Origin of the sequence: Sinomonas terricola, from assembly GCF_034931225.1 — a bacterium.
In the GTDB taxonomy this organism is placed as follows: domain Bacteria; phylum Actinomycetota; class Actinomycetes; order Actinomycetales; family Micrococcaceae; genus Sinomonas; species Sinomonas terricola.
Map to the genome: position 1 here is coordinate 1 of NZ_JAYGGQ010000021.1, position 56,743 is coordinate 56,743.

The 56,743-nt window shown below is 68.0% G+C and carries 50 protein-coding genes, 1 tRNA gene, 2 rRNA genes and 1 pseudogene (1 of these 54 cut by a window edge); 14 read left to right on the top strand and 40 right to left on the bottom strand.

The window, feature by feature from the left end:
* Nucleotides 1-127: 127 nt before the first annotated feature.
* Nucleotides 128-358: a hypothetical protein gene (locus SPF06_RS20200; protein ID WP_323280962.1), complete on the bottom strand. Its 231-nt coding sequence runs from the start codon at nucleotides 356-358 to the stop codon at nucleotides 128-130.
* Between the two features lie 91 nt (nucleotides 359-449).
* On the opposite strand from SPF06_RS20200, the gene SPF06_RS20205 reads away from it, so the two are divergent.
* Nucleotides 450-1,070 carry an L-threonylcarbamoyladenylate synthase gene (locus SPF06_RS20205; protein ID WP_323280963.1) on the top strand — a complete coding sequence of 207 codons (621 nt, stop codon included), beginning with the start codon at nucleotides 450-452 and terminating at the stop codon, nucleotides 1,068-1,070.
* A 166-nt stretch (nucleotides 1,071-1,236) separates the two neighbouring features.
* Here SPF06_RS20205 and SPF06_RS20210 read toward each other — a convergent pair whose 3' ends face one another.
* Nucleotides 1,237-1,491, bottom strand: coding sequence for an SDR family NAD(P)-dependent oxidoreductase (locus SPF06_RS20210; RefSeq protein WP_323281008.1), 255 nt, complete (start codon nucleotides 1,489-1,491; stop codon nucleotides 1,237-1,239).
* 52 nt (nucleotides 1,492-1,543) lie between these two features.
* Nucleotides 1,544-2,710: an MFS transporter gene (locus SPF06_RS20215; RefSeq protein WP_323280964.1), complete on the bottom strand. Its 1,167-nt coding sequence runs from the start codon at nucleotides 2,708-2,710 to the stop codon at nucleotides 1,544-1,546.
* A gap of 224 nt (nucleotides 2,711-2,934) precedes the next feature.
* On the opposite strand from SPF06_RS20215, the gene SPF06_RS20220 reads away from it, so the two are divergent.
* Entirely contained in the window at nucleotides 2,935-3,720 is a 786-nt protein-coding gene (locus SPF06_RS20220; protein WP_323280965.1) for a hypothetical protein, read from the top strand.
* A gap of 11 nt (nucleotides 3,721-3,731) precedes the next feature.
* Here SPF06_RS20220 and SPF06_RS20225 read toward each other — a convergent pair whose 3' ends face one another.
* Entirely contained in the window at nucleotides 3,732-4,148 is a 417-nt protein-coding gene (locus SPF06_RS20225) for a nuclear transport factor 2 family protein (protein WP_323280966.1), read from the bottom strand.
* Nucleotides 4,149-4,244: 96 nt separating this feature from the next.
* Here SPF06_RS20225 and SPF06_RS20230 point away from each other — a divergent pair, with 96 nt between their 5' ends.
* Nucleotides 4,245-4,883 carry a TetR/AcrR family transcriptional regulator gene (locus SPF06_RS20230; RefSeq protein WP_323280967.1) on the top strand — a complete coding sequence of 213 codons (639 nt, stop codon included), beginning with the start codon at nucleotides 4,245-4,247 and terminating at the stop codon, nucleotides 4,881-4,883.
* A gap of 214 nt (nucleotides 4,884-5,097) precedes the next feature.
* Nucleotides 5,098-5,634, top strand: a complete 537-nt coding sequence (locus SPF06_RS20235; protein ID WP_323280968.1) for a hypothetical protein — start codon at nucleotides 5,098-5,100, stop codon at nucleotides 5,632-5,634.
* Nucleotides 5,635-5,641: 7 nt separating this feature from the next.
* Here SPF06_RS20235 and SPF06_RS20240 read toward each other — a convergent pair whose 3' ends face one another.
* From SPF06_RS20240 to SPF06_RS20300, 13 genes are all read right to left on the bottom strand, one after another.
* Nucleotides 5,642-6,391 carry a hypothetical protein gene (locus SPF06_RS20240; RefSeq protein ID WP_323280969.1) on the bottom strand — a complete coding sequence of 250 codons (750 nt, stop codon included), beginning with the start codon at nucleotides 6,389-6,391 and terminating at the stop codon, nucleotides 5,642-5,644.
* A gap of 154 nt (nucleotides 6,392-6,545) precedes the next feature.
* Entirely contained in the window at nucleotides 6,546-7,745 is a 1,200-nt protein-coding gene (locus SPF06_RS20245) for a metal-dependent hydrolase family protein (RefSeq protein WP_323280970.1), read from the bottom strand.
* On the bottom strand, nucleotides 7,732-9,180 hold the full coding sequence (locus SPF06_RS20250; protein WP_323280971.1) for an MFS transporter: 1,449 nt from the start codon (nucleotides 9,178-9,180) through the stop codon (nucleotides 7,732-7,734). The genes SPF06_RS20245 and SPF06_RS20250 overlap by 14 nt, the downstream gene beginning before the upstream one ends.
* A 59-nt stretch (nucleotides 9,181-9,239) precedes the next feature.
* Nucleotides 9,240-10,226: an ornithine cyclodeaminase family protein gene (locus SPF06_RS20255; protein ID WP_323280972.1), complete on the bottom strand. Its 987-nt coding sequence runs from the start codon at nucleotides 10,224-10,226 to the stop codon at nucleotides 9,240-9,242.
* A gap of 201 nt (nucleotides 10,227-10,427) precedes the next feature.
* Nucleotides 10,428-11,669, bottom strand: coding sequence for a M24 family metallopeptidase (locus SPF06_RS20260; RefSeq protein ID WP_323280973.1), 1,242 nt, complete (start codon nucleotides 11,667-11,669; stop codon nucleotides 10,428-10,430).
* A 24-nt stretch (nucleotides 11,670-11,693) separates the two neighbouring features.
* On the bottom strand, nucleotides 11,694-12,791 hold the full coding sequence (locus SPF06_RS20265; RefSeq protein ID WP_323280974.1) for a sugar phosphate isomerase/epimerase family protein: 1,098 nt from the start codon (nucleotides 12,789-12,791) through the stop codon (nucleotides 11,694-11,696).
* Between the two features lie 6 nt (nucleotides 12,792-12,797).
* Nucleotides 12,798-14,240: an FAD-binding oxidoreductase gene (locus SPF06_RS20270; RefSeq protein ID WP_323280975.1), complete on the bottom strand. Its 1,443-nt coding sequence runs from the start codon at nucleotides 14,238-14,240 to the stop codon at nucleotides 12,798-12,800.
* Nucleotides 14,241-14,303: 63 nt separating this feature from the next.
* On the bottom strand, nucleotides 14,304-15,359 hold the full coding sequence (locus SPF06_RS20275) for a sugar phosphate isomerase/epimerase family protein (protein ID WP_323280976.1): 1,056 nt from the start codon (nucleotides 15,357-15,359) through the stop codon (nucleotides 14,304-14,306).
* Nucleotides 15,356-16,180, bottom strand: a complete 825-nt coding sequence (locus SPF06_RS20280) for an ATP-binding cassette domain-containing protein (RefSeq protein WP_323280977.1) — start codon at nucleotides 16,178-16,180, stop codon at nucleotides 15,356-15,358. The genes SPF06_RS20275 and SPF06_RS20280 overlap by 4 nt, the downstream gene beginning before the upstream one ends.
* Nucleotides 16,173-17,048, bottom strand: coding sequence for an ABC transporter ATP-binding protein (locus SPF06_RS20285; RefSeq protein WP_323280978.1), 876 nt, complete (start codon nucleotides 17,046-17,048; stop codon nucleotides 16,173-16,175). Before SPF06_RS20285 ends, SPF06_RS20280 begins: the two co-directional genes overlap by 8 nt.
* Nucleotides 17,045-18,025, bottom strand: a complete 981-nt coding sequence (locus SPF06_RS20290; protein ID WP_323280979.1) for an ABC transporter permease — start codon at nucleotides 18,023-18,025, stop codon at nucleotides 17,045-17,047. The genes SPF06_RS20285 and SPF06_RS20290 overlap by 4 nt, the downstream gene beginning before the upstream one ends.
* A complete protein-coding gene (locus SPF06_RS20295) occupies nucleotides 18,022-19,041 on the bottom strand; it encodes an ABC transporter permease (protein WP_323280980.1) in 1,020 nt (339 codons plus the stop codon). Before SPF06_RS20295 ends, SPF06_RS20290 begins: the two co-directional genes overlap by 4 nt.
* Before the next feature lie 15 nt (nucleotides 19,042-19,056).
* Nucleotides 19,057-20,625 (bottom strand): ABC transporter substrate-binding protein, encoded by a 1,569-nt coding sequence (locus SPF06_RS20300; RefSeq protein WP_323280981.1) that lies wholly within the window; start codon nucleotides 20,623-20,625, stop codon nucleotides 19,057-19,059.
* A 252-nt stretch (nucleotides 20,626-20,877) separates the two neighbouring features.
* Between SPF06_RS20300 and SPF06_RS20305 the strand changes: the two genes are divergently transcribed.
* The 4 genes from SPF06_RS20305 (at nucleotide 20,878) to SPF06_RS20320 (ending at nucleotide 25,510) form a co-directional block, all read left to right on the top strand.
* Nucleotides 20,878-21,573 (top strand): GntR family transcriptional regulator, encoded by a 696-nt coding sequence (locus tag SPF06_RS20305; RefSeq protein ID WP_323280982.1) that lies wholly within the window; start codon nucleotides 20,878-20,880, stop codon nucleotides 21,571-21,573.
* Between the two features lie 159 nt (nucleotides 21,574-21,732).
* Nucleotides 21,733-22,995 carry an amidohydrolase family protein gene (locus SPF06_RS20310; protein ID WP_323280983.1) on the top strand — a complete coding sequence of 421 codons (1,263 nt, stop codon included), beginning with the start codon at nucleotides 21,733-21,735 and terminating at the stop codon, nucleotides 22,993-22,995.
* A 66-nt stretch (nucleotides 22,996-23,061) separates the two neighbouring features.
* On the top strand, nucleotides 23,062-24,003 hold the full coding sequence (locus tag SPF06_RS20315) for an ABC transporter substrate-binding protein (RefSeq protein WP_323280984.1): 942 nt from the start codon (nucleotides 23,062-23,064) through the stop codon (nucleotides 24,001-24,003).
* Between the two features lie 40 nt (nucleotides 24,004-24,043).
* Complete coding sequence (locus SPF06_RS20320; protein WP_323280985.1) at nucleotides 24,044-25,510, top strand: chlorohydrolase family protein; 1,467 nt, start codon at nucleotides 24,044-24,046, stop codon at nucleotides 25,508-25,510.
* A gap of 5 nt (nucleotides 25,511-25,515) precedes the next feature.
* On the opposite strand, the gene SPF06_RS20325 is transcribed toward SPF06_RS20320, so the two are convergent.
* Nucleotides 25,516-26,088, bottom strand: a complete 573-nt coding sequence (locus tag SPF06_RS20325; RefSeq protein ID WP_323280986.1) for an MOSC domain-containing protein — start codon at nucleotides 26,086-26,088, stop codon at nucleotides 25,516-25,518.
* Between the two features lie 59 nt (nucleotides 26,089-26,147).
* Here SPF06_RS20325 and SPF06_RS20330 point away from each other — a divergent pair, with 59 nt between their 5' ends.
* Entirely contained in the window at nucleotides 26,148-28,319 is a 2,172-nt protein-coding gene (locus SPF06_RS20330) for a transglycosylase domain-containing protein (protein WP_323280987.1), read from the top strand.
* Between the two features lie 41 nt (nucleotides 28,320-28,360).
* On the opposite strand, the gene SPF06_RS20335 is transcribed toward SPF06_RS20330, so the two are convergent.
* The 17 genes and pseudogenes from SPF06_RS20335 to SPF06_RS20415 form a co-directional block, all read right to left on the bottom strand.
* Nucleotides 28,361-28,783, bottom strand: a complete 423-nt coding sequence (locus tag SPF06_RS20335) for an STAS domain-containing protein (RefSeq protein ID WP_323280988.1) — start codon at nucleotides 28,781-28,783, stop codon at nucleotides 28,361-28,363.
* 78 nt (nucleotides 28,784-28,861) lie between these two features.
* Nucleotides 28,862-29,629 (bottom strand): AAA family ATPase, encoded by a 768-nt coding sequence (locus tag SPF06_RS20340; RefSeq protein ID WP_487399478.1) that lies wholly within the window; start codon nucleotides 29,627-29,629, stop codon nucleotides 28,862-28,864.
* A gap of 115 nt (nucleotides 29,630-29,744) precedes the next feature.
* Nucleotides 29,745-30,073 (bottom strand): annotated as a pseudogene (locus tag SPF06_RS20345) (beta-galactosidase); the annotation flags it as partial.
* 65 nt (nucleotides 30,074-30,138) lie between these two features.
* The gene (locus SPF06_RS20350; protein WP_323280989.1) at nucleotides 30,139-30,897 is read right to left on the bottom strand and encodes an aldose epimerase family protein; all 759 of its coding nucleotides are present in this window, start codon (nucleotides 30,895-30,897) and stop codon (nucleotides 30,139-30,141) included.
* Between the two features lie 54 nt (nucleotides 30,898-30,951).
* Complete coding sequence (locus SPF06_RS20355; RefSeq protein ID WP_323280990.1) at nucleotides 30,952-34,407, bottom strand: glycoside hydrolase; 3,456 nt, start codon at nucleotides 34,405-34,407, stop codon at nucleotides 30,952-30,954.
* A 98-nt stretch (nucleotides 34,408-34,505) separates the two neighbouring features.
* Nucleotides 34,506-34,922: a hypothetical protein gene (locus SPF06_RS20360; RefSeq protein WP_323280991.1), complete on the bottom strand. Its 417-nt coding sequence runs from the start codon at nucleotides 34,920-34,922 to the stop codon at nucleotides 34,506-34,508.
* 11 nt (nucleotides 34,923-34,933) lie between these two features.
* The gene (locus tag SPF06_RS20365; RefSeq protein WP_323280992.1) at nucleotides 34,934-35,143 is read right to left on the bottom strand and encodes a hypothetical protein; all 210 of its coding nucleotides are present in this window, start codon (nucleotides 35,141-35,143) and stop codon (nucleotides 34,934-34,936) included.
* Nucleotides 35,144-35,237: 94 nt separating this feature from the next.
* Nucleotides 35,238-36,146, bottom strand: coding sequence for an AraC family transcriptional regulator (locus SPF06_RS20370; protein WP_323280993.1), 909 nt, complete (start codon nucleotides 36,144-36,146; stop codon nucleotides 35,238-35,240).
* Nucleotides 36,143-39,412 (bottom strand): DUF5107 domain-containing protein, encoded by a 3,270-nt coding sequence (locus SPF06_RS20375; RefSeq protein WP_323280994.1) that lies wholly within the window; start codon nucleotides 39,410-39,412, stop codon nucleotides 36,143-36,145. Before SPF06_RS20375 ends, SPF06_RS20370 begins: the two co-directional genes overlap by 4 nt.
* A gap of 33 nt (nucleotides 39,413-39,445) precedes the next feature.
* Nucleotides 39,446-40,738: a cellulase-like family protein gene (locus tag SPF06_RS20380; protein WP_323280995.1), complete on the bottom strand. Its 1,293-nt coding sequence runs from the start codon at nucleotides 40,736-40,738 to the stop codon at nucleotides 39,446-39,448.
* Nucleotides 40,735-41,661 (bottom strand): carbohydrate ABC transporter permease, encoded by a 927-nt coding sequence (locus SPF06_RS20385; protein ID WP_323280996.1) that lies wholly within the window; start codon nucleotides 41,659-41,661, stop codon nucleotides 40,735-40,737. The genes SPF06_RS20380 and SPF06_RS20385 overlap by 4 nt, the downstream gene beginning before the upstream one ends.
* Nucleotides 41,658-42,557: a carbohydrate ABC transporter permease gene (locus SPF06_RS20390; protein WP_428985809.1), complete on the bottom strand. Its 900-nt coding sequence runs from the start codon at nucleotides 42,555-42,557 to the stop codon at nucleotides 41,658-41,660. The genes SPF06_RS20385 and SPF06_RS20390 overlap by 4 nt, the downstream gene beginning before the upstream one ends.
* A gap of 58 nt (nucleotides 42,558-42,615) precedes the next feature.
* Nucleotides 42,616-43,950: an ABC transporter substrate-binding protein gene (locus SPF06_RS20395; protein WP_323280998.1), complete on the bottom strand. Its 1,335-nt coding sequence runs from the start codon at nucleotides 43,948-43,950 to the stop codon at nucleotides 42,616-42,618.
* A 556-nt stretch (nucleotides 43,951-44,506) separates the two neighbouring features.
* Entirely contained in the window at nucleotides 44,507-44,743 is a 237-nt protein-coding gene (locus SPF06_RS20400; RefSeq protein WP_323281009.1) for a tyrosine-type recombinase/integrase, read from the bottom strand.
* Nucleotides 44,667-45,068, bottom strand: coding sequence for a helix-turn-helix domain-containing protein (locus SPF06_RS20405; protein WP_323280999.1), 402 nt, complete (start codon nucleotides 45,066-45,068; stop codon nucleotides 44,667-44,669). Before SPF06_RS20405 ends, SPF06_RS20400 begins: the two co-directional genes overlap by 77 nt.
* Nucleotides 45,069-45,250: 182 nt before the next feature.
* A tRNA-Thr gene (locus tag SPF06_RS20410) sits at nucleotides 45,251-45,324 on the bottom strand.
* A 131-nt stretch (nucleotides 45,325-45,455) separates the two neighbouring features.
* A complete protein-coding gene (locus SPF06_RS20415; protein WP_323281000.1) occupies nucleotides 45,456-46,358 on the bottom strand; it encodes a DsbA family protein in 903 nt (300 codons plus the stop codon).
* Nucleotides 46,359-46,653: 295 nt separating this feature from the next.
* On the opposite strand from SPF06_RS20415, the gene otsA reads away from it, so the two are divergent.
* From otsA to SPF06_RS20435, 4 genes are all read left to right on the top strand, one after another.
* Nucleotides 46,654-48,096, top strand: coding sequence for an alpha,alpha-trehalose-phosphate synthase (UDP-forming) (gene otsA / locus SPF06_RS20420; protein ID WP_323281001.1), 1,443 nt, complete (start codon nucleotides 46,654-46,656; stop codon nucleotides 48,094-48,096).
* A complete protein-coding gene (gene otsB / locus SPF06_RS20425) occupies nucleotides 48,089-48,886 on the top strand; it encodes a trehalose-phosphatase (RefSeq protein ID WP_323281002.1) in 798 nt (265 codons plus the stop codon). The genes otsA and otsB overlap by 8 nt, the downstream gene beginning before the upstream one ends.
* Before the next feature lie 200 nt (nucleotides 48,887-49,086).
* Nucleotides 49,087-50,169 (top strand): ABC transporter ATP-binding protein, encoded by a 1,083-nt coding sequence (locus tag SPF06_RS20430; RefSeq protein WP_323281003.1) that lies wholly within the window; start codon nucleotides 49,087-49,089, stop codon nucleotides 50,167-50,169.
* A gap of 79 nt (nucleotides 50,170-50,248) precedes the next feature.
* Entirely contained in the window at nucleotides 50,249-51,733 is a 1,485-nt protein-coding gene (locus tag SPF06_RS20435) for a DUF4032 domain-containing protein (RefSeq protein WP_428985810.1), read from the top strand.
* Between the two features lie 3 nt (nucleotides 51,734-51,736).
* Here SPF06_RS20435 and SPF06_RS20440 read toward each other — a convergent pair whose 3' ends face one another.
* Nucleotides 51,737-52,159, bottom strand: coding sequence for a hypothetical protein (locus SPF06_RS20440; protein WP_323281004.1), 423 nt, complete (start codon nucleotides 52,157-52,159; stop codon nucleotides 51,737-51,739).
* Nucleotides 52,160-52,272: 113 nt separating this feature from the next.
* Nucleotides 52,273-52,905 (bottom strand): DUF2461 domain-containing protein, encoded by a 633-nt coding sequence (locus tag SPF06_RS20445; protein ID WP_323281005.1) that lies wholly within the window; start codon nucleotides 52,903-52,905, stop codon nucleotides 52,273-52,275.
* A gap of 133 nt (nucleotides 52,906-53,038) precedes the next feature.
* On the opposite strand from SPF06_RS20445, the gene SPF06_RS20450 reads away from it, so the two are divergent.
* Nucleotides 53,039-54,064 (top strand): LacI family DNA-binding transcriptional regulator, encoded by a 1,026-nt coding sequence (locus SPF06_RS20450; RefSeq protein WP_323281006.1) that lies wholly within the window; start codon nucleotides 53,039-53,041, stop codon nucleotides 54,062-54,064.
* A gap of 40 nt (nucleotides 54,065-54,104) precedes the next feature.
* On the opposite strand, the gene SPF06_RS20455 is transcribed toward SPF06_RS20450, so the two are convergent.
* The 3 genes from SPF06_RS20455 to SPF06_RS20465 all read right to left on the bottom strand — a co-directional run.
* On the bottom strand, nucleotides 54,105-54,629 hold the full coding sequence (locus tag SPF06_RS20455) for an SRPBCC family protein (RefSeq protein WP_323281007.1): 525 nt from the start codon (nucleotides 54,627-54,629) through the stop codon (nucleotides 54,105-54,107).
* A gap of 86 nt (nucleotides 54,630-54,715) precedes the next feature.
* Nucleotides 54,716-54,832 (bottom strand): 5S ribosomal RNA (gene rrf / locus SPF06_RS20460).
* A 175-nt stretch (nucleotides 54,833-55,007) separates the two neighbouring features.
* A 23S ribosomal RNA gene (locus SPF06_RS20465) occupies nucleotides 55,008-56,743 on the bottom strand; it runs 1,391 nt beyond the window's last position.

The following is a 56,743-nucleotide window of genomic DNA, read 5'->3' on the forward strand; positions in this document are numbered from 1 at the left end:
CACAGCAGGACGGAACGCTTCCGAGAATCTTCGCGCATCACGGTGTGCCGCAGGCACCGCATTGCTGACCTGCGGATACGCGCCGAATGCGCTCCCCTACCCTATCGGAGGCAGGAGGCGGCGACCGTCACGCGATGCAGTCGGTGCAGACGCCCGCGGCGAGATCGGCGTCGCGCAGCACGGCGCCGCAGTCGCGGCACTCCGCATGGAGGGCAAGGTCCGCACAGTCCGCGCAGCGGAACTCCTCGAAGGCGGCCAAGACCCGGTTGCAGTCACGGCAGTGGTCCTCAACCAGCACGAGTTCCGCCCGGAGGCGCCCGGTGACGGCGGCCAGTTCATCTACAGCAAGTGCGCTCATATTTCGAGGCTAGAAGCCCCCACCGACAAAATAAGCGCGCCACCCCGACCAACCCCTGATCCACGGGATTCTGGGGCGTAGGCTCTGGGGAATGGCGCGCTACTTCGACGTCCACCCGGTCGACCCCCAGCCCCGCCTCATCGGGCAGATCGTCCAGATCCTGCGCGACGGCGGCCTCATCGCGTACCCCACCGACTCGTGCTACGCGCTCGGCGCGCAGATGGGGAATCGCGACGCGCTCGACAGGATCCGGCAGATCCGCCGCCTCGACGACAAGCACCATTTCACGCTCGTATGCCGCGATTTCGCGCAGCTCGGCCAACTGGTCAACATCGACAACGACGTCTTCCGCGCCATCAAGGGCGTCACACCGGGCCCGTACACGTTCATCCTCCCCGCCACGCGGGAAGTCCCCCGGCGCATGCTTCATCCCAAGAAGAAGACGGTCGGCGTACGCATCCCGGACAACAACGTGGTGCGCGCCCTCGTGACCGAGCTCGGCGAGCCGATCCTCTCCTCGACCCTCCTTCTCCCAGGGGACGAGGATCCCCTCATCGACGGCTGGGACATCAAGGAACGGCTGGACAACGTGCTCGACGCCGTCGTCGACGCGGGCGACTGCGGCACCGATCCGACCACCGTCATCGACTTCTCAAACGGCTACGCCGAGATCGCACGGCGCGGCGCGGGGGACGCGTCCCGCTTCGAATAGCCCTCGGGCAAGCCCCCTGCCGCGTTCCTGTCCGACGCACGCCGGGCCAGCCCGCTCAGCCGTCCGCCTCAGGTCATGACCGAAGGGGCTGGCCTGCGCCCCGGCGTCCTGCGACAGAATCGCGATCGCCGCCTTCGCCGCGCCGCAGGGAATCGGGGCCCGCACATCAGGACGGCGGCCCGCCGACGAAGCGATCGTGACGATCGAACCGCGCCCGCGTGAAGTTCCCTCCCGCGTTGGCGACGAGCACGTCGATGGGGCCGAGCCCCTCCTCGACCTGCCGGCGCAGCGCCTCGAGCTCGCCGAAGCTCGTCACGTCTCCCGTGACCCCCAGCGCCGTCGCGCCGAAGAGGGGGCGCGCGCTACGGGGCGACCCTGCAGCACCGCTCCCGCGTCGGGCATCGTCTCGCGGAGCGGGCAGGTGGCTCCCGGAGAAGCGACGCCTTCGAACCTCCCCCTAATGCATTTCCCGCTCACCCGCGCCTGACGCGCTCCCGGCTTCGGCGCTCCACCCGGACGCCGGAGCCGAGGGCGGCGACGGCCGCCATGGTGACGGCCGCGAGCGCGACGGCCGCGTGCAGGCCCCACCGGTCCGCGACCGCCCCGGCGGTGAACGGACTCAGGACGAAGGCCGTGTAACCGACGCTCGTCACAAAGCCCACAGCCCGCCCGGAGAGTCCGGGCGGCGCGGCGCGGCCCGCGACGGACATCCCGAGCGGGACGATCGGCGAAAGTGCGAAGCCGACGACGGCGAAGCACGCCACCGCCGCCCACCCCGCGGGAGCGCTGAGGCCGGCTGCCGTCGCCGCCGAGGCCACGGCACCCGCGATCACGAGGATGGTTCGCTCCTTCACACGGGCGAGGGCCCGCTGGAACGCCATCCTCCCGCCCCACGAGGCGGCGTGGAACGCGGCCAGCACGCCTCCCGCGAGCACCGCGTCATGCCCGTCGACCCTCAGATAGGTCGACAGGAAGGTCTCGAGTATCCCGTCTCCGAAGAAGCACAGGAAGACGACCGCAGTCGCGAGCAGCACAAGAGGGGCGAGGATTGAGGCCCGCTCCGCCTCCCCGGAATCGGGCGACGTGCGCGCGGCCTGTGGGAGCCGCCCGAACGCGACGGCGAGCGCCGTCGCCGCCAACATGAGCCCGAGCGCAAGGAACGCCGGGCGGAACCCGATGCCGGCCGCGAGTCCGACGGCGCAGCTCGCCGCGCCGGCGGCGGCGCCGAGGCTGAACCACGAATGGAACCCCGTCATCGCGTGGGCTCCGGCGGTCCGCTCGTAGTCGCTCGCGACGGCGTTGGCCCCAAGGTCGACGACGCTGATCGAGAGCCCGAGCGCAACGCTGGCCCCGAGGAAGTGGGCGAACGAGTCGACGGCGCTCGTCGCGGCGAACGCGGCGCCCGCGCCCGCGAATCCGGCCACGAGCACAGGGCGGCGGCCGAGCCGGTCGATCACGAGGCCGCCCACGACAAGCGTCGCGATTCCCGCAAGAACTCCCGCGGACGAGGCCAATCCCAGTTCGCCAGGGGTCAGGCCGAGGGCAGGGACGAGGTCCGAGAACTGGACGGCCCGGACCCCCACGTGGAATCCGAGCATGGCAAAGCACAGGGCCACGAGGGCCCCAGATGGGCGGGTCATGAAGAACCTCATTCACGAAGGCAGCGGACAGGGAGCCGCGCCCTCCCCAGAGTTCCCGAAGGGTGGCCGTGACGCGTGTGGCGTCAGGGAATCAGGGGCAGGACGCGCAGAGCAGAGCGCGTCCCGCGTATCTCGCCTTCGTCGGCGACGACGTCCAGAGGAGCCTTCACCCCTTCAGAGTACTCGGGCGGGCACTAGGGGGCGGCGCGGGTTGCAAGCCTAGAATGGAAGAGCGAGAGGAGGCCCTCGTGGCACGGTTCCGCTACCGCACTTCCAGAAGCTCAGGCCATTTCCAGACGAGCGCTTCGGACGGTGCGCGAAAGGCGGCGCCAGCACCGCCGTCGTCGTTCGCCGCGCCGCAGCCCGCGGCGCCCGCCGCGCCTGCCCGTGCACCCCAGCCCCAGCCCCAGCGGCCTCGCCCGCCCGCGCGCCGGACGGGCCTCGGCGTCGTGACGCCGCAGACCACCGACACGTGGCGCGAGCTACTCGCCCCCGATGGGACGCCGCCCGCGCTGCCGTTCCAGATCGAGTACGTCCGCGCGGCCGTGTGGCAGCAGACGGGGCTGCGCCCGAGCCTCCGCGGCCTCACGATCGGCCAGGCACAGCGGATCCTCGCCGCGCTGCGCGTCGACCCGCGGCCCCTGTGGCACAGCGGGCGCGACAACTGGGCCATGAACGTCCTCGCGATCTGCGGCAGGTGGCTCGGGATCGCCGCCCTCTTCATGCTGATCCTCGGCGTGGGCCGCGCGGACGGAGTGCCGTTCGTGCTGCTGATCATCGCCGCGATCGGCTTCTCCGTGGCGCGCAGGCAGCGCCGCCAGATCTTCGAGGAGCGCCATTACCGGCGGGCGCGCAGTGCCGCCCGGTCGCCCTCCCGCGATCCCCTCCCCGAACGCGCCGAACCACCGGCACTGAAGCCCGGGCAGGAATGGCACGGGCCGCCGCCCTCAGGCGGCGACCCGTATGACGTCGACACGTACCTCCGACGCCTCGGCGAGGAGGGGCGCTAGCCCGCCCCCGGCTACAGTTCGCGGTCCTTGAGGAACGGCGCGACCTCATCCGGGGCGATGAGCGGTCCGCTCAGCTGGATGTTCGCGATGGCCCACGAGTCGTCCTCGCGGACCAGGACGAGGACAACGCGGAACTCCCCGCTCGCGTCGCGCCCGCGCGCGATGGTGCGCTGGTGCAGGACGCCCTCGACGATGACGGTCTCGCCGAACGTCCGCACGTTCGGGTCGCGGACATCGAATTCCTCGTTAGAGAGGTCGCCGAAGTGGCGCTGGGCCCAGCCCGTGCGGTCGAGCACGAAGCCGACCGGCCCCACGCCGTGGAAGTCCTGGGCGAGGAGCGGTTCGTAGGCGGGGACGTCCCCCGCGAGCTCGATGGCCGCCCAGCGGCGAACGACGTCGAGGGCTTCTTCGGTGATCGTGGTTTCCATGACGGTTCTCCCTTCACTCTGGTTCTTTGGGTATACTCTATTTTTAGAGTAACTCTAAAGATAGAGCTGCACTAGATCAAAGGGTACAGTAAGTCCATGGCTGAGCAATTGGGGCTGCGGGAGCGCAAGAAGCTCGAGACGCGCCAGCGCATCGTCGATACGGCCCTCGCGCTCTTCGACGAGCGCGGATTCGACCGGGTGCCGGTCACGGAGATCGCCCGCGCGGCGGACGTCTCCGAGGCGACGGTCTTCAACTATTTCCCGAGCAAGGAAGACCTCGTGTTCGTCGGGATGCAGGCCTACGAGGATCAGCTCGTCGCCGCCGTCGCTGCACGCCCCGCGGGCACGGGCGCGGTCGCGGCCTTCCGGGACTTCGTCCTCGAACCGCGCGGTGCGCTCGCGTCCGACGACGACGGCGCCGCGGCCGTCGTCGTCGCCCGCTCCGCGCGGATCATCGCGGGAAGCCAGACGCTCAAGGCCCGCGAGCAGCGGATCGTCGACCACGCGACCGACGCACTCGCCGAGATCCTCGCCCGCGACCACAAGGCGCTGCCCGGCCTCGGCCCGTGGGTGGTCGCGAACGCGCTCATGGGGATCAACCGCGCCATGACGCGCCTCGCGCAACGCCTCGCCTCCGAGGGGCGGAGCGGCGCCGCCGTGGGGCGGACGGTGCGGGCGCAGGGCGCCGCGGCCTTCGCGCTTCTCGAGAAGGGGCTCGGCACACTCCCCGTCTAGGCGTCACCTCCCGCGGGTCCCCAGCACCTCCCGGGCCTCCCGGGGAAACGACTGCTCCATAATTGGCGTTATGAGGCCCCAGAACGACAGTTGTGGAGCAGTCGATGGGGCGTGGGCGGGTGTCCGAGAAGCGATCCCGGGCACCCACGGCGCTATGCTCTCTCCCGTTGGGGGAGCATCGGGTGCTCCTGAACGCCGAAGAGGAGCACAGCACATGAGCCACGACCAGTATCAGCAGCCCGCGGCCGGCTGGCCCGGCTCGGCGTCCGCACCGGGGCAGACGGACGTCCCCGGGGTGCCGGCACTCTCCCCCGCAGACGCAGTGCGGTCCACGCGCTGGCGCCTCACCCTGGGCATCAGCACCCTCGTCCTCGCTTGCTTCTCCGCGTACTACTCCTACACGAACACGAGCGCGCTCGTCCGAGCCACGGGCGCGATCGAGGCCGCCGGCGGCCACGTCCCGCCGAGCGCGATGGCTCTCGCGGTGGCCATCGTCGCGATCTTCTGCGTCCTCACCGCGGCGTACGCAGGCATCGGGGTGTGGAACATCATCGCCCGGCACTCCACGGCGAAGGCTCCGCTGATCGCCGCCGTCGTGCTCTCATCGATCGCGATTGTCCTCATCGTGCTCAACATGACACGCAGCTCAGTCGCTCCGACGCACCTCGGCGCCCTCGCCCTGAACGCCCTCATCATCGCTCGCGCTGCCATCGTCCTGCGGATGAAGAAGGTGCCGGCGGGGCACCTCTAGGCGCCGATCAGTCCGGCGGCCCGTCCGGGGTGGGCCGTCCGAGGGAGCGGACCGTGGCGACCGCGATCGAGCCGCCGATCGCGATCGCCGCGAACAGCGGCGCCGTCTCCGCATTCGCGACGCGTGTGACATCCGCGGCGTCCGCGACCCGTGCAGGAGACTCGGCGCCCGCTGGGTCTCGATCGCGCGAGCCCATGGGGCTCGGCGTTGAGACCTCTCCGCCTGCGTTCGCGCCCTGCGCGCGGCCAGCGTCGTCCGACGACGGCGCCGCGCCCACGATGCGCTGCATCGTCGGCGAGGGGGTTGGCGAGGACATATCCGTGGGCGAACCCGTGGCCGCCGAGGGCTGGGGCGCCGCGCCCGCACCCGCCGGCGACTCCGAGGCCCGGGCGGGCGCCTGGGGTGCGAAGGGAGCCTCTGGCCGCGGCGCAGAGGGCACATTCGGCGCGGCCGGCGACGACGGGCCGGCCGGGGTGGCCTCGCCTGGCGCGGACACGGGCGGGTCGACAGCAGGCACGGCGGGGCCCGGCTCGGACGATCCCGGTGCGGGCGTCGACGCCCCCGGATTTGGCGACGCCCCGCCGTCGCCCGTGCCAACAGGGCTCGGTGCCGTCCCGCCGTCGTACTCGCACGTCTGGGCGCCGTCAGCGGCGACGCGACAGGACGAGGCGACGGCGGGCGACGCGAGAGCCGCGAAAGCGGCAGCAAACAACAGGGCAAGGGACGCGGCAGCGATCCGCGAACTGCTGAACTTCACTTCATTCCCCCAAATGATGTGGCCGCCTCCGCCTGATCGAAGTCCAGGCAGCGGGAGGCGCAACCGGCATGTGAAGCCATTCTAGCATTAATTGAAATAACGCCGCGCAATATTTGACGATCGGAGCCGCACGTGTGGCGACATTGTGTCCGCGCTACGGCGCCCGGAGCACGTCCCCGCCCGTCACGATGAGCCGCAGCGAACGGCCTCCCGCGAGCACTCCGATATCGGCGAGCGGGTCGCCGTCGACTGCGATCACATCGGCCTGCGCCCCCTCGCGGACAACTCCCGCGCGCCCCTCCTCGCCCACGATCTCGGCGCCCACAAGCGTCGCAGACCGGATCACGTCGAGCAGCTCCTGGACCCGCGCCCGCAGCGCGAACTCCTCGAGCTGGATCGCGAGGCCCTCGCCATGGAGGTCCGTGCCGTAGCCGATCTTGACCCCGGCCGCGGCGGCCCGCCTGAGGGACTCGAGCCCGCGCTCGAAGATGTCCTCCACAGCGGCCCTCTTCGACGCGTCGAGCCCATGGCCGGTCCGTCCGGACAGGATGGCCCAGTACGTCGCGAGTGTCGGGACGTAGTACGCCCCGGTCTCGCGGAACAGCGCGAGGCATTCGTCGTCGAGGAGATTGCCGTGTTCGATCGTGCGCACGCCGAGCCGCAGTGCGCGCGAGACGGCCTCGGCCGTGTAGACGTGCGCCGCGATGTAGCGGTGCGCGAGACGCGCCTCGTCGACCGCCGCGAGCACTTCGGCGTCCGAGAACGCGAGTGCCTCGATGCGCATCTTCGAGACGACGCCGCCCGAGAGCGTGAGCTTCGCGTGGTCGGCGCCGTCTCGGAATTCGGCGCGCAGGGCCCGGCGGAGCTCCACTTCGCCGTCGCACACTTTCGTGAGGACGTGCCCGCCTGTGGGCGCGAAGATCGGCCCGCCGGCCTTGAGGCGCGGCCCCGTGACGAGCCGCTCCTCGACCGCCCGAGCGAGCCCCATATCCGCCCCGCCCATGTCTCGCACCATCGTGAAGCCGCGGAGAAGCATCTCGTGGAGCACCACGGCGCTGCGGGCGGCATGGTAGCTCGGCGTCCACGAGAGGATCTCCGCGAAATCCCCCGAGGCCTGGGTGACGTGCACGTGGGCGTCGATGAGGCCCGGTAAGACGGTGAGGCCCGCGACCGAGATCTCGGCGGCGTCGGGGACGGTGCGGGTCGACGCGGAGATCTCCTCGATGAGCCCTCCGCGCGTCACGATCGTGCGGGGCGGCCCGACGTCGCCCGTCTCCGGGTCGAGGATCCGCGCATTCCGGAGCACCACGGCCGCCGGAGCGGCCGGGGCCCCCGGCTCCCTACGGACGCCCACGGCGAACGCTCGCTTCCGGCTCGGCGGTCCCCTCGCGGACGACGGCGCCGATAGGCTCGACGGCCGCGGCGCCAGCGGCGATGTCCTCGAGCGAGCGCCCGCGCGTCGAGATCCCGAGCGCAAGGACGACGACGGCGGCACCGCCGAGCACGACCATGATCATCGCGAACACGCCCGCGAAACCGAGGGATGAGAAGGCCACGCCGATGAGGATCGGTGCGACGATCCCGCCGATCCGCCCGACGGCCGAGGCCGTGCCCATACCGGTCGCGCGGAGCTCGGTGCCGTACACCTCGGGCGTGTACGCGTAGAGGCCCGCGTAGCAGCCGTTCATGAAGAACGAGAGGCACGAGCCCCACACGAGGACCATGGCCTCCGACGGTGCCTGCGAGAGCAGCAGGGCCGAGACCGCCCCGCCCGCGAGGTAGGCCGCGATCGTGACGCGGCGGCTGAACCGCTCGTTGAGGTAGGACGCGCTGTAGTAGCCGGGGATCTGGGCGATCGTCATGATGAGCGAGAGGGTGAAGCTGCTCGCGATCGGCATGCCGCGGCCCACAAGGAGCGACGGGATCCAGGTGAAGAACCCGTAGAAGGAGAACGTGACCGCGATCCAGAGGAGCCACAGGACGGCCGTTCGCCGTGCGTTGCCGTGTCGCCAGAGGTCGGCGTGGCGGAAGAGCGTGGGCCGCCTGAGCCCGGACGACGGCGCTGCGTCGCCGAGCGCTTCCACCGGGCCGCGGGCGGCGCGCACGAGCTTCCCCTCCGCGAGCCCGTCGATGATGAGGGTCGCCTCGGCGGCGCGGCCGCGCGTGAGGAGCCAGCGCGGCGACTCGGGCAGCGTTCGCCGCCACCACAGCAGCATGAGGATCGGAACGGCCGTGACGAGCTGGCTGATGCGCCAGCCGTCGTGGAGGCCCGCGACGAGGGTCGTGCCGATGAGCGCTGCGCAGATGTACCCGAAGGCGAAGAAGCCCGCGACGGCGCCGACGAAGAGCCCGCGGCGGCGCTTGGGGATGAATTCGGCGATGAATGTCGGGATGATCGCCGATTCGGCCCCGATGCCGATGCCCGCGATGACGCGCATCGTGAAGAAGAACTCCCAGTTCTGGGAGGCCGCCGCGATGGCCGAGGCGATCGCGTACAGCGCGAGGGCGTACATCATGACGCGGCGGCGCCCGATCCTGTCGCCGAGCACCCCGGCGCTGAGCGAACCGATAAGGATGCCGATGAGCAGCGAGCTGCCGATGAGGCCCGTCTGGGCGCCGTCGAGGTGCCAGAGCGGGCGGATGATCGGCATGATGTAGGAGACGAGCGAGCCGTCCATGCCGTCGAACATGAGGCCGAGCCCGCCGATGAGGGCGAGTTTCAGGTGGGGCCGTCCGACGGGCATGTCGTCCATGCGCGTCAGGAGGGATCGCGAGCGGTCCGTTGTCATCGTGGGTGCCTTCCTATCGTCGTTGATATGGGGCGGGGGGATGGGTGGGGCAGCCGGGTTCAGCTGCTGAGGTCGAGGTGCAGGCCGACACCTCGTTCGATGGCAGCGTCGTACAGGATGCGTCCGATCGCGAGGTCCTGAAGCCCGATGCCGACCGAGTTGAAGAGCGTGATCTGGTCGTCGCTCTCGCGGCCGGCCACCGTTCCGACGAGGACCTGGCCGAGTTCGCCGGCGACGTCCCCCGCGGCCATGGCGCCCTCCTCGACGGCCAGGAGGAGGTCGCCGGACTTGGCGAGGGCGGTTTCGAGGCTGTCGACGACGACGCGGGATCGCCGCATCGCCTCGGCGTCGACTTCGCGGTGGGTCGGGCGAGGCCGGGCGCCGACGGCGTTGACGTGAAGCCCGGGACCGAACCAGCTGCCGTGCACGATCGGCTCCTCGGCCGGCGTGAGGGTACACAGGATGTCGCTCGATTCGACGGCCTCCTGCACGCTCGAGGCGGCAACGACGTCGACCTCGGCCCACTCGGCCTGCCGGCGGAAGCCGTCGATCGTCGCGGCGCTCCGAGACCAGACCACAACGGTCGTGACCGGCACGACCTTGGCGATCGCCTCGAGATGTGCGACGGCGAGAGCGCCCGCGCCGACGAGCCCGAGCACGGAGCTACCGGGCCGGGCAAGCCGCCGCGTGGCCACGGCGCTCGCGGCCGCCGTGCGGATCCGGGTCGGCACACGGCCATCGAGGAGTGCGAGGGTCTCCCCCGTCTCGGCGTCGGCCAGGATGATGGACGAGCGCTGGGACGGGAGGCCGCGGCTGCCGTTTGCGGGGATGTCGCTCAGGAGTTTCGAGGCGACAAGTCCCTGGGGAGCCGAGGCGCCGGCCATCACGAGATATCTGGAGTCGGAGGCCGGGAGGTGCATCGAGGTCGGGGCCGGCTGGCAGGCCAGGCCGGAACCGAGGTCTGCGAAGCTCCGCTCCACGGCCTCGATCGTGGCCTCCATGTCCGCGAGTGCGGCGAGGTCCGAGGCCGTCAGGATGAGGGTCATGCGTCTCCTTTGCTCGAGATGGTCTCCACGATAGGCCAATTTGGCATACCAAAGAAGGGGTCTATTCGGGATCTTTCCGGTGATTAGGGGCTATTGAACGAAGTTGGCATGCCAGATGGACTGTATTAGTGCGCTGACAGCGCGACGGGCGCCAGAGCCGTTGGCCTTGGCGCCCGTCGCGTTTGTCGCGAAGAAGCCTCGTCAGACGATGTTGAGGCGGTTCGGGATGGTGTTGAGTTCCTCCGGCCCGTTGGGGCCGAGCAGCACGGTTCCGCCGATGCAGACGCGCTGTCCGTCGCGGAGGGCATTCGGTTCGAAGGCGAACGCGTGGCCCTCCTCAATCACGAAGTCGCCGTCGAGGGCCACTCCGGACGGCAGCCGCTCTAGGTGCGCGAGCGCGGGATCCACGCCAGGGTTCAGTCGCGTCGCGCTGTTGTAGATGGGCGAGACCGTCTGCACCATGGGCCCGGTGTTCCACGTGCGGGAGCGGTGCAAAGGCTCCTCCATGATGCTCGCGAGCTCCGAGAAGCGCATGCCCGGCTTGAGCGCTGCGAGCCCGGCCTGGTACGAGTCGACGCACACGGACTCGAGCTCTCGGAGCAGCGCGCTCGGCTCGCCGACGCACACGTCGATCTGCTGTTGCGACTCCACGCCGCCGTAGAACGCGAAGATCTCCGCCGCGATCGTGTCGCCCGGCCTCAGGATCCGGGGAGATCCCCCGCTCTCGAACCACTCGGGGACGTTCCACGCGAACATGCTCTCGCCCGCGCGCTCGAGCATGAAAGGCCACCGGACCCAGCCGCCGCCCGCGATGATCGCGTGGAACGCCGAGGCAGCGATCTGATGCTCGTTGCCTCCCGCCCTCGCCGTTTCGACGAACGCGCGGCACGCCTCCTCGCCGAGCGCCGCCGCTTTTCGCAGCAACACCTGCTCTTCGGGGCTCTTGATGATGGCGATCGACTCGTACGCGTCCGCGATGTCGACCCATTCGACGTTGGGCAGTTCCGAGAGGACGCGAGTCCAGGTCGTGTGCGAGATCGTCCCCGCCCACTCGCCGACCATGCGGCTCGTGAGACCGACGACGCCGAGGCGGGCCTTTCCGAGGTCACGTTCCCTGATGCGGGTGCCGAGCGCCGCGATCGGCTCGCCGTGCACCCATTCGTCGATCCACCGCTCCCACCGCGACGACTGGGCGTCGAAACGGTTGAGCGGGACGTCACCCAGGAAGAGGACCGGGTCCTCGTCGGGGGTGAGCAGCACGATCGCGCCCTTCGCCTCGTTGCTCAAGTACGCGTCGGCATTGTCCCGCCCGCTCCCGAACACGACGACGCCGTCGAGCCCTTCGCGAGCGAGCAGCGCCCTGATGGCCGCCCAGCGGCGGTCGCGCTCCTTGAGACTGAGCGTCGGGTAGTCGCGCAGGATGTCAGGTGATGAGACTGTCATAGTCAGGTTCCCTTTCGGTGTTCTTTATAGGACGCCGCTGGCGCTGTTCCGTAAAGGCGCCGTTGGTGATTGGGTCAGACACGCGAGGATCTCGCGGAGGTACCGGGCACTCCGCTCGATGAATTGGAGTGATTCGTCGTGCCCCAGAGGCTCGTGCAGCTGCTCCCACCCGGGGGCGTCGCCGGAGGCGGCCCGCGCCTCGTAGTCGGAGGCGAGCCGCACGACTTCGAGGGCTTCCGGGAGGGTCAGGTCCGGATGCGCCCCCCGCCACCGCTCGTCGAAGAGCTGCGCCATCATCTCGCCCCGCGTGCTCTCGACGATCCCCTCGATCGAGAGCATGAGGTCATGGCCGATAAGCGGTTCGAGGAAGAGCGCCCAGTCGATGACCCCCTCCCCGACGGGTCGCAGGAGGCGCGCGATTCCCTCGGGCCTGAAGAAGAGCGCGACATCACGAATGTGACTCGAGCGAATATAGGGCGCAGCCCTGCGGACGGCCGCGACGGGATCTTCGCAGCGCACGAGGACGTTGGCCGAATCGAACGTGATGCCGAGGACGTCGGGGCCGACCTCTTCCACGAGACGGATCACTTCGAAAGTCGTGATCTCCTCGTGGGTCTCGAGATTGAGGTGGACGCCCGCGTCCCGCAGTATCGGAGCGAGCTTGCGGAGGAACTTCTCGGTGGCTGCGAGCTGCTCGTCCCAATCGACGTCGGTGCGGAATCGGTCGCACGCATACAGGCCCGAGAGCCGGAACTGGTAGTTCGCCGTCGCCGTCCAGAGTTCGCGGATGCCTTCCGACGCCGCGGCCTCGATCATCCTCCGCATCGCGAGGAGGTAGTCGCCGCCGCCCAGCGCCCTGATGGCCGGGGCCTCCGGGGTGGCGAAGGGATTCACCTTCCCCACCCCGGCCTCGATCCGCTGGCCGATGTCGCTCGCCGCCTGCACCGCGTCCCGGATCTCGCCGCGGTCAAGCGTGGGGCTTAGCTCGAGGATGGAGCGGAAAAACACGCCGTCAAGACCTAGCTGGGCGGAGCGTTCGACGAACCTCCGCGCGGGCTCGACCTGCACGTCTGCACTCTTCGCATCGGCGAGTTTGGTGCTGTCGACTCCCACTCGGAGCATGCGCGGCTACTCCCCGGCCCAATCTCCGCCGGCTGCCGCAAGCTGCAGATCGACGAGACCGTGGTCGAAGACGTTGTGGGGATCGTAGGCGGCCTTGATCCCAGCCAGCCGCTCGTACTTCGCGCCGTAGATCTCCTGCGCGCTCTGGGCGTCGCCGTGCTCGGACGTGAAGTTGATGTACGTTCCGTGCTCCCACTCGCTCACCGCCGCGCTGAACCGCTTGACCCACGCGACAAGCTCTTCGCGTTCGTCGCCGTATTCCCAGTCGGCGCCGATGTTCCCCGCCCATCGGGAGTGGATATCGGTTGTCGAGTCGTTGCTGTGGTCGCGCGGAACGAGCTTCCCCGCGATGAGCTCGAACGGGCACATCACCTGGTGGCTGATGAAGGAGCTCGAGTTGAGCGATCGGCCCGGGTAGGCATCGGCGTGCTCGATCGCGATGTCCAAGAGCTCGTCGGGCAGTTCCCGGAAGGCCACGTGGCGCCAATAATGCGAGATGCCGTACCGGAATTCGTCGTCGGTTGCGTGCTGGAGCGTGACGTGGGGAATGGTGCGCACGCTCTCGAAGACGGGAGTGCCGCGCTCGAACATGGGCGCGCTCAGCTCGGGCTCGAGGGCGGGGTCGCCGTACGTCACGGTAGCCACCGAGATGATGGGCTTGCCGCGGTGTTCCCTCGGCACCTGGGACCAATACGCCGGGCAGCGGTACAGGCGCACATAGCTGCCCACGTTGTCCGGCATGGCCGGGCCGAGGTCGCGGAACAGCTGGAGGATCTCCTTGCGGTTCTCAGCCGGATAGAGGGCAAGCCGGACGGTTGCGAGGCCGGGAAGATCGACGTAGTCGAAGACGAACTCCGTCGCGATGCCGAAATTGTGGCCCGCGCCCTTGAGCGCCCAGAACAGCTCGGGTTCGCTCTCGGCGTTGACGCGTCGGATGGCCCCGTCCGCCGTGACGATCTCCACCTCGCGGAGGAAGTCCACGGTCGAGCCGAACATGCGCGAGAGATAGCCCACGCCACCTCCGAGAGTCAGTCCCGCCACGCCAGTGTGGGAGACGACTCCGGCAGGGAGTGCGATGTCGTAGGGCTCGGCCGCACGGTCCACATCGCCCCACCGGCAGCCGGCGCCGACGGTGATCGTGCGGGACTCGGCGTCGATCTCGACCTTGCGCATGAGCCCCGTGTCGATCAACACGCTCCCGTCGGAGACGCTCGTTCCGGCCAGGTTGTGGCCGCCGCCGCGCACCGTGAGGGGGAACCCCGCGCCGACGCACCATTTGAGAGCGTTCGCGGCGTCCTGCACGCTCGAGCAGCGCACGATCGCCGCGGGGTGCTGGTCGATGTCGGCGTTCCAGACGTGCCGCAGCGACTCGTACGAGGGAGCCCCGGGGAAGACGACTTCGCAGTCGACCGCAGCGACGAGTCCCGCGAGTTCGGGTTGCTGGTGCATCAGTTTCTTTCTCCTTTTCAATAGGTCAGGAAGATCTGACGAGTGGGGGAAAACGGGGGCCGATCAGAATGGTGAACGCCGCTCGAGCGACGCGCGGAGCGCCGTGAGCGACCGGGTGAGGAAGTCTCGGTAGTCGGCAAGAGGCGGCGGAGAAGCGCGTAGTTCGTCGATGCCCGGCGCAAGACCGCTCGTCGCGCGCGCAGCGAAATCGGACGCGAGGCGCGTGAGGCGCTCGCCGTCGTCGTCCGTCATGTCCGGATGCGCCGCACGCCACCGCGCGTCGTCCGGTCGGAGTTCCATCTCCGCCCTGGATCCGCCGATGCCCTCGATGATGAGGTCGAGGCTAGGGTGGGTGGCCAGAACCACGTCGAGCAGTCCGTCCCAGTCGATGACCCCTTCGCCGATCGGCATGAGGAACCGTGAAAGGCCGCGCTCGGTGGGCACGAGAACCACGTCGCGCAGATGGGTAAGACGCGTGTGCGGCGCGGAGCGGCGCACGGCGTCCCCGACCGGTTCGCCGCGGACCATGACATTCGCCGGGTCGAGGCAGATGCCCAGCACGTCGTGGCCGACGTCCTCGATGAGGCGGAGGAGCTCGAAGGTCGTGATCTCCTCGTGGGTCTCGAGGTTGAGCCGCACTCCATGTTCCCGCAAGGTCGGGGCGAGCTTGTGCAGGAACCTCGCGGTTGCGGCCAGCTGGTCCGGCCAGTCGACGTCCGTGCGGAACCGGTCGAAGCAGAACGGCGCCGGAAGGTGGTGCTGATACGCCCCTGCGGCGGTCCAGGCCTCGGCCCATCCGTATTCCCCGCACAGGGCTATCAGGCGCTCCATGCCCGCGAGATAGCTCCCGCCACCGAGATCTCGGATTCGCGGGAGTTCCGCCGTCATATAGGGATTGACCTTGCCGAGGCCCACGTTGACGAACATGTCCCGCGTTTTCGCCTCGGCGGCGAATTCGCGAAGGGCACCTGAATCGAGCGTGGGGAAGGCCTCATCGACCGTGCGGACCAGAATTCCCTCGAACCCGAGGTCATACGCGACCGAGAGCGTCTCGAGTGGATCGTCGCCGAGGAGAGACGCGCCGTCCTCGAACTTCACGTCGACGCCGATGCGGGTCATGGCGTCACCGCCATCGCCAGCCGACGCGCGCGGCGCTCGCGTTCCGCGGCGGGGCTCGGCACCGGAACCGCCTCGAGCAGCGCCTTCGTGTACGCGTCCTGCGGTTCCTCGTAGATGTGCGGCACGTTCCCCCTCTCGGCCACGCGCCCGCGGTTGAGCACGACGAGCCGCGTGCAGAGGTATTTCACGACCGCAAGATCGTGCGAGACGAAGAGGACCGTGAGGTCGAGCTGCCGCTGCATGTCCTTGAGGAGGTTGAGCACCTGCGCCTGCACGGAGACGTCGAGCGCGGAGACGGGCTCGTCGCACAAGAGGACCTTCGGCCCGACAACGAGGGCGCGCACGATCGCGATCCGCTGGCGCTGGCCGCCGGAGAAGTCCCTCGGATAGCGATCGAGGTGCTCTGGCCGGAGGCCCACGAGCTGGATGAGCTCGTGGATGCGATCTCGCCGCTCGCGCTCGGAGTAGCCGCCCATGACGAGCATGGGCTCCTCGATGATCCTGCGGACGGTCATCCGGGGATCGAGACTCGAATACGGGTCCTGGAAGACCATCTGCAGATCGCGGCGGTACCGGTTGAGCTCGTCCTTCGAGGCCTTCGCGGGGTTGATTCCCTGGTACAGGATGCTCCCCGATGATTCCCTCTCGAGTCCCACGAGGCAGCGGATGATGGTCGACTTCCCCGACCCCGACTCCCCGACGAGTCCCAGGATCTCGCCCTGCCGGAGGTCGAACGAGACATCGTCGAGCGCCTGATGGGCCCGACGCCCCGTGCCGAATCGCTTGGACAGTCCCTCCACGCGGAGCAGGACGTCAGGCATGGTGTGCACCTCCTTCGAGGACGAGGTAGTCCTCAACAGTCGTGAGCCGGGTGTCCGGGTCGAGGTCGAGGCGCGGGATCGAGCCGATGAGGCCCCGCGTGTACGGGTGCTCGGGACGCTCGAACAGCTCGTCGACAGGCTTCTCCTCGACCAGCCGGCCGCGGAACATGACGGCTACCCGATGGGCGAGGCCCGCGACGATTGCGAGGTCGTGGGTAATGAAGAGGACCGCGAGGTTGAGCTCCCGCGACTGTTCCTCGAGAAGGTCGAGGACCTGTTCCTGCACCCGGACGTCGAGCGCCGTCGTCGGCTCGTCGGCGATGAGCAGCTGGGGCCGCGCGACGAGCGCGGCGGCCATGACGACGCGCTGCCGCATGCCGCCCGAGAACTGACCGGGGTACGCGCGCATCCGCTCCCTCGCCTTGGGCACGCCGAGGCGATCGAGCATCTCGACGGCGCGAGCGTGGGCCTTGCGCCGGGGCACCCCGCGCACGAGCAAGGGCTCGGCGACCTGTTCGCCGATCGTCAGCACGGGGTTGAGCGCCGTCATCGGGTCCTGGAAGATCATCGAGATCTCCCCGCCGCGCACCCTCTGCAGGACGCGGCGCGGAGCCCCGAGGAGCTCGGCGCCCTTCCACGAGATCGACCCCTCGAGCCTCAGCAGGGGGTCGAGCTGGAGGATCGAGCGGGCGGTGAGGGACTTGCCGGAGCCCGATTCGCCGACGAGCGCGACGCGCTCCCCCGGACGGATGGCCAGGGAAAGGCCGTCGACGAGCGTCAGGTCTCCGTCCCGGCCCGCGATCCGCTCCCTCCCGGGAAGCGACACGGCGAGGTTCTTGATGCATAGGAGGGCATCGCCGTCGTTCATGAGGACCTCCTTGCGGACGGATCGACGAAGCTCCGCACGGCGTCCCCCACAAGACCGAACGCGATGGCGCCCGCGCTGATCGCGAGGCCCGGGAAAAGCGAGATCCACCATGCAGTCGTGATGTACTGCTGGCCCTCGGCGATCATCGAGCCCCAGTCGGGGCTCGGCGGGGGCGCGCCCACGCCGAGGAAGGCAAGCCCCGAGATCATCACGATCGTCCCGGAGATCTCCATGCTGGCCTGGACGTAGATGGCGTCGAGGGAGTTGGGGAGCACGTGGCTGACCATGAGCCGCACCCGGGACATGCCGAGGATCCTCGCCGATTCGACGTACGACGACGACATCGTCTCGCGCAGGATCCCGCGCGTGAGCCGTGCCGTGCTCGGCCACGACGCCGCGACCATCGCGACGATGATCGAGAGCATCGACGGACCGAGCGCCGCCGCGAGGCCGAGTGCGAGGACGAGCGAGGGGATCGACATGAAGATGTCGCAGGCCCTCATGATGACCTCATCAGCGCGCCGCGGAAGGAGGGCGGAGACGCTAGCGACGACGATGCCGACGACGGCGGCGAGCACCACGATCGCAGCGGCCGAGAGCAGGGTGAGCCCCGCCCCGGCCAGGAGCCTCGAGAAGACGTCCCGGCCGACGTCGTCCGTCCCCAGCAGATGGGCAGCGCTCGGCGGGAGCAGGGCCGACGAGGTCTCGACGGCGTACGGATCGTACGGGCTCACGAAGGGGCCGACGACGGCGGTCAGCACGAGGAGCACGACAAGGCCGAAGGCCGTTCGGTCCACGAGGGCCGTTCGCCGGCCGAAGAGCCGGCGGCCGAGCCGGCCCGCCGCGCCGCCGATCGACGCGGCGGACAGAGCTGCGCCGATTCCCGAGGGTGCGTCGGCCAGACTGAGCGGTTCGCGGACGACGGCTGCGGCGACCACGGGCGGTGCGGCGTCCGCGTTCGCTGTTTCGGATTTCATGCTGCTCCTAGCTGGGCGCGCCGCACGCGTGGATCGATCGCCATCTGGAGAAGGTCCACGATGAAAGAGGTCGCGATGAAGACGAAGCCGATCACCAAGACCGATGCGAGGACCGAGAACGTGTCCTGGTTGATGATGGCGCGGAACAGGTAGCTGCCGATCCCCGGGAGGCCGAACACGGCCTCGACGAGGACCGCGGCGCTGATCATCCACCCGAACTGCATGCCGAACACCGTGAGCACCGAGCCGAGGGCGGATCGGAACGCGTGCCTCAGGATCACGCGCCGCCGCGGCACTCCTTTCGAGATCGCGAACGTGATGTAGTCGGCCTTCAGCGCGGTCATCATGTTCGACCGGATGAGGCGGGCGAGCGTGGACACGAAGGGCGCGCTGAGGGCAAGGGCCGGCAGGATCAGGTGGAACACCGAATCGGCCAGGTTCCCGACCGTGCCGAACAGGAGCGAATCCAGCACCGTGAAGCCGGTGACCGTGGGCGGGCCGCCGTCGACGCTGTTCGTTCCCGAAATGGGAAACCAGCCGAGGATCGAGCCGAGGACCCACCGCATCATGATGGCGAGCCAGAACACTGGCACGCCCCCACTCGTAACGAGGAAGATCCGCGCCACGATATCGGCCGTTTTCCCCTCGCTCACGGCCGCCGCAATGCCGACGGGCGCGGCGATCAGCACCGTGATGAGCATCCCGAGGAGCACGAGCTGAATGGTCGTCTGCAGGACGGTCGCCAGATCTCTGACGACGTTCTGCCGCGTGATCGTCGAGGTGCCGAGATTTCCCTGGACAAGGCGCGAAATGTAGCCACCGTATTGGACGATCAGCGGATCGTTCAGGCCGAGGACCTCGCGCATGTGCGCAACTTGGTCCGCCGTCGCGAGCCGGCCGGCCGCGACGCGTGCCACGTCCCCGGGAATGAGCTTCGAGATGACGAACACGATCGTGGCGACGCCCCACAGGGAGAGCGCGGCGAGGCCCAGGCGGCGGAGTACGAATTTGTACAAGGCCGTCACCCCCTCTTATTTGGCGATGCGGAGCGTGCCGACGTTGAAGTCCTGCTGGGTCGGAGAGAAGGGAATCTCTCCGACCTTCTTGTCGGAGACCATGGTCACGGCCGGGTAGGCGATGTAGAGCAACGCGTGGTCGGCGAGCACCTGCTTCTGGACCTCTTGGAAGTCGTTGCACGCCTGCTTCTGATCGGCGGCCGTGAGACCGTCCTTGAGCAGCGCATCCACGGTGGGGTTCGAGTAGCGCGTGAAATTGGTCTGGCCGACGAAGGCAGAATTCCATTCACGGTTGAGCATCGGTCCCGCGGCGGGGAATGCTGCGAAGTCCCACGCAAGGGCGACGTCCGGCATCGTCTCGGGCTTGGACACGAGTGCCGAATACTGCGGGAAGGTCACTGCCTTGAGCTGGGCGTTGAGGCCGATCTTCTTGAGCGAATCCTGCAGGATCGTGCCGGCGGCGTTGAATTCGCGCACGGTGGGCTGATAGGCGACTGTGACCGTTGCCCCTTCGACGCCGGCCGCCTTGACGAGCTGCTTGGCCTTCTCGAGATCCTGTTGGGGCTTGCCCGCGTCGACGCGGCATGCGATCCCCTCGGGCAGGATCGACGTGGCGATCGTTCCCTGGCCCCCAAGCGCGCTCGTGAGGTGGCCGCTGTAGTCGTACGCGAGCTGGATCGCCTCGCGGACGCGGGCGTCACCCGTGACCTTCCCCTGCATGTTGAGCCACGCGTAGGTCTGTCGAGGTGCCGGGATGTTGACGACCTCGTACTTGCTGTCCTTCGAGATGTTCTCGACGTCGACTGCGGCGAGGCCCATCGTGATGTCCAAGTTGCCTGCGAGGAATTCGTCGCGGTTCGCGCTCGAATCATTGATCATGCGGAGGACGATCGATGTGGGGCGTTTGTTGTCGAAATCCCAGTAGTCCTTGTACCGGGAGAGGTCGAGCTCCTGATTCGGTTTATAGCTTCCCATCGTGAACGGCCCCGACCCGGCTTCGTGCGTTCCGAGCCAGCCCTGGGCATTGTCGGAGCCCTCATTCGGCTTCACTAGCTTCGAGTCGAGGACGTAGATCTGGCTTAGGGCTCCGATGAAATCGAGATCGGTCTTCGACAGGTTGATCACGACGTGAAGATCATCTGCGGCCTTCGACGACGCATAATCCGAGAGGAAGGACGCGGCGCCCGATCCGATCTTCTTGGCCCGGTCGAGGCTGTACACGACGTCGGCGGCCGTGAAGTCATTGCCGGAATGGAACTTCACGCCCTTCCGCAGGGTGAGCGTCAGCTGCGTCGCGTCTCCATTGAAGGCCCATTCCGCGGCAAGCTTCGCAACCTTCTCGCCCTTGGCGTCGAAATCGACGAGACGGTCGTACATCGGGGCGAGGTTGAAGTCATTGTGCGCGTCGGAAGATTGAAGGGGATCAAGCGTCTCTGCCGTATTCGAGCTCCCGATGACGATCGTGTTCTGTTTGGCCGAGGCGCCGCCAGAGGCGGCGCCCGTCGGCAGCTGGCAGGATGACAGCGCCATTGCCGTCGCCGCCGCAAAGGTGCCCAGTACCAACCCTCGCTTGTGGAGATTCATTTCTTTCCTCTCGGGGAGCTGCAACGTTCCGTTGACGTTCTTGCGGGGAAGCTGCGTGGTGCGACGAACTCTTCGCGGACTCGGCGTCCGCGGGCCTCAAACTTCACCGTTGGCATGCAGAATCACACACAACTGACAGAAAGTCACCCCCTTGAGGGCTATATCTGGCAATGTGGCATGCCAAAGTGTTCTTGAGCCTTCTCCGGGGCCAGCGACGGTACGATGTCCCCAGGTCCACGGAGGGAGGGTGCCATGACCGCGGAAGCCCCGGCGGAAGAAGGGCCGGCATCCGGTTCGCGCGCCAACAATGTCTACGAGTGGCTCAGGGAGCGGATCATCGACGGGAGCCTGCCCCCCGGCGCCCGCATCCGCGAGCGCGAGATCGCCGAAGAGCTCCAGGTTTCGAGAGTTCCCGTGCGCGAGGCGCTCCCCCAGCTCGAGAGCGAAGGCTACATCGAGACCATCCCGCGCCGCGGCGCCGTCGTCGTGCCCATGACGGTGAACGCGGCCGTCGAGCTCTTCGACATCCGGGCGAGCCTCGAAGTCCTCGCCGCGCGGCTTGCGGCGCAGGCCTGCGCGGCAGGCGCCTCGCCAGCGGGGCTCGAGACCCTGCTCGAGCAGGCGCATGAGGCAACCGAGGCCGGCAGCGAGGATCAGATCGCCGACCTGAACTCCCGCCTGCACGAGGAGATCCTCGTGCTGAGCGGCAATCGCCTCCTCCAGAAGCTCATGACTCCGGTGAACGGCCACGTGCGCCGGCTGTTCCACGTCGCGAAGGACCGCGATCAGGTGGAGCTCTACCGCGAGCACGTCGCGATCGTCCAGGCGATTATCCGCGGCCACGCGGAGCTCGCCGCCGCGCTCTCCTTCGCCCACGTCGAGGAGAGCCGGAACGAATCGCTCCCGATCGTCGAAAGCCAGCTCGAGGCTCGCCCGCGCCACCCCTAGCCGGGGGATTTACAGGGCGGGCATCGTGCCCTACGCTCGATATTGGTATACCATTCTGGTTCAAAGCCATCCAGAATCCTTGAGAATCCGGGGATCCTGCCGGCCCACACGGCGGCGTTCCAGGATTTGGCATGCAATATCGTGAAGGACTGACACCGAGTGACCCAGCCGATCGCACCCAAGACCCTCATCCGCAACGTGCGCCCCTGGGGCCGAGAGGCGAGCGACGTCGTCGTCGACCGCGCCGGACGGCCCGACGCCGCGATCGCCGCCATCGTGCCGCACGATCCCAGTGCGGCGGTCGCCGAAGAAGGCGACACGACCGTCGTCGAAGGGCGCGGACGCCTCCTGTTCCCCGCTTTCTCGGACGTCCACGTCCACCTCGACTCGACCCGCATCGGCCTCCCGTTCCGGCCGCACACGGGCGCCCCGGGCGTCTGGGCCATGATGCTCAACGACCGCGCCAACTGGCGCAACGCCGAGGCGCCCATAGCCGAGCGCGCGGCCACGGCCCTCGAGCGCATGGTCGCGCGCGGCACCACGCGGGTGCGCTCCTACGCGCAGGTCGACGTCGACTGCCGGCTCGAGCGCTTCGAGGCGGTCCTTGCGGCGAAGGAGCGCTACGCGGGCGCGGCCGACGTCGAGATCATCGCGTTCCCGCAGGCTGGCATCCTGCTCGAAGACGGCACGGAGAAGCTGCTCGAGGCCGCGATGCAGGCCGGGGCGAACGTCGTGGGCGGCCTCGACCCCTCGGCGCTCGACCGCGACCCCGCGCGGCACCTCGACATCGTCTTCGGGCTGGCCGAGAAGTACTCGGCCCCCATCGACATCCACCTCCACGAGACCGGGACGCTAGGCGCGTTCACGACCGAGCTCATCCTCGAGCGCACGCGGGCCCTCGCGATGCACGGCAAGGTGACCATCAGCCACGCGTTCCAGCTCTCCTCGATCGACGACGAATCGCTCGGCCGCCTCATCGACGAGATGGCCGAACTCGACGTCTCGCTCGCGACCGTCGCACCGCCTCCCCCGCGGCACCTCCCGCTCGCGCGGCTCGCCGAGGCTGGCGTGCGCGTGGGGCTCGGCGAGGACGGCCAGCGCGACTACTGGAGCCCGTACGGCAACGCCGACATGCTCGACCGCACATGGCAGCTTGCGTTCACGCAGGGGTTCCGGCGCGACGAGCTCATCGAGCACTGCCTCGCCGTGGCGACGATGGGCGGCGCGAGCGTCATCGATCCGACAGCCCGCCGCGTCCAGGGCATCGGCGACCTCCCGGGAGCCGACGTCGGCGACCCGGCCGACGTCGTCCTCGTCGACGGCGAGACGCCCGCCTCAGCCGTCATGGACCGAGGCAAGGATCGCACCGTGCTCCACCACGGCCTCGTCGTCGCGGACGGCCTCGCCGTCGTCCGCGCGTAGTCACCGGTTGCGCGCCCGTTCTTCACCCGCACCCAGCACCACCCCTTCCCCTCACGAAAGACAGTCATGCGCTTCTTCAACAACCTCGCTCTCCAGGGCAGCGTCGCCCTCGCGCTGAGCGCACTCGCCCTCACGGGCTGCACGAACGCGTCGGAAACCAGCGCCGCGCAGCCCGCCAGCTCGGGCGGCGCGGCCGCGAGCTTCGACCCGAGCACCGTCCAGAAGGACGAGGCGCTCGCATCGCAGGTGCCCGCCGCGATCAAGGCCCGCGGAACGCTCGTGATCGGCTCGGACACGACCTACGCGCCCGCGGAATTCCTCGGCGGGTCGGACAACCACACGCCCATGGGCTACGACGTCGACCTCGCGAAGGCGATCGGCGCGAAGCTGGGCCTCAAGGTCGACGTGGAGACGGCGGAATTCGCCGGAATCCTGCCGGCGCTCGGCCCGAAGTACGATCTCGGCGTCAGCTCGTTCATGATCACGAAGAAGCGCCTCGCCGCCGTCAACTTCGTGAGCTACTTCGACTCGGGCACCCTGTGGGCCGTCCAGAAGGGCAACCCGAAGAAGTTCTCGCTCGACGACGTGTGCGGCAGGACGATCGGCGTCGAGACGGGGACCATCCAGGAGGACCCGGACCTCAAGGACCGCAGCGACAAGTGCGTCAAGGCCGGCAAGAGCGCCATCAACGTCATCTCCCTCAAGAGCCAGACAGACATCAACACGCGCCTCGTCAACGGCACCCTCGACGCGATGGTCTCCGACTCCCCCACGATCGGCTACGCCGTCCAGCAGACCAGCGGCGCGGTCGAGAAGCTCGGCGACACGTACAACAGCGGGCCCGGCGGCATCGCGATCGCGAAGGATGACACCGCGCTTGCGAACCTCATCGGCCAGACCTTGAACAAGCTCATCGATGACGGGACCTACAAGAAGGTCCTCAGCTCGTGGAACGTCGCCGACGGCGCCGTCGCCAAGGCCGAAGTCAACCCGTCCCTCCCGTCCTGAACCGCACGACGCCCCAGTACTCGACCACCCAGGAGGAACCGTGAAGAGCTCTGTTTCAGCCCGCTATCTCCTCGCCCACCGCGATAACCGCCACGTGCTCGTGGACCACGGCACCGTGGTCCACGAAGACGGCGTCGTGGTGTACGCGGGCCCCACGTCAGGTGCGCCCGAGGCAGAGAGCCACCGCGACCTCGGCGACGCGCTCATCATGCCCGGCCTGATCGACCTCGACGCACTCTCGGACATCGACCACCTCATCCTCGACAGCTGGGCCGGGGGCGAGCTCGCCCGCGGGCACCTCTGGTCCGAGGAGTACTTCCGCGAGCGCCGTGCCGACGTGTTCACCCCCGAGGAACGCCAGGACATCCGGCACTACGCCCTCATCCAGCTCGCGCTGCACGGCATCACGACGTTCATGCCGATCGCCTCGGAGATCCATTCGTCGTGGGCGGAGAGCTTTGACGAGCTCGCGGGCATGGCGGAGACGTCCCGGCAGATCGGGCTGCGGGCCTTCCTGGGGCCGGCGTACCGCTCGGGCGTCAACGTCGCGCTCGGGGACGGCACCGTGGGCGTCCTGTTCGACGAGGAGCGCGGCCGCGAGGGCCTGAAAGATGCGGTCCGCTTCCTCGACTACGCCGAGCAGCTGGGCGACCCGCTCGTCACGGGCGTCCTCCTGCCGTGCCGCATCGAGACGCTCACGCGCGAGCTCCTCGACGAGACGGCCCGCGTCTCTCGAGAACGCGACGCACTCGTTCGCCTCCATAGCCTCCAGGGGCTTGCCGAGCGGGCCCTCGTCATCGAGCGGCACGGTATGACCCCACTCGAGCTGCTCGACGACGCGGGCCTCCTCGGCGAGCGCCTGCTCGTCCCGCACGCGCTGTTCCTCGACCGGAACTCGAGGGTCCACGGCGAGGACCGCGGCGACCTCGCGCGCCTCGCGGCGTCGGGCGCGAGCATCGTCCATTGCCCGCTCACGTCGATGCGGTACGGCGAGGCCCTCGATTCGTTCCCCGCCTACGTCGAGGCCGGCGTACGCATCGCGCTCGGCACCGACTCCTTCCCGCCGGACCTCGTCCGGGGCATCGACGCCGGCTGGCACCTCGCCAACATCGTCGAGGGCCGGCGGGACGCCGCGCGGCTCGCCGACTACGTCGACGCCGCAACGCTCGGCGGGGCGCGCGCCCTTCGCCGTCCCGACCTGGGGCGCCTGAGCCCGGGCGCGCAGGCCGACTTCGTCGCCTTCGGCCTCGGGGACCTGCGCGACGGCGTGCACGAGGACCCCGTGCGCACGCTCATCCTCAACGGCACGGCGCGGCAGTGCGTGCTCAGCGTCGTGGCGGGCAGGACGATCGTCGAGGACGGCGCGCTCGCGGGCCACGATCTCGCATGGTGGCGCCGTCGCGGCCAAGAGCTCTTCGACAAGATGCGCTCGGCCTACTCCGAGCGGGACGAGCGGCGGCGGAGCGCCGGCGAGCTGTTCCCGCCGGTCTACGCGCGGGAGCCGTAGGGAGGTCAGGGGAGGCGGCTGGGCCGCAGGACCGTCGCCTCCCCCGCCCTCGCCTGTTCAAGCGGCACCGGGCTCGTCAGGATGGCTGGGCCGCGGTGCAGGATCCCGTCCGAGAGCGGCCGGCAGCGAATGCCCCCACGCCCGCGCATCGCGGCATGGGCGCCGGGGGCGAGCATCTCGTCCATCCAGGCGCACGGATGTGCGGGCCTGCCGCCCCAGAAGCGGACGACGGCGCCGCGCGACTCGAGCGCGAACTCCTCGCCGACGAGGGGCGCGAGCTGGGCGCCCCGGACGACGATGTTGCGTCGAGTCAAGAGCGGATCGAAGGGCGCGACGCCGAGCTCGCCGGCGATGGCTTCGAGGGCTTCGGCTGCGATGAGCGTGACGGCCGCGTCCATGTGGGCCGCCTTGCCAAAGAACCTGTCGCCGATGATGCCCTTGCCGGCGACGATCTCGACGCGGTCGGCGTCCGTCATCGGGACGTCTGCCGCGCCGTCGCGCGCCCGCCCGAAGTAGGCATGCTCCGGGGAGACGAGCAGGTGGAGGATTTCCACGTCGTAACGATACGGCGTCGTCATGCCCCCATCCTCTCGCGAACTCTTCAGGTTCTCCCAGACGGGCTTCCTATAATTTGTCCATGGCCATTCTCGCGAGCACGGCCAAGGTTTTGGGGAAGTTTGTCGCTTTCCTCGCCGTGAGCGCCGTCAGCGGAGTGCTGGTGGCGGGGCTCATGATGCCGGCCGCGGCCGTGACCTGGGGGGCAGCATACGGCTCCTCGTCATTTTTCGACAGCCTTCCGAGCGAATTGACCATCAATCCTCCGGGCCAGGTCACGAAGATGCTCGCGGCAGACGGTTCCCTCATCGCGACTCTGTTCAATGAGAATCGCACTCCGGTGTCCATCGACCAGATGTCGCCCAACGTCAAGAATGCGATCGTCGCGATCGAGGACTATCGATTCTTCGAGCATGGCGGCGTCGACACGACCGGCATCCTGCGGGCCCTTCTGGCGAACGTCCGGGGCGACCGCCAGGGGGCGTCGACCATCACGCAGCAGTACGTCGCCAACGTGCTCAAGGAGAACCTCGTCGCCCAGGGGGCGGACGCCTCGAACGTGCTCAATGGGCAGAAGACCATCGGTGACAAGCTGCGCGAAATGAAGCTGGCGATCGCGCTCGAGAAGCAATACTCGAAGGAGCAGATTCTCGCGAGCTATCTCAATATCGTCTTCTTCAGCACGAATGCCTACGGGATCGAGGCGGCGAGCCAGTATTTCTTCTCGGTGAGCGCCAAGGATCTCACGCTCCCCCAGGCGGCCCTTCTCGCGGGGCTCGTCAATGGGCCTTCGGTGTACGATCCGGTTGCCCATCCGGATAATGCGCTCACCCGCCGAAATCTCGTGCTGGACGCGATGCAGCAGCACGGCTATATCGACCAGAAACAGCACGAGGACGCCGCCAAAACGCCGCTCCAGCTCAAGCTGAGCCCGCCCAGGCAAGGGTGCGCGTACGCCGTGCAGGCGCAGTATTTCTGTGACTACGTGCTGCACCAGGTTCTCAACGATCCCGCCTATGGCGCGACGGCGAATGACCGGCTGCAGCGGGTCGCGCAGAACGGCCTCATCATCAAGACCACCCTCGACCCGCGGCTTCAGGCCCCCGCCCAAGCCCAGGTCGATTCGACCGCGGGCGCGAATCCGGACAAGTGGGGCACGTCCCTCGTGACGGTCCAGCCCGGCACGGGCAAGATCCTCTCGATGGCGCAGAACACGCGCATGCTCCCGGGCCAGGGCCTGAACTTCGTCACGAGCTACAACTTCAATGTCGATCGGACGGACGCACAGGGCAACGACCTCGGCGGCGCCGGCGGGATGCAGCCGGGATCGTCGATGAAGCCCATCACGCTCACGGCCTGGCTCAGTGAGGGCAAGCCCACGAACCAGGTCGTCGACGCTTCGAAGCGGGTGTATCCGCTCAACTACCCGTGGCGGGATACGTGCGCCCACGTCGTCGGCGCGTACGACGACGCCGAAGTCGGCCGGGGTGCCGCGCCGAACCTTCAGAACGACGAGCCCGGGTGGTACCGGCCGATGCCCGTTCGGGAGGGCATCTACCAGTCGATCAATACGGCCCTGTTCGCCACCGCGGCCGGCCTCAATGACTTCTGCGACATCCAGCGCGCTGCGGACGCGCTCGGGCTGCACGACGGCGCAGGCGGCGGCAAGCCCGCCGACATGTCGACGCTCGGCGATCTGCTGGGCGGTTTGAACATCGCCCCCCTCACGATGGCCAGCGTGTACGCGACGTTCGCGAGCAACGGGACGTATTGCACGCCGATCTCCATCGCCGAGGTGGACGATGCGCAGGGTCAGAAGATCGGCGGTCAGTCGCCGTCGTGCCGGGCGAACTCGATCAGGCCGGACGTCGCCAAGGCCGCCACCAACGTCCTCCAGGATGTGCTCACGAAAGGCTCCGGCTACAACATCAAGGACGACGCAGGCCACACCATCTACCTCGGCGTACCCGACGCCGCGAAGACCGGAACCAACCAGTTCAACAGCGAGACGTGGCTCATCGGCTACACGCGGGGCCTCTCGACGGCGTCATACTTCGGCGAGGCGCTCGGCAACCCGGAGGATCATCTCGGACGCAACGTCTTCGTCAATGGGCGATTCTGGCCCGTCATCGACGGGGCCTACATCGCCGGCCCGCAATGGGCGTACTACATGCAGAAGGTCATCGGCCTGTACGACCACGGCAACTTCGATCCCCCGCCGCCGAGCCTCATCGACGCGCCGAAGGGGAAGTAGAGCTGGTGGAGATAGAGTCGTTCCGCTTGAGCTGCGACCCGCTAAGCCGAGGGGTCAGGATCTGTGCTGTCTGTGCCGGCATCCTGCTGCTCGATGCTCGGCAGCGCCTTCGTCACATTCGACAGCTCCAGCAGCTTCCGCACGCTCGCATTTGCGTTCGCGAGCCGGAGATCGCCGCCTTCCCTGCGCGCCCTTGTCGCCGCCCAGATCAGCGCGCCGAGTCCCGTAGAATCCACCGACTCGGCGGCCTGAAGGTCGATCAGGAGGCGGGTGCGTCCCGCCCGGAGCACCTCCGCGACCACTCCACGGAATTCATCGGTGCTGTTCATGTTCAGCCTGCCCCGTACCGCTAGGACACTGAACCCATCCCGATCCCCGACGTCTGCCACCAAACCCAGCACCCGCCCCCAGCGCTCCGTCGCTCCGCCCAAGGCTCCCCGACGGACCTGTTCCTCCTCGCCCATGCCGACGATACTCGCACACTAAATGCTGTCCCGGGGAGAATCCGTCGCTGCCAGAATCGACCAAGTGCTGCCCAACCCTCAGCACTTGGTCGAGGGTCGCCGCAAGAACGGGCGCGACTTCCTGCCGCCGGTGGCGCATGCGACACCCACGAGCTTCCCCGCTGAGAGGAGCTGTGGAGCCCCTGCCGGATTCGAACCGGTGACCCTCTGGAGGGCCCGGGCCGCGGCGCGGGCGCCGTCGTGCAGTTCGACCTCTCGTGGTCTGTGGACCGAGCCGTCGAGGATCAGGTCCGTGCGAGCCCGGACGTTCAACGCGGTTGCGGCCTCGTTCGAGTCGGCGACCAGCACGGCCGCACGTCCTCCGAGCTGGTCGGCGCGCCACCCTCGGTAGGCAGCGTCGGCCATCGCCTCCGTCTCCCCCTCAACGACGCGGCAACGCTGGATGCAGGTGTCGACGACTTCGGTCCGCCCGTGCCGGAGGCCGAGGGACGCGGCCTTCTCCCACTCGTTCGTGAAGCGGTGGATGTCGGCCAGCTCGGGCGCGTCGTCGCGGTCATGCACGAGCAGCGAAAACGCACCGCCGGCGTCGACCGACGGGAGCTGGGCGTAGTCACCCACCGGGAGCACCTTCGCGCCTGCCTCGGCCGCAAGGTTCGCGATGCGGTCGAGGGAGAGCGTTCCGGCGAGGGAGGCTTCGTCGAGGATGACGAGCTGGCCCTGCCGGAACGACTGTAGGTTCCACCGCCGCCACGTCGAGCGCTTCTCCCCCACCGCTTCCACTACGCTTGCGATCAGCCGGTCCTTCTCCCTGTCGATATGCCGGGCGCGGGTGGAGAACTCTGCCACGAGCTGTTCGGAGACGCCGGTGATGGACCAGGCTGGGTTGCGGTCGCGGCCGCGCGGGCCTCCCACCCGACCCCGAGGGCATGGGTGAGGTGATCGGCGAAGACGGCTTCGTGGAGGAGGTCGGCCGCCAGTGCTGGCGGCCGCCCGGCCAAAGGGTTCCCCCTCGGCGGTGACGGGCAGGATCTCGGGGTGCTCCGACGCAAGCCAGGGTGGAGGCGAGGCAGTGGCCGTAGCAAGGTCAACGGCTATCCCATTGCTGCGCGGGAGATCGATGACCTCATCCAGCCATTCGAAATCCCACGTTTCTCGAGCGGGCTGCAGGCGCGCCCAGGAGAAGATCGCGAGGGAGACGATGTTCACTCCCGCCGCCTTCATCAGGCGCACGTCCTTAGCCCAGACCTCACGGTGCCACTGCTCTGGGTTGTAGTCGGCGCCGAAGGCCATCCCTCCGGGATGGCCATCTGGCCACCGTAGCCAGCAGCGGTCGGACGAAAGCGGTACGAGAACTCCTAGTCTGGGCGCCTGAACGCCAATGGTGATGGTTCGACATGGGCTGGCTGGGCCCCGGGCGGCGCACGGGCGGAGATACCTCTTCGTCTGGTTAGAGCGTCGCTCCGATTCCCCATTCCATAGCGCCCTCCTGCCCGGGGGCCAGCCGCTGTCTCGGCAAGCGTGAGCGTGAGTTCTCCCGTTTCGACGTCACCGGGCCTGAGGTAAGGATGTGCGCCCAGGACGAATGGTGCTGGCCGGGACGAGTCGTTGGTGAGGCTCTGGCGCACGCGGAGCCCGCCGTCGTCGTCGATCGTGTACTCGACGCGGTGCCGGACGAGGAACGGGTACCCCTGCTGCGGGAAGACTGCTGCCTCGAGCACGACGCGGTCCTCCGCAGTGTCGAGGAGCTCATAACCGGTGTGCCGAAGCAGTCCGTGGATTGCGTTGTTCAGCGAGGGTTCAGTGATGTCGAGCTGCTGGACCGTGCCGTCGAGCGTCCAGCGCCCGTCCTCGATCCGGTTGGCCCACGGAGCGAGCGTGATTCCGGCCGCGTACGGCGGAACCTCGTCGTCGGCGAAGGTCTCGGAGAGCCGGACGCCGTCGACCTCGAAGGAGCGCAGGGTGGCTGCGAGCTCGGTGACGACGGCGGTGCTGCCGCCGCGGGAGATGCGGTACTGGCGGCCGGTCGCCGATGCGCGTCGGGTCGCGGCCGCGCTCGGGGTGCCCAGGATCCCCGAGCGCGGCTGCGATTCCTTGATCATGTGGCCAAGGGCCATATGGTCAGCTCCTGGTTGTCGATGGGCATCGGGAGTCGCCTCGGATTGGCCCCCTCAGCCGCCGAGGAGACTCACCGGCCCGTAGGTCTGGCCCGGGTAGGACGTCAAAGGCGTCCAGATCGCGTTGCCGTTCGAGTCCCACGTGACGTAGACGGGGTTGATCGTGCTTCCGCCCGTCAGAGTGGCGGTGTTGCCGTCGTACCACTGGTCGCCGCCGTTGCTTTCGGAGCTCACGAGGTAATAGGTGGTATTGGCGGCAAGCGCGACAGGCTGGGCGAGGGCCGCGTATTGGAGGCCCTGGGCATCGACGTTCGCGACCGCGGTGTCGACGGTCGCGCCGGCGACGAGGGTGCCGTCGGTCTTGTAGAGCGACAAGTTGTGGGTCTTCGCGTTTCCAGAAACGTGCATCCGCCCGAGTGCGGAGACCACGAGCCCTGCGGACCCGGTGGTGAACTGCATCCCCACGCTGCCGTCGAAGTTGTTGCGCGCGGTCCCGTTGGTCACGGTCTTCAGGAAGGGCGTGACGCCGATCGTGGCCCTGTCCGGCGCGATCAGGTATCCGGTGCTGCTGGCGTTCTTGGTGCCCAAGACGGTGACGGTGAGCGTGTGGGGCCCGGCTGCGAGGTTGTCCGCGTGCCACAGCAGTTGGTTCCCATGCCGGGAGGCGCTGTAGAAGTCCACGAGGGTGGGGGTGCCGCCGTCGACCGAAACGTTGGCCTGGCCCTCGTTGGTGTCGGTGACCCCGTAGAGCCCAATGGTCGTGCCGGAAGTGGAGGTGGCGTTGAAGGAGAGCTTGGCGGTGTCGTTGGCAATCGAGTCCCAGTGGGTCGTTCCGCCGAAGAGGTTTTGTGGGTCGCCGCACGCGGTGCCCGAGCAGGCCAGCCATGTGGCGCCGGTGTAGTTCCACTGGTTGGCCCCGGTCCCGGTGACGCTGTCGTCGACGCTGGTGATCGGCCCTGGAACGGCTGGGACGAGGCTGTTGACGACCGCGCGGTCGATCACCGGCACGATGCCGCTGCTCTGGTTGTCCTTCTGGTTGGTGACGGTCACGGTCAACGTGTGGCTGCCGTTGGTGAGGCCCGTGCTCGTGTAGACCGGGACGTTCGTTGCCCGGGACGACGAGTAGAAGTCGACCGGGGTCGCGGTGGCTCCGTCGACCGAGATGTTGGCGATGCCCTCGTTGGTGTCGGTGATGCCATAGAGGGCCACCCCAGTGCCGGAGAAGGTCAGCGTGGCCTTGTCAGCGGCGGTTCCGTCCCAGCTCGCCGTGCTGGCGTACATGTCGTTCGGATCAGCGCAGGAGGTGGAGGAGCAGTGCACCCACCCCGAGCCCGTGTAGGCCCACTGATTCGCCCCGGCACCGGTGGTGGCGTCGTCGACGGTGGTGGTCACCGTGGGGTCGATCTCGGCGCGGTCGAGCGCGACCATCGTGCCGCTACTCTGCGGGTTCGCGGATCCGGAGGCAGTGACGGTCAACGTGTGGTTCCCGGTGCCGAGCTGGGGGCTTTCCCACATGAGCTGGTCGCCGTGACGTGCTGCGGAGTAGAAATCGAGCTCAGTGGCGGGGCCGCCGTCGACGGAGACGGTGGCGCGGCCTCCGTTGGTGTCGGTGACACCGAACAGGCGCACCCGGCCGCCGGTGAAGGACATCGAGGCCGCGTCGTTTGCCGTCGAGTCCCAGTGGGTCGTGCCGCTGTAGAGGTTCTCCGAGCCGGCGCACCCGGTGCCCGAGCAGCTCTGCCACCCGCTCCCGGTGTAGTTCCACTGGTTCGCGCCGCTGCCGGTGGAGCTGTCGTCGACCTCGGTGCTGGCCCCAGCGCCGGTGTAGGCCGCGCCGGAGACGACGTAGGTGGTTACCGAATCAGCCGGGACCGTATCGGACAGCGTCCCGGAGGTCGTGCTGAACGTGGCCGGGGTGATCGTGGCGAGGTGCTTCTCGTTGGCGCCGCCCGAGCCGTTCACCAGGTCGGCGGCGGTCTGGTAGGCGGTGACCGTCGCCCCGGTGAGGCCGAAGCGGGATAGGTCGTACGAGTTGGTCGCCGAGGTGGTGGCGGCGTTCGTGGTGACGATCACAAGCTTCTTCGACCCTTGGTCCCACGCCGTGAAGGTGCTGGGGTCGCTGTTGCGGATCATGCGGTAGCCCGGGCGGACGAACTCCGAGTAGTTTCCCATCGCGTAGTACCGCAGCGGGAAGGTCACGGCCTGGTTGGAGCCGGAGGAGTAGTCGATCCCGGCCAGGCCCCAGAGGTCGTTCACATCCCCTCCGCCGTTCATGAGGCTCTGGGCGGTGGTCTGGTTGGCGAAGGGGCCGTCTGCGGCCTGCCAAGCCACCCACGCCGACGGGTGCATCTCGTTCTCGTTCTTCAGGATGTCCTGCGAGAGCGTCATCGCGGCGGTGGCCGCGGCGGTCGACGGATGGTTCTCGACGTTGGCGTTGACATCACCGTTGGCGCCCCACTCGGACATCCATACCGGCTTGTTCGCCTGTTGCCCGAGCAGGTACAGCGGGGTCCCGCTCTCCGTGCCGGGCGCCCAATCGCCGTAGTCATGCGAGTTCAGCTGGGCCACGATCGCCTGCTGCGCCGAGGAATAGCCGTTGTAGTCGGACATCGACCCTGCAATGTTGAGCTCCTCCGGGGCGGAGATGTGGGTGTAGGCGAGGCCGCTCAGGTCGCTGGCCAGGTCGGAGACGATCGCTCCCTGCTGTGCGGCGGTGCTGACGACCATGCCCTGCTGGCATTTGGTCCCCGACGCCGGGGACGCAACGCAGTTCTTGTTGTTCCAGCCGGACTTCGCGGGCTCGTTCACCGGAGCGATCGTGCTGAACGGGATCCCCTCGTTGTCGTGGAAGTGCTTGACGACGGCGGCGAGGTAGTCCGCGTAGTTCTGATTGTTGGCCGTGTCGAGGTTGTCGGTGCCGCTCCCCGTCGTCGGATCGGGGACGGATCCGCCGCTGCAGTTGTTCTTCGTCATCGACGCCGGCGCCGAGTACGCCGCCGCGGCGAACACGTTCGCCCCGTTGGCCCGAGCGTCCTTCAGGACGTTCATCTGGTTCGGATCCTTGGTCCAGTCGTAGTTGGGGCTGGTCGGATCCGACCCCGGCGCGGTACCCGCGCCGCCTCCCGTTGACCCGGTGACGCTGATCGTGTCGAAGGACGGACTCGCGGCCCCCACCCGCATGTTCGCCGAGCAAGTGTCCCCGGGGGTGGCAGCGCCGATCGCGTATCGGACGACGTTGAGCCCCAAGCCGTTGCCGCCTGGGGTAAGCCCGAAGATCGCGCTGTCCAGCGCCTGGCGCTTCGTAGGGTCCCATCCGCCGGCACCCTCCGCCCACCAGGCCAGCGAAGTCCCCCAACCTTGGATCGTCTGATAGGAGACGCTGGGGTCGACGACGATCGAGCCGCCGCCGCCAGCCGCTGCCACGGGGGTGGCTCTCAGACCGACGACGGCGCTGGCGAGCAGGGCGGAAGTCAACAGGCCGATTCCGGCAGTCCGGACGCTTCGTTGCATGGGACGCTCCTTTTCAGGCGACTCGTCCGGCGTCTTCGCACGGACGTTCTGTCTTTAAGTAAGGTGGGCCAGGCCCGCCGAGAACAGCACGTCCCGCCTTACTTCATGGACGAAAAGACGGGTCTAGGGCTCTTGATCGGAATCCCTGGAGAGAGCAGGTCCACGTTCACGGCGGCGTCCCTACTCGACGTTTGCGCCACAGAGAACGCGTTCGAGGCGATCGTCGCCATCATCGACCGACACCGCGCGAGCGGCGGTCTGTCGTCGACCAGGAGCACATTGGCAGACGTGCCTGCCACCGCGAGCCCGAGGGGCGCGGTCCGGAACGTGGACTCGGCAGGGTTCAGGATGGCCTCCTTGACCCACCCGGGAACACCGCCGTCGCCCTCGTCGTCAACAGCCGCTTTTCCCTCGGCCTGACGCTGCGCTCTCATCAGCACGTCGACGCCTTCCGAGCCGGAGAGCCCGAGGCCGCGGAGAAGACTCTTTGCGGCGCCCGCGCGCAGTGGCCGCACAGCCGGGTTGCTCAGCGGAGGTCGGCTTCGAGCGTGGTGCCGTAGGGCACGGCGTCGCTGAGCTCCACCGTGACGGTGCTGTGGTCGAGGCGTGTGACGAGGACGCCCCGGGACTGCCTCGGTATGGCCTGTTCGATGGCCGCTTCGACTGCCCTGTCGATCTCAGCCTGGAGTCCGGCCGGGCTGGACGCCGTCGCTGTGATGGAGAACGTGCTATTCATCGGATTTTCCTCCTCAGGTGACGGGATGCCTGGTCGGGGGGCAGCACACGAGGGCGCGGTGGGAATCAGGCGAGGACAGGCGGATGTCCGCGATTCAGCCCTTTTCGTGGTTGCGGTACTGCCGTGGGCTGATGCCGTGAACTTTCTTGAACATCCGGGCGAAGTAGAAGGGGTCGTCGTAGCCGACGAGCCCGGCGATGCGCTCGATGGGGGTGTTGGTCGTGTCGAGCAGTTCGCGGGCCCGCTGCATCCTCAGCTGGGTCTGAAATTGCACGACTGGGAAGCCGGTGCGCTCCTTGAACAGGGCCGCGAAGTGGGACCGGCTGAGCCCTGCCATGGCGGCGAGGCCGTCGACGCTGACTCTGGCCGTGATGTTGTTGCGCAGGTGCTCGACGATGCTCTCCACCGCGGCGTGCACCCCGGGACCGGGCAGCTGGTCCGTCGCCAGGAGAGCGAGGAGGTGGGCGGCGGCTCCGCTGGAGGCGATCAGGCTAGCGTCGGTGGTGTCCTTCTCATGCCAGGTGACGACCTCGCTGGCCAGGGAGGCCATGCGCACGGGGTCTGCCATGCGCCGGATCGCCGGAAGAGCGCGCGCGTTGAGCGCGGCCAGGAAGGCAGCCGCGCCGGGCCCTTCAACGTGCAGCCACCACAGCGTCCACGGATCCTGGTCCGAGGCGGCATAGGCGTGGGGGATTCCCGCCGGGAGGATGGCCGCCTCGCCTGCGTTGACCTCTGTCGGGGCATAGCCGTCGACCCGGACCCAGCCGGAGCCCTTCACGCACATGAGGACCACGGTCTGGGTGATGCCCTTGTGCCGGGTGCGGCCGTGGTGCCTGGCGTTGGGGAAGTAGCCGCAGTCTGTGACCACGAGATTGGCGGTCGCCGGACTGTCGAGGGCCAGCTTGACCCGCGGCCGCGGCAGCACGGACATGCGCTGGCCGGTGAAGCCCTCGCGGAGGAAGGAGCGCTCCGGCTCCTCCCTCCGCAGGTCCAGCGAGTTCACAGCACCGCCTTCCTCAGGTGAGCCAGCTGGCCGCGGATCGTCTCCACCTCCGCATCCCTGGCATCGTTCGGGTCCTCTCTGAACAGAAGTATCGACGGAAGGCTGGTGGCAAAGAAGTCGACGGAGGCTTCCTGCACGGCGTAGCCCTCGACCCATTCTTCGAGCCCTCGTGCGAGATCCTCGGCGTCCGCGTCCCGCCCGAGGCGGTACCTGGCTTCGATGGCGTGGATGGTCCTCACGCTGTACGGGGCCTGGGCCATCTTCTCGAAGTCCGCGACCTCCCCCGCGGCGCGCTCCCAGGCCGCGTGCGCCTCATCGGTCCGGCCGATGGCCTCGAGGGCGTCGCCGAGGACGAGGTGCAGCTCGGCGGTGTTGGCCAGGGGATGGCGGCCTTCGCCTAGGTTGTCCGGAGGGAGGAGGGCCGAGCGGATCGTCGCCTCGGCCAGCACGGGGTTGCCTTCAGCGAGGGCTTCCCGCGCCTCGGCGAGGCAGAGCCGGTCCCACACAGCAAGGACCTGGCCTTCCCCTCCCTCCCACGGCTGGAACGCCCGGGACACGATCCGCCCCCTTGCTTCGGCGATCCGGCCGACATCCAGCAGAAGGTTGGCGTAGACGACGGTCAGATCGTCCCGGCTGCCGATGAGCTGCGGATGCCGCTCGAGCACCGCGAGGCGCTCTGCCGCCGTCGCCTTCTGCCTCAAGGCCAGCTGGTCGGCCTCGTAGAGCAGTTTGGCGTTGCCACCGTCCAGGACGAGGGCGGTCCGGTAGTGCTCGGCCGCGGTGTCCGGCGTCCGTTCGACGTTGTAGGTGCCGATGCCGAGGTTCCGGTGGAGACGGACTGCGAGAGAGAGGTCGTTGGCGACGGCGATCCCTGCCCGCCATTCGGCGAGGGCGTCCTTCTCCCGCCCCACGTGGTAGTACCAGTCGCCCAGCAGGGCGCGGGCGAGCGCCTCATCGGGCCGGAGTGCCAGGGCGTGGCGGATGGCGTCGACGTCGTCGAGCCGGGACGGCGCGGCGTGGCGGGCATCATGTGCGTCGGTGGCCTTGAGGGCCTCGAGCGCAGCCTTTTCCCGCCCGGCCAGGGACAGGATCCGGGCGCGGTGGTAGGAGATCAGGGGCCCGACGTTCACCTGGCCTAAGGCCTGGCGGCTGAGAAGGAACTCACATCGGTCGAGGACCGCAAGGGCCCGGTCTGTGAACCCCGCAGAACTGTACTCGAGGGCGACATCGAGCAGAACGGTGGAGTCCTTGATCAGGGGATCGCCGGCAAGGTCGAGGGCCCAGGCGTCGAGCGGATCCCGTTCGAGGACATCGTCAAGGAGCTCCTCCACCGTCGTGCCGTCTCCACTGCGGAGCGCGATGGCCGCGAGGAGGTTGGCTGACTGGGTGTGGTTCGGATCCGCGGCGCGCACCTGGGCAAGCAGGTCTTGCGCCTTGCGGTCGTCACCGGCGCGGAGGCAGAGCTTGGCGAGCGCGTACCGCGCCGGCGTGGCCAAGGCGGCGTCCCAGCTTGCGCGGCCGAGCGCTTCCCGCGCCCCGTGCTCGTCGCCGAGGCGCGAGAGGGCGAGGCCGAGCATGTAGTGGGCCTGCCCGTCGTCGGGGGTCGGGGCCCAGAACGTACGACGCGCGGTGCTCACCTTCAGCAGCTCGGCGCCCCTCGCGTAGTCGGCGCGCTGGTAGGCGAGGATGCCGAGTGCGAGGGTGGCCCGGGACTCCTCAGGATCGCGGGCGAGCACCTCGTCCCAGTAGGGCTCAGGCGATCGTGTCGCGTGCCGGTACTGCTGGAGATACGTGGCGATATGGACGAGCTCGTCGATCGTGGCCACGTCGGAGGGCTGGGGCGGGGCAATGGCCGTTCGCGGGCGTCCGCCGTTCTTATGCCCGGATTCGGTTGTTCCCTCCAAGATCTCGACGCCGTCCCTGGAGATTGAGATCCGCACTGGTTCGGGGCTGTTTCCAAGACGCGCGGCGAATCGGGGCGAGGTCTCGGGAGTCAACACGACGCGCTCGGTGTGCTGGTAGACGCCACGGCGGACGACGACGTCGACCGCGCCCAGCGCTTCGGCCGCCGCCAGCCCCACCTGCACGGCGAGCCCAGAGGCGTCGATGTGCACGGCGAGACGGTCGTTGGCGATGTGGGCCGGGCCGATCTCGCGGATCGGATACCAGTACTGGCTGAAAGTCTTGGTCTCCCCCGGCGCGAGGAAGGCAAAGTCGGGCTGGTTGTCGGTGTAGACCCCCGCCATGAGCTCGACGTACGGCCCGTCGCCGTCGGTGAGGTTGCGGTCCCAGGCCCAGCCGAAGGGCGCGTTGCCCCAGGTCCACTGCTTCTTCCCCGGTGAGACGGTGCGGTCGGCCCAGTGGACGAAGCCGACGCGGTCCCGGTGGTCGTAGCCGCCGAAGAACTCGGCGTCGGTGTCGGTGACCATGTACGAGGTCGGGACCGGGATGTTGCGGTACCAGTCCAGCCGCCCGGACTTGGGATCGTTCGGATCGACCGCCGCAGCGTAGTCAATGCCGTAGTACGGGGAGTCCGGGGCCGGAAACCGGGTCACGTCGCGCTTGGCATGGTCGGCCACGTACGCCACGTCAGGCGGGAAGAAGGACTGATAGTCGTCGTGGACGGCGGCGGCGACGTTGGCCCACCACAGGAAGGTCTGACGTGTCTCGCTGCGGTTGTACAGGCGGACTCGGGCCTCGATCCGGGAGCTGTCCGGGTTGAGGCGGATGCCGTGCATCCCCTTCATGCGGGCGAACGGGTCGTGGTCCGAGCACCACACGGTGACCGACCCGTCGTCGTCGCGCTCGATCGCGACGCACGTCGGCAGGTAGGTGGCGGGGCGGTGGTGCTGCGGCCAGTTGAATTCGACGCCCCCGGATACCCAGGGGCCGGTGAGCCCGACGAGGGCTGGCTTGATGACGTTGTTCCGGTAGAAGATGTCCTTCCCGGAGACCTTGTCGAGGGCGATGTGGATGCGCCCGCCGAGCTCCGGCAGGATCACGACGCGGATCCAGCGGTTCTCCAGGTGCACCGCCCGCCACGCGTGCGGGCGCTTCTCGTGGCTGATCCGTTCGTGGAACGGCAGCGGGTACACCCGCCCCGAGGATCCCTGGTACACGCGGTTGTTGAGGAACGCCGGGAATCCGTCCGGCTCCTCGGGCTCATAGGTGTCGATGGTCAGGGGCTCTTCCCACGCCGCGACAGGCAGGGCCGCCTGTGCGGAGGGGATTTCGGGGAGCCGGATCGTCGACGGAGGGGTGCTCATGCATCGTCCTTGAGGTCTGTGTCGTTCAGGTGATCAGTTCTGGGGCGCGGGCGCGAAGAGGCGGTTGGCGCGGCGCTGGAAGTCGACGTTCCGCCAGCCGCTCGGGTGGTGGGGTGCCGAGTTCGAGCCGGGAAGGGTCCCCCAATAGCCGAGTTGCGCGCACAGGCGGACCGCCTGGAGGGCGAACTCCTGCCCGGCGGGCCCGTCCTCGAATTCGGCCTCAAGTGGGGTGTAGCCAATCCAGCCCTCGCCGATCACGGCCGGCACGCCGTGCTGCCGTGCCCAGGTAGCCACGGCCCTGAGGCGGACCGAGACACGTTCCTGCATCGCGGCCGCGTGGGCCTGATAGTGGCGGTAGAGCCAGTCGTCCCACTTGACTGGATCCACCCAGTCGTAGGTGTAGAACATGCTCAGCGAGATCCCGGTCGCGGCGAGGCGCCACGGCTCCACGTGCCCTGCCCAGGAGTCGAAGTCCGGGGCATCGTCCCTGAGCAGCGTCTTCAGCTCGGGGGTGGGGAACAGCGGCGGTGTGGCCCGCACCTTCGCCCAGTCCTCGAGGGCGCCCAAGACGCCATAGACGTAGAAGTGGTGGTGTGCCACCTGGGCGTTCTCTGGCATCGAGGTCAGGTCCAGGTACGGAGGGATCCCGTAGCACGCGGTGGAGAGCACCTCGGGGTAGGCGTCCTGCAGGATCGCCAGCGCCTTCTCCAGGTAGGGCTTCTGGGCATGGAAGGTGTCCTCCCCCGCCCCCACCACTTCAGTGAGCCGGGAGAGATCGACCTCGTTGTGGACCTCGATGTAGGCCACGCGGTCGAGGAGCCCGTGCTCCCGCAGGAAGTCGAGCAGCCGGACCTCGGCCTCGGCGAGGGCCTGATGCCGCTGGCCCGGCGGAATCGAAGTGATCGCCTCGTGCCACACGGGTGTGTCGAGGAATGCGGGGCTCTGCTGGTACTCCCACGAGGAGACGATGACGAACACGTCGTGTCGCCGAGCCGCTTTGAACAGCTCGAGCAGGTACTCCTTGAGGTTCAGGACGGCGCCTCCGCGCACGTTATACCAGCGTGTGCCCTGGCCCACGGAGTCGCCGATCGCCGCGAAGCGAAGGGCGCTCGTGTCGATGCGGTGCTCCCCGAAGAGCAGGAGCGGGGCGGCGCAGATCCGGATCGTGTTGTAGCCGCGATCGACGAGCTCCCCGAACGCCGCATCGAGGTCATGGAAAGGCTCGCCCGGCATGGTCTGGGTGTACCAGCTGAAGTCCCACAGGCAGATCCTGAGCTTGTCGGGCAGATGCGAAGGCGGGCTCACGGGGCTGTTCGGCTGAGTCATCCTTTGACGCTTCCTTCGGTGAGGCCCGCGCGCCAGAAGCGCTGCAGGCTGACGATGGCGATCATGATCGGGACCACGGAGAGCAGGGCGCCCCCCACGGTGAGCTGGTAGAGCTCGGGGTGCCGGTCGGCGACGCTCTGCCAGCTGACCAGCCCGAGGGTGATCGGATACAGGTTCTGGTCGGAGAGCATCACCAGGGGCAGGAAGTAGTTGTTCCAGATGCCCACGAACTGGAAGAGGAACACGGTCACCGCCGCCGGTGCCATGAGGCGCAGCACGAGGCCCGCGAAGATCCGGAATTCTCCCGCCCCATCCAGCCGCGCGGCTTCCAGGAGCGTGTCCGGGACGGCGGCAGTGGCGTAGATCCGCCCGAGATACACCCCGAACGGGCTCACGAGCGACGGGATCAGGACCGCCCAGAGCGTGTTCACGAGCCCGAGCTGGGACATGAAGAGGAACAGGGGAAGGGCCAGCGCGGTTCCCGGGATCATCACGCCAGCGAGGACGATGTTGAACACCATCTCTCTGCCGCGGAACGCGAATTTAGCCAGGCAGTAGCCGGCGGCAATCGACATCAGCGTCGCGCCCAGCGCGCCCACACCGGAATAGAGCAGACTGTTGAGCGCCCAGCGGAGGTAGATCCCGCCGTCGCGGGTCAGGACGCGCCCGAGGTTCTCCAGCAGCTGCGGATTCTGCAGGCTGAGCCCCGAGGATCCGAAGAGGTCGCCCGTGTCCTTCGTGGACGCGATCAGGAGCCAGTAGAGGGGGAACAGGAAGTAGAGGGAGGCCACAGCCAGGGCCGCAGGGGTCAGGATTCTCGCGGTGGCCTTCGTGCGGTGCGGGGACCGGGAGGTCGTGCCGGGGCCGGTCGAGGGGAGGCTGCGGACGCCTGTGCTGGGACGCAGCGACGATGGGGCGCTCATGATTCCCTCCTGCGGGAGACGAGCTTGAGGAAGCCGAACGAGAACACGCACGCCACTGCCGCAAGCAGCACGGACTCGGCGGCGGCCTGGTTGTTGTTGTTGCTCGTGAACGCCTGGGCGTACGCGGCCATGTTCGGCGTGAAGTCGGCCGTGATCGAGCCTGTGAGAGCCTTGAGCACCAGCGGCTCGGCGAACAGCTGCAGGGTTCCGATGATCGTGAACACGGTCGTGAGGACGATGGCCGGCCAGATGAGCGGGATCTTGATCCGGGTGATCACCTGCCAGGCGTTGGCGCCGTCGATCTCGGCCGCCTCGAAGAGGTCCGCGTCGATCGACTTCAGCTGGGCGACGACGATGAGCATGTTGTAGCCCGCGTACTGCCAGGTGACGATGTTCGCGATCGACCACAGGATCGTGCCCGCGCCGAGGAAGTCCAGGTGCAGCCCGGCCGCTTGGCCGAGTCCGATCAGGGGCGAGAGCCCCGGGGTGTAGAGGAAGCCCCACAGGATCGAGGCGATGACGCCTGGCACCCCGTAGGGCAGGAAGTAGGCGGAGCGGAAGAAGCGGACCCATCGTGCGGACGCCGAGTCCAGCAGGAGCGCAAGCGTGGTCGCGAGCGCGATCATCACCGGCACCTGTACCGAGGCGAAGAGCAGCACGCGGCCGATGCTTGCTGTGAATCCGGGATCCTGGAGGGCAGAGGCGTAGTTCGCAGCGCCCGCGAAGACGGTGTTCGTCCCGCCCTCGCCGAATGCTCCAGAACGCTGGATCTTGGTGAGGCTGTCGAAGATCGCGTAGCCGATCGGGACGACGATCGCGAAGAGAAACAGGGCGCAGAAGGGGCCGAGCAGGCCGAGGACGGCGAGACGGCGCCGGGTTTTCGTGGACTTCACCACGGATTCCTTTCGGTGCCCGGGGGGACCGGCCCAGCGGGCCGGTCCCCCCCGGGGGTGGTTACTGGCCGGCGCGGACCTTCAGGCCTTTGGCCTGCAGGTCTGCGATGGTCTCCTTCTGGGCGTTCTTGACGGCGTCGACGAACGTCCCGTTGCCGGCCACCGCGGCGGCGAAGCCGTCGTTGAGGTGGGTGTACGTGTCAGCCGTCGTCGGGATCCAGCCCCAGCTGTTGTTGACAGCTTCGTCGGAAGCCTTGAACACGTCACGGTTGGCGTTCTGCCCGCCGACGAACGGATCGGGCTGGTCAAGGGTCGTCCCGTCGAGACCGTTCTTGACGGCCGGCCAGCCATAGCCGCCCTTGATGAGCAGGTTGATGCTGTCCTTGTTGGTGTTGAGCCAGATGGCGAACTTGGCCGCGGCCGCGGCGTTCTTCGTCCCCTTCAGCACCGCCGTTGACGAGCCTCCCCAGTTGGCCGAGGAGAAGGAGCCGCTCGTGGACCACTGGGGCATCGGGGCGACCTGCCACTTGCCCGAGGTGGCAGGGGCGTTGCCGGTGAGGATGGAGCCGCCCCACTGGGCTGACGGCCATGCAACGATGTTGCCCTTCTGCAGGTCGCTGTACCAGCCATTGGCGAAATCAGGCTCCGTGGAGATCAGTCCCTGCTTGCGCAGGTCGTCCCAGTACTGGGCTACCTTCAGCGTCTCGGCAGAGTCGATGTTGACCGTCCACGTGTCGCCGTCGAGCCCGAACCACTTGGCTCCCGCCTGCCAGGCGAGGGAGGCGAACCAGGCCGAGTTGCCCGGCGGGAAGGTGTTGATGAGCTTGGTCGGATCAGCCTGGTGGATCTTCTTCGCGGCGGCCGCGTACTCGTCCCAGGTCTTGGGCGCGGACAGCCCCAGGGAGTCGAAGATGTCCTTGCGGTAGTACAGGCCCATCGGCCCAGATGCCTGCGGCACCGCGTAGACGTGCCCGCCGAAGGTCGACTGGGCAAGCTGCCAGTCCACGAACTGGTCCTTCTGCTGGTCCATGCCCAGCGGGCCGAGGTCCACGAGGCCGTTCTCGAGCACGAACTGGGGAAGCTCCTGGTACTCGACCTGGGCCACGTCCGGGGCCCCAGTGCCGGCCTTGAGCGCCGCGAGCATTTTGGCATAGGTGCCGTTGGACCCGGCGGGGGTGGTATCGAGCGTGACGTGGATGTCGGGGTTCTGCTGGTTCCACAGCTCAACGGCCTTGTCGACCCCAGGAACCCACGACCAGAACGTGATGTCCGCCTTCTGGTTCTGGCTCGACACTGCCGGCGACGGCGCACCGGCACTGCAAGCCGAAAGGCCCAACGCGGCGGCCGTGGCCGCGGCGGCCAAGCCCACGACCGCTTGTCTCCTACTGATCTTCATGTTGGTCTCCTCCTCGAGAATCCGGTGTACCTACGACGGTATGTCCGGAAAACCCGGAGAAAAAGCTCGAATCAACGACAAACATGGACTAAACGCCGAAGCCGGTGCTTTAGGAAACCTGTAATCCTCAGTACCAATGAGACAACCCGACGAAACATGCATCGCAGAAACAGCCCTCGAGCTCGACGTCGAACTCTCGAACTAGACGCGGTCGTCTGCCAGCATCCCTGAGGTTCATCGGCGACTCACGACGGTCGTCCAATCGGTGAAACTCACGGTGGACGCCCAACACCAGCGCGCACACCTTCACCAGCGTGAACAGCGGCACGGCCGGACATCACTGGCGCGTCCACGACCGCGAGCGCCCCGGCCATCCAATGGAACTTCGACGGCGGCACAATCAGGTGGGGGTCGGGTGGCTCGGCAGAGTCGACGGTTGCCGACTCCGCCCCAAAACGTTGCGGGCCAGCACCTCGTGCCGGACGGCCAGGCCCAGAACCAGGCCGAGGACGACGCGAGCCTGCTTGGCGCGGTTGGAGCTCTTCTTCGCAAGCTGCTAGAGGAAGTTGTCGCAGCGTGCGACGCCGATCTCCCGCAGGGTCAGGCTCTCGAAGGCCGGCAGGACGAGTCTGTTCATGGTCTGCTCGCAGCGCTGTCGTGTCCTCTTGGAGAGGCGGCATTCGAGATCGAGGTCCTCGAGCCAGTAGGCGACCAGTTCAGGGAACGGGCTGTCTGCGGTGAGCGTCGAAGAGGAAGGCTGGAAGAGGCTCCCCTCGATGAGCTTTGCCTTCAACTCTCCCTCGGCAGCCTTCGGCGTCGCGCCGGTGGCCTGGACCAGCCGGGTCCCGCCGTCCCAGCCGTGGTAGCGCGCGGGCGACGCCGCGCCCGTCCGCCAAGGCAGGCGGCCCAGAATCGCGCTTCCGCTCGATCCAGGCCCGGACGTCGGAGACAGCTAACTTCAGGCGCTTGCCGAAGCGGTAGCCGCGAGGGCCCAGGCCCCGAGTACGCCGGTCGTAGACCGTGGAGACCGGAACCCGCAGGCAATCGGCGAGCTCGCCGACGTCGAGCAGGGCCTCCAGCCCCCAGGGGTTCCCCGCCTCCGTGTGATCGGTGTCCATGCCCCACAGGTGCGCCGCACTCCCACACAAGGACCGGAAGCGATCGGAGCGGTCGTCTGCCTGCCGGAGCGCAGCAGCGCCGGAGCCGCTCAGAGAGGTCAAAACGATGGGTATTCGATGACCGGATCAAGTCTCACAACCTAAAAAGCCGCGGGAACCCTTGAGTTCCCGCGGCTTCGATGAGCCCCCTGCCGGATTCGAACCGGCGACCCTCTGTTTACAAGACAGATGCTCTGGCCAACTGAGCTAAGGAGGCGCGGCGCCAGTCTCAGCCGACGCACCACACCAGCGTAGCGCCTGCCACGCGCCGGGCAGAAAACGGCGGCCCGACCCCCTTAGGGGCCGGGCCGCCGTCGTCCGCTGGAAGCCGGGAAAGAACCGGAAGTGCTACGCCTTCGCGCGGGCGTCGAGGTCCGCCTGGAGGAACGCGTCGAAGCCCTGGTTCTGGGAGTCGGCGAGGCCCCACTGCTTGCCGTCCACGATCGCGGTCGGAGTGCCGGAGACCCCGCTCGAGAGGGCGAGCTGTGTCGCATATTTGACCCACGGCCGGTACGTCTTGTCATCGACGCACTTCGAGATGTCCGCGCCGAGACCCGAGGCGATGTCCTTGAGCTTCTGGTCGGAGAGGCCCGCCGAGCCTTCGGCCGGCTGCTGCTTGTAGAGCTCGGCGAAGAAGTCGGCGTACTTGTCCGGGTTCGAGTTCGCGACGCACGCCGCTGCGGCCGCGGCCCGCGACGAGTAGTTCGTCGTCGAGTTCCGGTCGAGGAACGCGATCGGACGGTATTCGAGCGTGATCTGCCCCGCGTTGCGCAGGTCGGTGAGCTTCTGACCATACGTCTGCTCGAACTGGTTGCAGATCGGGCAGATGAAGTCGACGTACACGACGACCTTCGCGGGCTGTCCCTTGGGCGCCGCCTCGATGCCGGGCGCGTTCGCGGCCTGGCCCTGGGTCGGCTGCACGCTCGGGGTCGGAACGCTCGCGACGTTGACATTCGCGGCCGGCGCCGCGGCCACCGAGTTCCCCTTCGTGAGCGTGATGCCGCCGTTGGAGTTCATGTTCGCGGGGCTCGGCCCGCTGTCCGCGATCGGGGCGTTCTGGCGCATCGTCGTCGTGATGACGATCGCGACGATCGCGATGACCGCCACGAGCGCCACGACAACACCCCAACGGACCAGAAGCTTGTTCCGCTTCTCCTTCTTGAGCTGTTCCTCGCGGATCAGACGGGCCTTCTCGCGGGCAGCAGCGGTGCGCTCCGACTTCGTGGGGCGTGGTGAATTGGAGGGGCTCATCCGTTCCTCGTGTCAGTTCGCGGCGCGCCGAATGCACGCCGATCGCGGCGACGGGGACAGTGTATGCCAGCACGCACACCCAGCCCTGTCAGGGTTCTCCATTGGCCGCAACGAGCAGCCCCGGGCGCGGGTTCCGGAATGACGAGAATTGGTTGAAGGTCACACGGAAGCCATTGCTCGGACGGCGGCGGAAAGCTCGCCCTCACGGCGCGAATTTGCGGTTCCATGACCCCCTCCCCCAGCCCTCCCCGGTAGGGTGGGAGCAGACCCCAGCGGATTCGAGGTGGCACGAAGAGTGGCCCAGCACACTGAACGGACAGCACCGGAGACGAAGGCCCACGGCGGCAGGACAGGCGGCTCGTACGACTTCCTCGTCGTCGCCAATCGCCTGCCCGTGGACCGGGCGGAGGCGGGGTGGAAGCGCTCGCCCGGCGGCCTTGTCACGGCGCTCGCGCCGATCATGGAGAAGTCCGACGGCGCATGGGTCGGCTGGGTGGGCTGCCCCGACGAAGAGGTGGAGCCCTTCGAGCACGAGGGCATGACCCTTATCCCCGTGGGCCTTTCCGCCTCGGAGATCGAGCTCTACTACGAGGGATTCTCCAACGCGACGCTGTGGCCGCTCTATCACGACGTCATCGCCCCGCCCGAGTTCCACCGCGCGTGGTGGGACGCGTACCGGCGCGTCAACGAGCGCTTCGCCGTCGCCGTCCTCGCACGAGCTGCAGAGGGCGCGACCGTGTGGATTCAGGACTATCAGCTCCAGCTCGTCCCGGCGATCCTCCGCGAGCGCCGGCCTGATCTCAAGATCGGCTTCTTCAACCACATACCCTTCCCCCCGCCGGAGATCTTCTCCCAGCTTCCGTGGCGCCGCCAAGTCCTCGAGGGCCTCCTTGGCGCGGATCTCGTGGGCTTCCAGCGCTCCAACGACGCGCGGAACTTCGCGCGTAGCGCCCGGCGATACACCTCGGCGGGGGGCAACGGCGCCCATATTCTCGTCGGGCCCGAGCAGCGCTCCGTGCGGGCCGAGGCCTTCCCCATCTCGATCGACACGCAGCGGATCTCCGACCTCGCGCGGCGTCCCGAAATCCAGGAACGCGCAAGGCAGATCCGCCACGACCTCGGCGACCCGAAGACGATCATGCTCGGCGTCGACCGGCTCGACTATACGAAGGGGATCAGCCATCGCCTCAAGGCGTTCGAAGAACTCCTCACGGAGGAACGTATCCAGGTCGGCGAGGTCACCTTCATCCAGGTTGCGAGTCCGAGCCGTGAACGGGTCGAGCACTACCGTCACCTCCGCGAAGAAATCGAGGGTACGGTGGGCCGCATCAACGGCGCCTTCGACACGCTTCAGCACACGGCGGTCCGCTACCTCCACCACAACTATCCAGTCGAGGAAATGGTCGCACTGTACCTCGCGGCGGACGTCATGCTCGTCACGGCCCTTCGCGATGGCATGAACCTCGTCGCGAAGGAATACGTCGCGGCACGCTTTAATGGCACCGGTGCGCTCGTGCTGAGCGAGTTCGCCGGCGCGTCGGACCAGCTCAAGCAGGCGCTCCTCGTCAATCCCCACGATATTGCCGGGCTCAAGGACACGATTGTCGCGGCCATCGAAATGCCACGAGGCACGGCGAGCCGCCGCATGAAGGCGATGCGCCGCCAGATTATCGTCCACAATGTCGAAGAGTGGTCAGCCACGTTCCTCAACCGACTCGCGGAGGTCACCCATGGCTAGCACTGGCGTCCCCGAAGACCTGCGGATCGCGCTCGAGCGGCTCGCCGCCGTCGAACGCCTCCTCGTGGCGCTCGACTTCGACGGCGTCGTCGCCCCCATCGTCGAGCGCGCCGAGCAGGCGCGCCCGCTTCCCGAGACCGCGACGGCGGTCGCGGAGCTCGCGGGCCTCGCGGGGACGTGGACGGCGTACGTCTCGGGAAGGTCGCTCGCGAGCCTCGTCGAGGTGGCGACGCCCGACGCACGGACGCTCCTCATCGGGAGCCATGGCGCCGAGGTGCGGCTCGGCGGCGAGGAGCACCCCGTGGTCCTCGACCACGATCAGCAGGAGGCTCTGCACGCGCTGCACATCGCCTTCGCCGAGGTCGCGTCGCAGGCGCCGGGCACGTGGGTCGAGGAGAAGCCCGCGGGCCGCGTCCTCCACACGCGCCAGGCGGACGCCGAGGTCGCGGAGGCAGCCGTCGGCGCGGCGCGCGAGCGCCTCGCGTCGCGCCGGGACGTCTTCCTCAAGACGGGGAAGCAGGTCCTCGAGGGCTCGGTTGTGCACGCGACGAAGGGCGAGGGCATTTCCTTCCTGCGGCAGGTCACCGAGGCGGACGCGCTGCTCTTCGCGGGCGACGACGTCACGGACGAGGACGGCTTCCTCGCCTTGGACGACGGCGACGTCGGCATCAAAGTGGGCGACGGCGAGACCGCCGCGGGCTTCCGGGTCGCAGACCCGCGGAACATCGCCGAGGCGATGGCCCTCCTCGTGAGCCTTCGGGCCGAGCTCGGCGCCCAGCGGACGCCGTGAGCGGGTCGTCACACTTTTGGAACAACGTGTGACGCATGCCATACTCGATGGGTGAGCCCGGGAACAGACCCCGCGGCTTGCCCTGTGCCAGAATCGGCGATGCCAGTCTCGGCAGCCGCACGCGGCACACAACTGAACAACATGAACCATTCACAACGGATCGTCCGGCACGTACCTGCCGGTGAAGGGAAAAGATTACTGTGGCAACAGTGACGTTCGACAACGCGACCCGCCTGTACCCGGGCACCGACAAGCCCGCGGTCGACAAGCTCAACATCGAGATCGCAGACGGCGAATTCCTCGTTCTGGTCGGCCCCTCGGGCTGCGGAAAGTCCACCTCCCTCCGGATGCTCGCTGGCCTCGAGGACGTCAACTCGGGCCGCATCCTCATCGGCGACCGCGACGTCACGGACGTCCCGCCGAAGGACCGCGATATCGCGATGGTGTTCCAGAACTACGCCCTGTACCCGCACATGACCGTCGCGGACAATATGGGCTTCGCCCTCAAGATCGCCGGCGTCTCGAAGGAAGAGCGCGCGCAGCGTGTTCGCGAGGCCGCCAAGCTCCTCGACCTCGAGCAGTACCTCGACCGCAAGCCGAAGGCCCTCTCCGGTGGCCAGCGCCAGCGCGTCGCCATGGGCCGCGCGATCGTCCGCAACCCGCAGGTCTTCCTCATGGACGAGCCGCTCTCGAACCTCGACGCCAAGCTCCGCGTCCAGACCCGCACGCAGATCGCGTCGCTGACCCGCCGCCTCGGCGTCACGACGGTCTACGTCACGCACGACCAGGTCGAGGCCATGACCATGGGCGACCGCGTCGCGGTCCTCAAGGACGGCCTCCTCCAGCAGGTCGACACCCCGCGCAACCTCTACGACAAGCCGCAGAACGTCTTCGTCGCTGGCTTCATCGGCTCCCCCGCGATGAACCTGCTCGAGCTCCCCGAGGTGGACAACGGCGTGAAGTTCGGCGGCACGGTCTACCCCGTGGCGCGCGATGTCCTCGCCGAGGCCTCGGGCAGCACCGTGACCCTCGGCGTCCGTCCCGAGGACCTTGAGACCGCGCCGCAGGGCGAGGGCCTCGAGGTCGAGGTCGACGTCGTCGAGGAGCTCGGCGCCGACGCGTATGTCTACGGCCACACGAACCTGGGCGGCCAGAACCACGACATCGTCGCTCGCGTCGACGGCCGCCGTCCTCCGCTCAAGGGCGACAAGATCTGGGTCCGTCCGCAGCAGGGCCACGTGCACCTCTTCGACACGAAGACCGGCCTCCGCCTCTCGGCCTGACCAGTCCAGGACACCTCAGCTGTGCCCGCCGGTTCCCCGGCGGGCACAGCCGTTTTCCCCGGAAGCGCTTACCCCTGAAATGAGCACGATGAACGGCGCCAATTGGCAGGACGAGCCGACCGACTACGAGATGCTGGGGAAGCTCCCCCGCACAGAACCGCTCCCTGAGCCGCCGCCCGCGAACGTCAAGGGATCCCTCAGCATCACGGCGGCCGCGGCCGACCCCGAACTCCTCGACCTCCCGTGGCACATCGCCCTCGAGAAGTGGCCCGAGGAGTACCTCGCCGCACTCCCCCGCGGCATCTCGCGCCACATCGTGCGCTTCGCGAAGCTCGGCCGCTCGGTCATCGCCGTCAAGGAGACTGGCGAGCACATCGCCCGCCACGAGTACCACATGCTGCGACGCCTCCAGCGGCTCGACGTCCCGTGCGTCGAGCCCGTCGCCGTCATCCGCGATCGCCAGACGCCGGACGGCCAGCCCCTCGACCCCGTCCTCGTGACGCGGCACCTCAAGTTCTCGCTCCCCTACCGCGCGCTGTTCTCGCAGACGCTCCGCAAGGACACTCTCACGCGCCTCATCGACGCGCAGGCCCTCCTGCTTGTTCGGCTCCACCTCATCGGCTTCTACTGGGGCGACGTCTCGCTCTCCAACACACTCTTCCGCCGCGACGCGGGCTCGTTCGCGGCGTACCTCGTCGACGCCGAAACCGGCGAGCTGTACCCCGATCTCTCGACCGGCCAGCGCGAATACGATCTCGAGATCGCGCGCGTCAACATCGCGGGCGAGCTCATGGACCTCCTCGAGGGCGGCCTCATCGATTCCGAAGTGGATCCGGTCGCGACGAGTGAACGCATCATGGAGTCCTACCGCAACCTGTGGGCCGAGCTCACGGAGAAGGAATCGTTCGAGCTCGGCGAGCGCTGGCGTGTGAGCGCGCGCATCCGCCGCCTCAACGAACTCGGCTTCGACGTCGAGGAATACGCGATCAAGACGACGCCGGACGGCTCGACCATCCAGCTTCAGCCGAAAGTGGTCGACGCCGGGCATCACCAGAGGCGGCTCCTGCGGCTGACGGGCCTTGACACCCAGGAGAACCAGGCCCGTCGGCTGCTCAACGACATGGACTCGTTCCGGGCCGACAACTTCCCCGGCCAGGACGAGGAGATCGCCGCCCACGCGTGGGTGAGCCAGGTCTTCGAGCCGATCGTGCGCGCGATCCCCCGCGAGCTCTCGGGGAAGCTCGAGCCCGCCGAGGTCGTGCACCAGGTCCTTGAGCACCGCTGGTACATGTCGGAGAAGCTCGACCGCCACGTGCCGCTCGCTGAGACCCTCCAGTCCTACATCGATACGGTCCTCCGGCACCGCCGCGACGAGGCCGCGATCATGCTCAACCCGGACACCGCGACGCTCAAGCTCCTCGAGCCGGCTTCGGACGGCGACGACCTCGTCGATGACGAGGACGAGCTGGACGACGATGACGAGCTCGACGGCGAGGCCGCCGAAGACGAGGTCGACGACGACGGGGTCGCCTCGCCTGCCGAGGAAGCGGTCGACGTCGACTGAGGGTCAGGCGGCCGCGACCCGAGCTGCCCGCGACGCCACGGCGGAAAGCTGGACGTACAGCGTGGCCCCGACGAGGAAGCCGAGGGCCATGAGGAACGAGAGCCACCCGTTCCCCGTGAGCATCGTCGCGACGCCGACCAGGAATGTCACGGTGAGGACGACGAGCGCCCACAGCGCGGGGCGCGCCCCGACCCCGAGCCGGCGGGCCGCAAGCCACACGCGGACCGCCACGACAACGACCCCGATGCCGACGAGCGCGTGCAGGCCCAGGACGACGCCCGCGACCACCCGCGCGCCGTCGTTGTTGTCTTCGGGGCTCCCGATGAGGTTCGCGCCCATTCCGAGCACGAACATGACGGCCAGCGCGCTGAGTGCTTCGCGTGACCTGCGGAGGAGCTTGTCCGGGGAGATGGCGGATTCAGTCATGGAGGTCTCCTGCGTGGGCACTCGGGGGTGAACTGCTTCCCATCATTCTTGCCCTCGAAGCTCCCGCGGTCGTTCGGCGCTGGGAGTAAATTCGCCTACTCCCGGGGGAGCATTCAGTACACGTGCTCCGAGAGCCATTCGACGAGTGGGCGGAGCTCGGTCCAGTATCCGCGGATGCGCTCGAGCGCCTCGGGGGTACCGAGCCATTCGGGGGTGCCTAGTGTCTTCCCCGCGGTCAGCGACTTGTGCTTGAGGAGTTCGGCGCGCGGATGCTCGGCCCCGAACTCGCGCGGGACAGTCTTGAGCCGCTCGCCCTCGATGGCGAACCCGGCCGCGCGCAGGGCGTGGACGATTCCGACGAGCTCCTCGCCGGACGCGGGCGCATCGACGGCGGCCCGGAACTTGGCGACCTGCGCTGGCATCGACGCGTGGCAGCCGCCGCCCACCATGAGGCCCGTCGCGTCGAGGTGCAGGTAGTAGCCCGTGCCCTCGTCCGTCGCGGCGAAGCCTCCCTGCGACGTCTTGTACGGCGACTTGTCCTTGCTGAAGCGCACGTCCCGGTTCGGCCGGAACGCCTTGCCCTCGCCGAATTCGCCCGATAGCGCGTCCAGGAGCGCAAGCATGGGCCCACGGATGGCCCGCTCGTAGACGTCCTTGTGCTCAAGCCACCATTCGCGCGTGTTGTTCTCTTCGAGCTCGGCGTAGAACGCCGGGCCCTCGGCGGGGAATCCCTCGAAGTCGCTCATGGACAGGATGATGGCGGATCGGCAGGACTGGCCGCAATCCCTCCTCGGGCCCCCGCCCCCGTTCACGGCGTAACCGACGCGGCCGTCCTCGCGAACCGAACTATTCTGGTGATGCCGAGGGAGAGGAGGGCGCGTGGGAGTCAGCATCCGCGACGTGGCCGAAACGGCTGGCGTCTCGATGGCGACCGTCTCGCGCGCGCTGAGCGGCCGGGGCAACGTCTCGCCGCGCAGTCGCCAGCGAGTCCTCGACGCGGCGGCGAAGCTCGGGTTCGTCCCGTCCTACAACGCCTCGAGCCTCGCCTCTGGCCGCACACGGAACATCGGCGTCATGCTTCCCAGCGTGAGCCGGTGGTTCTTCTCGAGCGTTCTCGAGGGTGCGTCGAAGGCACTGCTCGAGGCGGGCTACGACCTCACGCTCTACAACACGGGCGAACAGCCAGGGAACCGGGAGAGCGTGCTCAACGACTTCCTCCTGCGGCAGCGGCTCGACGGTGTACTCGCGGTGTCGCTCGAGCTCTCCTCGGACGAGGTGGATCGCCTCATGCGGGTCAAGCGCCCGGTCGTCGGGGTGGGAGGGCCCATCGCGGGAGTCGCCACCCTCCGGATCGACGACGTCGCCGTCGCGCGCGAGGCAACGCAGCACCTCATCGGCCTCGGGCATCGGGACATCGCGCACGTGAGCGGCACGGCGGAGTTCGAGCGCGACTTCGCGCTTCCTACGAGCCGCCGCGAGGGCTTCCTCGCCGCGATGAAGGACGCGGGCCTCGAGGTCCGGTCCTCGTGGCTCGCCGCGACGGACTTCACCGTCAGCGGTGCATACTCTGCCTCGAAGCGGCTGCTCGCCGCCCCCGGCGGCCGGCCCACAGCGATCTTCGCGGCGTCAGACGAAATGGCGTTCGGCGCGATCCTCGCCGCACGCGACCTCGGCCTCCGCGTGCCGGACGACGTCTCCATTGTCGGCATCGACGGCCACGACCTCGGCCCGCTCTTCGGCCTCACGACTTTCGACCAGAACCCGCGGAAGCAGGGCGAGACTGCCGTGCACATGCTCCTCGGGCAGATCGAGGGCGACGGCGCAGCTCCCCCCAGCGCGGCGATCGAACCAGAGTTCGTGGTCCGGTCGAGCACTGCGGCGCCGAAGGCGGCCCAGCGAGGCTGATGCCGCAGCTCCTGCACGGCGCAGGGCCCGGTCATCGGGGTTACGCGAGAGGCTCGACCGAGTCCTCGGGCACGCCGAAATAGGCCGCGAAGCGCCCCAGAATGATGGGCCACTCGCTGTACTTCTCGTATTGCGCGCGACCTTCGGCACCCGCCGCCCATCCGTCGTGGGTGAACGTCATGACCGTGCCCCCGTCGGGCAGCGCATCACTCGACTCGGCGTCGGCGAAGTCGACGCGCACCCGGGTCGGCACCTCGGAGCGCCACGCGAGAGTCCATGCGAATTGGATGAACTCGCCGGGGGCTTCCTCGGCGACTGCGCCCCATACCTGCGACTCGCCGGCCTCGGACTCCTCACCAATGATGCCTTCGTCGACATACGCGTAGGTCCCGGCGCCGAAGCCCGTGTAGTTCGCGGGCCACCACAGGTGGAGATCTCCGACGAAGGCGGAGAAGACGACGTCGCGCGGGGCCGGCACCGCGAGCCGATACACGCGCGACGGCGGCGGCCCGGGGGCGGCGTCTGGCACGGCCGAGTCAGGACGATGCGAGAAGAGCGGTTCCACCTGAAGGATCCTCCGGTTCGGCGCCGAATATGGGTTGTTAAATGTCGCGAGGGCCCCACGTCGTCGTGGGGCCCTCGGGTGGTGTTGTCCGGCGGTGTCCTACTCTCCCACACCCTGGCGGGTGCAGTACCATCGGCGCTGTGGGGCTTAGCTTCCGGGTTCGGGATGGGTCCGGGCGTTTCCCCCACGCTATGGCCGCCGTAACCTTCTCTCCCGTCCCTGTGCCCCGGTGTGGGGTGGGTGGGAAGCGTTGCGGGTTGCGGTGGCGGTCCCGTGCCCGTGTGTGGGCGGGGGCCGCGTGGCTGTGTTCTGTTGTGGTGTGGTGCCCTGGGGTTTGTTGTTCGGGGACCGTGCAGTGGACGCGTAGCGAGTGTGTTGTGGTTGAGGTTGTCGGCCTATTAGTACCGGTCGGCTTCGCAGGTCTTCAGTCCCTGCTTCCACGTCCGGCCTATCAACCCAGTGGTCTGCTGGGGGCCTTCGGCACTTGCGTGCCTGGAGATCTCATCTTGAAGCGGGCTTCCCGCTTAGATGCTTTCAGCGGTTATCCCATCCGAACGTGGCCAAGCAGCGGTGCACCTGGCGGTACAACTGCCACACCAGAGGTTCGTCCGTCCCGGTCCTCTCGTACTGGGGACAGCCCTTCTCAGATCTCCTGCGCGCGCAGCGGATAGGGACCGAACTGTCTCACGACGTTCTAAACCCAGCTCGCGTACCGCTTTAATGGGCGAACAGCCCAACCCTTGGGACCTACTCCAGCCCCAGGATGCGACGAGCCGACATCGAGGTGCCAAACCATGCCGTCGATATGGACTCTTGGGCAAGATCAGCCTGTTATCCCCGAGGTACCTTTTATCCGTTGAGCGACGGCCCTTCCACGAGGTGCCGCCGGATCACTAGTCCCGACTTTCGTCCCTGCTCGAGATGCCTCTCTCACAGTCAAGCCCCCTTGTGCACTTGCACTCGCCACCTGGTTGCCGACCAGGCTGAGGGGACCTTTGGGCGCCTCCGTTACCCTTTGGGAGGCAACCGCCCCAGTTAAACTACCCGTCAGGCACTGTCCCTGGCCCGGATCACGGGCCGAGGTTGAGATGCCCAAAGCGACCAGAGTGGTATTTCAACGGCGACTCCACCGGCACTGGCGTGCCCGCTTCGCAGTCTCCCACCTATCCTACACAAGCCGCTCCGGACACCAATACCAAACTATAGTGAAGGTCTCGGGGTCTTTCCGTCCTGCTGCGCGTAACGAGCATCTTTACTCGTAGTGCAATTTCGCCGAGTTCGCGGTCGAGACAGCGGGGAAGTCGTTACTCCATTCGTGCAGGTCGGAACTTACCCGACAAGGAATTTCGCTACCTTAGGATGGTTATAGTTACCACCGCCGTTTACTGGGGCTTGAATTCTCCGCTTCACCCCACGGATGGGGCTGACGGGTCCTCTTGACCTTCCAGCACCGGGCAGGAGTCAGTCCGTATACATCGTCTTGCGACTTCGCACGGACCTGTGTTTTTAGTAAACAGTCGCTTCCCCCTGGCCTCTGCGGCCCCTACCCGCTCCGGAGAGCGCGTCTCCATCACGGTCGGGGCCCCCCTTCTCCCGAAGTTACGGGGGCATTTTGCCGAGTTCCTTGACCGCGATTCTCTCGATCGCCTCGGTATCCTCTACCTGATCACCTGTGTCGGTTTGGGGTACGGGCGGCTCGGACCTCGCGCCGATGCTTTTCTGGGCAGCATAGGATCACCCGATCCCCCCTCGCGGGGGTCCCGTCGGATCTCAGGCACGTGAACGGCGGATTTGCCTGCCGTTCGCCCTACGTCCTTGGACCAGGTCAACCATCGCCTGGCCGGGCTGCCTTCCTGCGTCACACCTGTTAATGCGCTTGCCTCGCGGCCCGGGGTCCCGCGCTCACCCCGCGCACCGCGGCCCCGAAGGGCAGCGGCGACGGGGATCCGTCGGTTAGCACACGGCCGTCCGGCATGGGCGGTCCTTCGCCGGTACGGGAATATCGGCCCGTTGTCCATCGACTACGCCTGTCGGCCTCGCCTTAGGTCCCGACTCACCCAGGGCAGATTAGCTTGACCCTGGAACCCTTGATCATCCGGCGGACGGGTTTCCCA

What these genes read in the sequence shown, in the direction of transcription:
- SPF06_RS20200 (WP_323280962.1), bottom strand. Translation starts at nt 358, where the DNA reads ATGAGCGCACTTGCTGTAGATGAACTGGCCGCCGTCACCGGGCGCCTC.
- SPF06_RS20205 (WP_323280963.1), top strand. Translation starts at nt 450, where the DNA reads ATGGCGCGCTACTTCGACGTCCACCCGGTCGACCCCCAGCCCCGCCTC.
- SPF06_RS20215 (WP_323280964.1), bottom strand. Translation starts at nt 2,710, where the DNA reads ATGACCCGCCCATCTGGGGCCCTCGTGGCCCTGTGCTTTGCCATGCTC.
- SPF06_RS20220 (WP_323280965.1), top strand. Translation starts at nt 2,935, where the DNA reads ATGGAAGAGCGAGAGGAGGCCCTCGTGGCACGGTTCCGCTACCGCACT.
- SPF06_RS20225 (WP_323280966.1), bottom strand. Translation starts at nt 4,148, where the DNA reads ATGGAAACCACGATCACCGAAGAAGCCCTCGACGTCGTTCGCCGCTGG.
- SPF06_RS20230 (WP_323280967.1), top strand. Translation starts at nt 4,245, where the DNA reads ATGGCTGAGCAATTGGGGCTGCGGGAGCGCAAGAAGCTCGAGACGCGC.
- SPF06_RS20235 (WP_323280968.1), top strand. Translation starts at nt 5,098, where the DNA reads ATGAGCCACGACCAGTATCAGCAGCCCGCGGCCGGCTGGCCCGGCTCG.
- SPF06_RS20250 (WP_323280971.1), bottom strand. Translation starts at nt 9,180, where the DNA reads ATGACAACGGACCGCTCGCGATCCCTCCTGACGCGCATGGACGACATG.
- SPF06_RS20255 (WP_323280972.1), bottom strand. Translation starts at nt 10,226, where the DNA reads ATGACCCTCATCCTGACGGCCTCGGACCTCGCCGCACTCGCGGACATG.
- SPF06_RS20260 (WP_323280973.1), bottom strand. Translation starts at nt 11,669, where the DNA reads ATGACAGTCTCATCACCTGACATCCTGCGCGACTACCCGACGCTCAGT.
- SPF06_RS20265 (WP_323280974.1), bottom strand. Translation starts at nt 12,791, where the DNA reads ATGCTCCGAGTGGGAGTCGACAGCACCAAACTCGCCGATGCGAAGAGT.
- SPF06_RS20270 (WP_323280975.1), bottom strand. Translation starts at nt 14,240, where the DNA reads ATGCACCAGCAACCCGAACTCGCGGGACTCGTCGCTGCGGTCGACTGC.
- SPF06_RS20275 (WP_323280976.1), bottom strand. Translation starts at nt 15,359, where the DNA reads ATGACCCGCATCGGCGTCGACGTGAAGTTCGAGGACGGCGCGTCTCTC.
- SPF06_RS20280 (WP_323280977.1), bottom strand. Translation starts at nt 16,180, where the DNA reads ATGCCTGACGTCCTGCTCCGCGTGGAGGGACTGTCCAAGCGATTCGGC.
- SPF06_RS20285 (WP_323280978.1), bottom strand. Translation starts at nt 17,048, where the DNA reads ATGAACGACGGCGATGCCCTCCTATGCATCAAGAACCTCGCCGTGTCG.
- SPF06_RS20290 (WP_323280979.1), bottom strand. Translation starts at nt 18,025, where the DNA reads ATGAAATCCGAAACAGCGAACGCGGACGCCGCACCGCCCGTGGTCGCC.
- SPF06_RS20300 (WP_323280981.1), bottom strand. Translation starts at nt 20,625, where the DNA reads ATGAATCTCCACAAGCGAGGGTTGGTACTGGGCACCTTTGCGGCGGCG.
- SPF06_RS20305 (WP_323280982.1), top strand. Translation starts at nt 20,878, where the DNA reads ATGACCGCGGAAGCCCCGGCGGAAGAAGGGCCGGCATCCGGTTCGCGC.
- SPF06_RS20315 (WP_323280984.1), top strand. Translation starts at nt 23,062, where the DNA reads ATGCGCTTCTTCAACAACCTCGCTCTCCAGGGCAGCGTCGCCCTCGCG.
- SPF06_RS20325 (WP_323280986.1), bottom strand. Translation starts at nt 26,088, where the DNA reads ATGACGACGCCGTATCGTTACGACGTGGAAATCCTCCACCTGCTCGTC.
- SPF06_RS20330 (WP_323280987.1), top strand. Translation starts at nt 26,148, where the DNA reads ATGGCCATTCTCGCGAGCACGGCCAAGGTTTTGGGGAAGTTTGTCGCT.
- SPF06_RS20335 (WP_323280988.1), bottom strand. Translation starts at nt 28,783, where the DNA reads ATGGGCGAGGAGGAACAGGTCCGTCGGGGAGCCTTGGGCGGAGCGACG.
- SPF06_RS20350 (WP_323280989.1), bottom strand. Translation starts at nt 30,897, where the DNA reads ATGGCCCTTGGCCACATGATCAAGGAATCGCAGCCGCGCTCGGGGATC.
- SPF06_RS20355 (WP_323280990.1), bottom strand. Translation starts at nt 34,407, where the DNA reads ATGCAACGAAGCGTCCGGACTGCCGGAATCGGCCTGTTGACTTCCGCC.
- SPF06_RS20365 (WP_323280992.1), bottom strand. Translation starts at nt 35,143, where the DNA reads ATGAATAGCACGTTCTCCATCACAGCGACGGCGTCCAGCCCGGCCGGA.
- SPF06_RS20375 (WP_323280994.1), bottom strand. Translation starts at nt 39,412, where the DNA reads ATGAGCACCCCTCCGTCGACGATCCGGCTCCCCGAAATCCCCTCCGCA.
- SPF06_RS20380 (WP_323280995.1), bottom strand. Translation starts at nt 40,738, where the DNA reads ATGACTCAGCCGAACAGCCCCGTGAGCCCGCCTTCGCATCTGCCCGAC.
- SPF06_RS20385 (WP_323280996.1), bottom strand. Translation starts at nt 41,661, where the DNA reads ATGAGCGCCCCATCGTCGCTGCGTCCCAGCACAGGCGTCCGCAGCCTC.
- SPF06_RS20395 (WP_323280998.1), bottom strand. Translation starts at nt 43,950, where the DNA reads ATGAAGATCAGTAGGAGACAAGCGGTCGTGGGCTTGGCCGCCGCGGCC.
- SPF06_RS20405 (WP_323280999.1), bottom strand. Translation starts at nt 45,068, where the DNA reads ATGGACACCGATCACACGGAGGCGGGGAACCCCTGGGGGCTGGAGGCC.
- SPF06_RS20415 (WP_323281000.1), bottom strand. Translation starts at nt 46,358, where the DNA reads ATGAGCCCCTCCAATTCACCACGCCCCACGAAGTCGGAGCGCACCGCT.
- otsB (WP_323281002.1), top strand. Translation starts at nt 48,089, where the DNA reads ATGGCTAGCACTGGCGTCCCCGAAGACCTGCGGATCGCGCTCGAGCGG.
- SPF06_RS20435 (WP_428985810.1), top strand. Translation starts at nt 50,249, where the DNA reads ATGAGCACGATGAACGGCGCCAATTGGCAGGACGAGCCGACCGACTAC.
- SPF06_RS20440 (WP_323281004.1), bottom strand. Translation starts at nt 52,159, where the DNA reads ATGACTGAATCCGCCATCTCCCCGGACAAGCTCCTCCGCAGGTCACGC.
- SPF06_RS20445 (WP_323281005.1), bottom strand. Translation starts at nt 52,905, where the DNA reads ATGAGCGACTTCGAGGGATTCCCCGCCGAGGGCCCGGCGTTCTACGCC.